Source organism: Paenibacillus pectinilyticus, assembly GCF_001700435.1.
Taxonomy (GTDB): domain Bacteria; phylum Bacillota; class Bacilli; order Paenibacillales; family NBRC-103111; genus Paenibacillus_E; species Paenibacillus_E pectinilyticus.
Map to the genome: position 1 here is coordinate 692,057 of NZ_LYPC01000014.1, position 57,671 is coordinate 749,727.

36 protein-coding genes and 1 riboswitch (2 of these 37 running past the window's edge) are annotated in these 57,671 nt (G+C 43.6%); of the genes, 29 read left to right on the forward strand and 7 right to left on the reverse strand.

The window, feature by feature from the left end:
* From A8709_RS10145 to A8709_RS10155, 3 genes are all read left to right on the forward strand, one after another.
* On the forward strand, positions 1 to 1,392 hold the 3' portion of the coding sequence (locus A8709_RS10145; RefSeq protein ID WP_065852236.1) for a sulfatase family protein. Its footprint begins 18 nt before the window's first position; only the last 1,392 of its 1,410 coding nucleotides appear in the window; the start codon falls outside the window, past its left edge; the stop codon is at positions 1,390 to 1,392.
* Positions 1,393 to 1,440: 48 nt separating this feature from the next.
* A complete protein-coding gene (locus tag A8709_RS10150; RefSeq protein ID WP_065852237.1) occupies positions 1,441 to 2,571 on the forward strand; it encodes a glycoside hydrolase family 88 protein in 1,131 nt (376 codons plus the stop codon).
* 162 nt (positions 2,572 to 2,733) lie between these two features.
* A complete protein-coding gene (locus A8709_RS10155; protein WP_065852238.1) occupies positions 2,734 to 7,713 on the forward strand; it encodes a polysaccharide lyase family 8 super-sandwich domain-containing protein in 4,980 nt (1,659 codons plus the stop codon).
* 432 nt (positions 7,714 to 8,145) lie between these two features.
* Here A8709_RS10155 and A8709_RS10160 read toward each other — a convergent pair whose 3' ends face one another.
* The gene (locus A8709_RS10160) at positions 8,146 to 10,740 is read right to left on the reverse strand and encodes a GH116 family glycosyl-hydrolase (protein ID WP_065852239.1); all 2,595 of its coding nucleotides are present in this window, start codon (positions 10,738 to 10,740) and stop codon (positions 8,146 to 8,148) included.
* A gap of 144 nt (positions 10,741 to 10,884) precedes the next feature.
* Between A8709_RS10160 and A8709_RS10165 the strand changes: the two genes are divergently transcribed.
* The 9 genes from A8709_RS10165 (at position 10,885) to A8709_RS10205 (ending at position 23,395) form a co-directional block, all read left to right on the forward strand.
* Positions 10,885 to 11,742, forward strand: coding sequence for an AraC family transcriptional regulator (locus tag A8709_RS10165; protein ID WP_065852240.1), 858 nt, complete (start codon positions 10,885 to 10,887; stop codon positions 11,740 to 11,742).
* Between the two features lie 182 nt (positions 11,743 to 11,924).
* Positions 11,925 to 13,256 (forward strand): ABC transporter substrate-binding protein, encoded by a 1,332-nt coding sequence (locus tag A8709_RS10170; RefSeq protein WP_065852241.1) that lies wholly within the window; start codon positions 11,925 to 11,927, stop codon positions 13,254 to 13,256.
* Positions 13,257 to 13,337: 81 nt separating this feature from the next.
* Complete coding sequence (locus A8709_RS10175) at positions 13,338 to 14,210, forward strand: carbohydrate ABC transporter permease (RefSeq protein ID WP_065852242.1); 873 nt, start codon at positions 13,338 to 13,340, stop codon at positions 14,208 to 14,210.
* Positions 14,207 to 15,028: a carbohydrate ABC transporter permease gene (locus A8709_RS10180; protein ID WP_065852243.1), complete on the forward strand. Its 822-nt coding sequence runs from the start codon at positions 14,207 to 14,209 to the stop codon at positions 15,026 to 15,028. The genes A8709_RS10175 and A8709_RS10180 overlap by 4 nt, the downstream gene beginning before the upstream one ends.
* Positions 15,029 to 15,094: 66 nt before the next feature.
* A complete protein-coding gene (locus A8709_RS10185; protein ID WP_065852244.1) occupies positions 15,095 to 16,912 on the forward strand; it encodes a cache domain-containing sensor histidine kinase in 1,818 nt (605 codons plus the stop codon).
* Entirely contained in the window at positions 16,909 to 18,438 is a 1,530-nt protein-coding gene (locus tag A8709_RS10190) for a response regulator (RefSeq protein WP_065852245.1), read from the forward strand. Before A8709_RS10185 ends, A8709_RS10190 begins: the two co-directional genes overlap by 4 nt.
* Positions 18,439 to 18,554: 116 nt before the next feature.
* Entirely contained in the window at positions 18,555 to 20,792 is a 2,238-nt protein-coding gene (locus A8709_RS10195) for an alpha-L-fucosidase (protein WP_065852246.1), read from the forward strand.
* A 29-nt stretch (positions 20,793 to 20,821) separates the two neighbouring features.
* Complete coding sequence (locus A8709_RS10200) at positions 20,822 to 22,933, forward strand: right-handed parallel beta-helix repeat-containing protein (protein WP_065852247.1); 2,112 nt, start codon at positions 20,822 to 20,824, stop codon at positions 22,931 to 22,933.
* A gap of 99 nt (positions 22,934 to 23,032) precedes the next feature.
* Positions 23,033 to 23,395 (forward strand): LacI family DNA-binding transcriptional regulator, encoded by a 363-nt coding sequence (locus tag A8709_RS10205; protein ID WP_065852248.1) that lies wholly within the window; start codon positions 23,033 to 23,035, stop codon positions 23,393 to 23,395.
* Between the two features lie 9 nt (positions 23,396 to 23,404).
* On the opposite strand, the gene A8709_RS10210 is transcribed toward A8709_RS10205, so the two are convergent.
* The 4 genes from A8709_RS10210 to A8709_RS10220 form a co-directional block, all read right to left on the reverse strand.
* On the reverse strand, positions 23,405 to 24,058 hold the full coding sequence (locus A8709_RS10210; RefSeq protein WP_065852249.1) for a cysteine hydrolase family protein: 654 nt from the start codon (positions 24,056 to 24,058) through the stop codon (positions 23,405 to 23,407).
* A gap of 220 nt (positions 24,059 to 24,278) precedes the next feature.
* Positions 24,279 to 24,383 carry a YjcZ family sporulation protein gene (locus A8709_RS33635; protein WP_084224803.1) on the reverse strand — a complete coding sequence of 35 codons (105 nt, stop codon included), beginning with the start codon at positions 24,381 to 24,383 and terminating at the stop codon, positions 24,279 to 24,281.
* A gap of 135 nt (positions 24,384 to 24,518) precedes the next feature.
* On the reverse strand, positions 24,519 to 27,581 hold the full coding sequence (locus A8709_RS10215; protein ID WP_065852250.1) for a non-ribosomal peptide synthetase family protein: 3,063 nt from the start codon (positions 27,579 to 27,581) through the stop codon (positions 24,519 to 24,521).
* Between the two features lie 84 nt (positions 27,582 to 27,665).
* Positions 27,666 to 29,408 carry a methyl-accepting chemotaxis protein gene (locus A8709_RS10220; RefSeq protein WP_084224804.1) on the reverse strand — a complete coding sequence of 581 codons (1,743 nt, stop codon included), beginning with the start codon at positions 29,406 to 29,408 and terminating at the stop codon, positions 27,666 to 27,668.
* Positions 29,409 to 29,551: 143 nt separating this feature from the next.
* Positions 29,552 to 29,636, reverse strand: a riboswitch (cyclic di-GMP riboswitch).
* Between the two features lie 320 nt (positions 29,637 to 29,956).
* Here A8709_RS10220 and A8709_RS10225 point away from each other — a divergent pair.
* The 9 genes from A8709_RS10225 to A8709_RS10265 all read left to right on the forward strand — a co-directional run bounded on the left by A8709_RS10225 (position 29,957) and on the right by A8709_RS10265 (position 45,631).
* The gene (locus A8709_RS10225) at positions 29,957 to 30,424 is read left to right on the forward strand and encodes a DinB family protein (protein ID WP_065852251.1); all 468 of its coding nucleotides are present in this window, start codon (positions 29,957 to 29,959) and stop codon (positions 30,422 to 30,424) included.
* A 201-nt stretch (positions 30,425 to 30,625) separates the two neighbouring features.
* On the forward strand, positions 30,626 to 32,428 hold the full coding sequence (locus tag A8709_RS10230) for a cache domain-containing sensor histidine kinase (RefSeq protein WP_065852252.1): 1,803 nt from the start codon (positions 30,626 to 30,628) through the stop codon (positions 32,426 to 32,428).
* A gap of 15 nt (positions 32,429 to 32,443) precedes the next feature.
* A complete protein-coding gene (locus A8709_RS10235; protein ID WP_065852253.1) occupies positions 32,444 to 34,030 on the forward strand; it encodes a response regulator in 1,587 nt (528 codons plus the stop codon).
* A 111-nt stretch (positions 34,031 to 34,141) separates the two neighbouring features.
* Positions 34,142 to 35,599 carry an ABC transporter substrate-binding protein gene (locus A8709_RS10240; RefSeq protein ID WP_065852254.1) on the forward strand — a complete coding sequence of 486 codons (1,458 nt, stop codon included), beginning with the start codon at positions 34,142 to 34,144 and terminating at the stop codon, positions 35,597 to 35,599.
* 66 nt (positions 35,600 to 35,665) lie between these two features.
* A complete protein-coding gene (locus A8709_RS10245) occupies positions 35,666 to 36,580 on the forward strand; it encodes a carbohydrate ABC transporter permease (protein WP_065852255.1) in 915 nt (304 codons plus the stop codon).
* Positions 36,565 to 37,440, forward strand: a complete 876-nt coding sequence (locus A8709_RS10250; RefSeq protein ID WP_167357046.1) for a carbohydrate ABC transporter permease — start codon at positions 36,565 to 36,567, stop codon at positions 37,438 to 37,440. The genes A8709_RS10245 and A8709_RS10250 overlap by 16 nt, the downstream gene beginning before the upstream one ends.
* 21 nt (positions 37,441 to 37,461) lie before the next feature.
* Positions 37,462 to 38,505 (forward strand): peptidylprolyl isomerase, encoded by a 1,044-nt coding sequence (locus A8709_RS10255; RefSeq protein WP_065852256.1) that lies wholly within the window; start codon positions 37,462 to 37,464, stop codon positions 38,503 to 38,505.
* Between the two features lie 155 nt (positions 38,506 to 38,660).
* Positions 38,661 to 42,914, forward strand: coding sequence for a discoidin domain-containing protein (locus tag A8709_RS10260; protein ID WP_065852257.1), 4,254 nt, complete (start codon positions 38,661 to 38,663; stop codon positions 42,912 to 42,914).
* A 242-nt stretch (positions 42,915 to 43,156) separates the two neighbouring features.
* Positions 43,157 to 45,631 (forward strand): S-layer homology domain-containing protein, encoded by a 2,475-nt coding sequence (locus tag A8709_RS10265; protein WP_065852258.1) that lies wholly within the window; start codon positions 43,157 to 43,159, stop codon positions 45,629 to 45,631.
* A 56-nt stretch (positions 45,632 to 45,687) separates the two neighbouring features.
* Here A8709_RS10265 and A8709_RS10270 read toward each other — a convergent pair whose 3' ends face one another.
* Positions 45,688 to 46,461, reverse strand: coding sequence for an IclR family transcriptional regulator (locus A8709_RS10270; protein WP_065852259.1), 774 nt, complete (start codon positions 46,459 to 46,461; stop codon positions 45,688 to 45,690).
* 313 nt (positions 46,462 to 46,774) lie between these two features.
* Between A8709_RS10270 and A8709_RS10275 the strand changes: the two genes are divergently transcribed.
* Both A8709_RS10275 and A8709_RS10280 read left to right on the forward strand, forming a co-directional pair.
* Positions 46,775 to 48,154: an MFS transporter gene (locus tag A8709_RS10275; protein ID WP_244163150.1), complete on the forward strand. Its 1,380-nt coding sequence runs from the start codon at positions 46,775 to 46,777 to the stop codon at positions 48,152 to 48,154.
* A gap of 60 nt (positions 48,155 to 48,214) precedes the next feature.
* Positions 48,215 to 49,321: an alpha/beta hydrolase gene (locus tag A8709_RS10280; protein ID WP_065852641.1), complete on the forward strand. Its 1,107-nt coding sequence runs from the start codon at positions 48,215 to 48,217 to the stop codon at positions 49,319 to 49,321.
* A gap of 94 nt (positions 49,322 to 49,415) precedes the next feature.
* On the opposite strand, the gene A8709_RS10285 is transcribed toward A8709_RS10280, so the two are convergent.
* On the reverse strand, positions 49,416 to 50,231 hold the full coding sequence (locus tag A8709_RS10285) for an HAD family hydrolase (RefSeq protein ID WP_065852260.1): 816 nt from the start codon (positions 50,229 to 50,231) through the stop codon (positions 49,416 to 49,418).
* A gap of 459 nt (positions 50,232 to 50,690) precedes the next feature.
* Between A8709_RS10285 and pbfA the strand changes: the two genes are divergently transcribed.
* From pbfA to A8709_RS10315, 6 genes are all read left to right on the forward strand, one after another.
* Positions 50,691 to 52,064, forward strand: coding sequence for a (R)-1-hydroxy-2-aminoethylphosphonate ammonia-lyase (gene pbfA, locus A8709_RS10290; RefSeq protein ID WP_065852261.1), 1,374 nt, complete (start codon positions 50,691 to 50,693; stop codon positions 52,062 to 52,064).
* Between the two features lie 12 nt (positions 52,065 to 52,076).
* Entirely contained in the window at positions 52,077 to 52,874 is a 798-nt protein-coding gene (phnX, locus tag A8709_RS10295; RefSeq protein WP_084224808.1) for a phosphonoacetaldehyde hydrolase, read from the forward strand.
* Complete coding sequence (gene phnW, locus A8709_RS10300) at positions 52,871 to 54,010, forward strand: 2-aminoethylphosphonate--pyruvate transaminase (protein WP_244163151.1); 1,140 nt, start codon at positions 52,871 to 52,873, stop codon at positions 54,008 to 54,010. Before phnX ends, phnW begins: the two co-directional genes overlap by 4 nt.
* Positions 54,011 to 54,144: 134 nt before the next feature.
* Positions 54,145 to 55,257: a putative 2-aminoethylphosphonate ABC transporter substrate-binding protein gene (locus tag A8709_RS10305; RefSeq protein ID WP_065852262.1), complete on the forward strand. Its 1,113-nt coding sequence runs from the start codon at positions 54,145 to 54,147 to the stop codon at positions 55,255 to 55,257.
* A gap of 78 nt (positions 55,258 to 55,335) precedes the next feature.
* A complete protein-coding gene (locus A8709_RS10310) occupies positions 55,336 to 57,051 on the forward strand; it encodes a methyl-accepting chemotaxis protein (protein ID WP_065852263.1) in 1,716 nt (571 codons plus the stop codon).
* A gap of 113 nt (positions 57,052 to 57,164) precedes the next feature.
* On the forward strand, positions 57,165 to 57,671 hold the beginning of the coding sequence (locus tag A8709_RS10315) for an ATP-binding cassette domain-containing protein (protein WP_065852264.1). 516 nt of this gene lie beyond the right edge of the window; only the first 507 of its 1,023 coding nucleotides appear in the window; the start codon lies at positions 57,165 to 57,167; the stop codon falls past the right edge of the window.

Sequence of the window (57,671 nt, forward strand, 5' to 3'; positions counted from 1 at the left end):
TATATTTTTGCTGATCAATGGCGAAAGCAAGCTGTTGGGTTTACTGGCGAAGATCCAGTTATCACACCGAACATCGACAAATTTGCGCAGGAGAGCCTGGTGTTTAACCATGCGCTCTCTTGTACACCACTATGCTCGCCGCACCGGGCAGCCCTCATGACAGGCAAGTATCCGCAATCGACGGGGGTCTATACGAACTGCAAGAACGGGGCAGACGTCATGCTAAGTCCCGAAGAGGTATGTATCGGGGACGCACTGAAAGCAGCAGGGTATCAAACGGGATATATTGGCAAATGGCATCTAGATTTACCTGAGCAGAATGGGTGCCCGGAACCTGAGTCTGGCGCACGCGAGTGGGATGCGTTCACACCGCCAGGATTGAAACGGCACGGCTTTGATTTCTGGTATTCCTACGGTGCGTATGATCATCATCTGAAGCCGCATTATTGGAGAGACACGCCGGAGATGATCCAAGTTGATCAATGGTCTTTGGAGCATGAGACCGATGTGGCACTAGACTTTATCCGGGCAAAATCGAACGAACAAACGGAGCCATTTGCCTTATTCGTCTCTTGGAATCCGCCTCACAGTCCCTTTGAGCTTGTACCGGAACGCTACAAGGAACTCTACAACGGTCGTGAGCTGAACTTACGTCCGAATGTGAGCTCGGAGCAGCTTGCCGCACATACGGGAGAACCTTTTGAGAGCGGGGATGAGGCGCTGCTTCGGTATACCCGGGATTATTTCGCTGCGGTGTCCGGCATGGACGAACAATTCGGCCGGATTTGGCAGGAGGTTCAGGAACTCGGGCTTGCCGAGAACACACTGCTTGTGCTCTCGTCGGATCATGGTGAACTTATGGGTTCACACGGCCTCATGGCGAAGCACTCCTGGCACGAGGAATCCATTGCGATTCCTTGTTTGATGAACTGGCAAGGCACCATTGGGCCGGGCAGCACGGACGTGCTTTTTAATAGTGTGGATATTATGCCTACCTTACTCGGGCTTGCCGGTGTTCCAGTTCCTTCCTCGGTAGAAGGGCTCGATCTGTCCGGTACTCTTCTCGGAACGAGCCATACCGAAAATTCGTCTGCCTTTATTTGCGCCTTCCCAGGGAGAAAGGACGCGATTGAGCAATTCGCCTCCGCTGGTATAGATAATAGGAAATACGGCTGGCGGGGAATCCGCACAAAGCTGTATACCTATGTCGTCCATAAAGGCTATGTGCCCGGCGCAGAAGTGCAGCGCTTATTTTATGAGCATGAGAAGGACCCGTATCAGCTTAATCCTGTGGTGTTGAAAGAAAGGCCAACGACGGAGCTTCTGATATCATTAGAGGCAGAACTGCAAAGCTGGTTAGATCGCACAAAGGATTCGTTTGAATTAGCGTAGGGGTTGGACTAGCGATCAGGAAACGGATAAACAGAGAGGATGACAGCGATGTGGCGCGAGGCCATTGAAGATGCAATCGGCAAAATTCGCCGGAATTTGGAAGAGCACTCAGGTACTTTTCCACATATTACGAATGAGAAGCGTTATGCATGGTCGGAGAATGAAGATTGGATTGAGGGGTTTTATACTGGACTTACCTGGTTGAGCTATGAATATAGTCGAGATACGTATTTCCTGGAACAAGCGCAGGAGCAAATTGTGGATTTCAAACAGCGGTTAGAAGCCAAAGTATGCTTAGAGCATCACGATATCGGCTTCTTGTATGGGCTATCCGCATTAGCCGGATGGATCGTGGAGAAGGACGAGAGCGCACGGGATCTTGCGCTGCAAGCGGCGGACCATTTGCTGGGCAGGTGGCGTGAGCAAGGCGGCTTTTTGCAAGCCTGGGGTCCGGAAAACGATGAGAAGAATGGCGGACGGATCATTATTGATTGCTTGCTGAATTTGCCATTGCTTTATTGGGCTTCTGAAGTGACTGGCCAACCTAGATATGCCGAAATTGCATATAAGCAGGCTGAGTTGTCCAGACGGTATCTCGTGCGTGGCGATGATTCTTCGTATCATACATTCTATTTTGATAAAGCGACAGGTGAGCCACTTGGTGGGGGGACCCATCAAGGGTATACTGATGGCTCGACTTGGACGCGTGGTCAGGCATGGGGCATCTACGGCTTCGCCCTTTCTTACCGGTACACGAAGGATCCGGCCTTCCTGCAAACGGCCAAGCGGTTGTTAAGCTATTTCCTTGAACATTTACCAGCAGATCATGTCGCGTATTGGGACTTCAACGTTCCGATTAAAGCGAATACAAGTCGCGACAGCTCGGCATCGGCGATTACGGCCTGCGGCATGCTGGAGCTGCTAGATCTCATTCCGCAAGAGGATGCAGACTGCAGTTGGATTCAGCAGGGACTGGAACAAACCATGCAGGCCTTAGTGAGCAAGTATGCCACCATTGGCGAAGAGGCGGAAGGCTTACTGAAGCATGGCTCCTATCATGTTAGAGGCAATAATGGCTTGGATGACTATATGATTTGGGGCGATTATTACTATTTGGAAGCCTTACTGCGGATGGAACGAGGGATTCCTGGTTACTGGTATGAACGGAAGACACCATAATCGTACTTCATAAGAAAAAGCAGCTAGTTAAAGAAGGGCGCACAGTTTAGATCATGTACGTTCTTCTTTTTAATCTAGGAGGCATGTGATGAATGATACGATCAGAATGAGGTATGTCATCAGAAACGTGAAATCCAAAAACATGAATGCTGGAGGTAGATGATGGGAAGGTCATTTAAGAAATGCTTAGCTCGTGTAATGGTGTTTGCAATAGGCATCTCGTTGGGGTTACCAGCAATTGGCGGGCTGCCACCCGTAGAAGCTGCTGCAACCGTGCACGTAAATGTGACTTATGATGAAACGACAACGGCGAAAGATACGAAGTTATACAATGGGACCACTTACAATGGTACGATCGGGGGAGCATGGGGGATTTATAACTCAGCTACCAATACAGATTATGTCATGATGGCCAAAGAACCTTCGCGAAGCGACTATAGTCTCAAGATCGTGTCCAATGCAACAAACATAAATACCGGCAGAAATAATTTGGGTGGATCCGTAGCAGGAAATACGGGTATTTCGGGTAATCTGGTGTTCGAAGCATCCCTCTATATGAATAGTACCCAGCATCGCAGGGACATTCAATTCAGGAGCTTAAACGCACCAGTTCCAGCCACGGCAACTACGAATGTCTCTGTCATTTCTTTTGATAACACGGGGAAAATAAGAGATGCGAACAACCTGGTGTTGGCCAATTATGAGGCTAATACGTGGTACCGTTTGAAACTATTTGTTGATAACGCTTCCAAAAAAGTGAGATATTTTGCCAATGATCAATTTCTAGGCGAATCCTCTCTCCCGGCGGCATGGCTGAATATCCGACATATCTATTTGTATCAATATTTTAAAAGCGGCATTCAGGGCGAGTGGTTCGTGGACGATCTCAAACTCTCGGATTATGTACCTGTGTCAGGTCTAACGACCTCACTTGATACGCTTGAATTAGCAGAGACGACCAGCTCCACCATTATGGCAGGTACGCTGCCTGCAGATGCTTCTGATCAACGATTTGTATGGTCTGTAGATGACCCTACGGTTGCAACCGTTACCTATGGCGTGATTAGCGCATTGAAGGAAGGCCATACGTCTGTTTCTGTGAGTACATATGAAGGCGCATTCACAAAGATAATTCCGATAACTGTCGTCAAGCCTGTCCTTCTTACAAATATTAGCTTACCCTCTCAGGCATCGTTAGTAGAAGGGAAAACTCTTCCGCTGCAAGTTGGATTCCAGCCAGCAAACGCAACGAACAAAAAGTTGATCTGGCATTCATCCGATACCCATATCGCAACCGTAGATACGAATGGGGTCGTAACTGGTATTCATGAAGGCCTTACAACGATTACGGCTGCCTCTGAGTTAAATGGGGCCCTTTCAAGCCAAACTTCGGTGACCGTCACGCCATTCATTCCTCTTACGAGTGTAAGTTTTACGAATGCGCCATTACAAATGACCAACTATGATACGCTGCAATTGGAAGCCGTCGTTGAACCGGCCAACGCAACCGACCAGCTGCTGACTTGGCAATCGAGTAATCCCAGCGTTCTTCGGGTTGATCAGAATGGGCAGGCCAAGGCTTTGAAATTAGGCACGGCCATCATCACCGCAAGTTCGTCTAATGGTAAGATGGCATCTGCGACGATTGAAGTTAAGGCTCCCGTGCTGAAGGATCCGGAAGAATACGATAAGATTCGCATTCGTTGGAAGGAAACGCTGACGGGCAAAGATTCTTTAGATATATCGAACAGTGGGATCAAAAGCAGAATTGATGACAACGCAGCAAAAGCCCAATTGTATTGGGATAACCTGCAAATGAATGGCGCCAGTACGACGTTATGGTCAGATATCGCGTCTTCCACCTCAGATTCGACATTTGTGCTGGATCACTATGTGCGCTTGAAAGTGATGGCACTGGCTTACGCAACGAAGGGGTCAATTCTCTATAACAACCCTGCGTTAAAGACTGATATTCTTGGGGCTCTGGATTGGATGTTAGATCATTTATACACGAACACAGGAGTAGAATTCGGTAATTGGTGGAACTGGGATATCGGCGCCCCCAATCGTTTAGCGGATATTTTAATCCTCATGTATGACGGCTTGACGCCAGAGCAAATTGCCAGAAATGCGGCAAGCATTGATCATTACATTGGAGATATTAGTTGGCCTACTTTTACACAAGTGGGGGCCAATCGTTCCGATATTATGTTAATTGAAACGAGGTTGGGTCTTGTTGAGAAAAATTATGATCGTCTTATCCATGCACGTGATGGACTGACACCTCTTTTTGATTATGTGACCACGGGCGATGGTTTCTATGAGGATGGTTCATTTATTCAGCATAATACGGTTGCTTACACAGGCAGTTATGGTGAAGTGCTTATTAGTGGGATGGGGAATTTGCTCCTGTTATTGAACGGCAGCACTTGGCAGCCTGTTGTTCCTGAGATTGAGCATGTCTATCGCTGGATTCAGGAAGGTTATGCTCCCGTCATGTACAAAGGGCAGATCCTAGATATGACACGTGGGCGGGCAATCGTTAGGAAAGGCTTAGATGCCTATGGATCGGCGCTAAATATCGTCATGGGGATGTCCCGTATTGCACAAACGGCTTCCGAGGAGAGGGCTTCCTATTTAAAAAGCTTCATTAAATATCATTTCCAGTATCTCTTGGCAAGAGGGGTGACGTACGATCAACTTCCGTTGGATTTATCGGAGACAATCAAAGAATGGATGGAAGATCCAGCGATTCAACCTATCGCCCAACTGCCGGAACACTTTGAAATGAATGCAATGGCTCGCAGCATACATGTCGGCAATGGCTATCTATTTGGTGTTAGCAAAAGCTCTAAACGAATAGCAACCTATGAGTTAACGAATGGTGAAAATGCGAAAGGCTGGTATACCGGTGACGGCATGACCTATCTGTATAATAACGATTTATCGCAATATACGGATAATTATTGGCCCACCCTTAACTGGTATCGTTTACCAGGTACCACTGTCGTTGTGAGACCCAGAACTTCGGACCAGTACCAATATGGCGATGGGGAATCGGCTCCTGCAAACGCTTGGGCTGGCGGCGCGGTGTTAGGCAGCTATGGTGTGACTGGCATGAATTTAATCCAGAATGGTACACAGTTGAAAGCGAATAAGTCATGGTTTACTTTTGACAATGAAATCGTTGCATTGGGTTCTGATCTTACAAGTACGGATAATAAGACCGTAGAGACAATCGTCGAGCAGCGCAAGCTTACGGAAAGTAATACGAATGACCTATATGTAAATGGTGAATTGAAGAACGGATACTTTGGAGAAGAAACCTTGGAGCATCCGGAATGGGTTCATTTGCAAGGAAACGTAGCTGGTGCCGATATCGGCTATGTCTTTCCTGAAACGCAATCCCTTAAACTGATGCGTGCGCAGCAAGAAGGCCGATATTCAGATACGAGTCTCAGTAATCCACCGGCGTCAACGGTACCAACGGAGCTCTTAACGAATAATTTTTTGACGATGTGGTTTGATCATGGCACGAATCCTAGCGGTGATACGTATCAATATGCGATCCTGCCGAATGCAAGTAAGTCTGAAACGGCTACCTATGCTTCGTCTCCAGATTATACGGTTTTGGCTAATTCGGCCGATGTTCAAGCGGTTCGTGAGAACAAGCTAGGGATGACCGGCTTCAATTTCTGGAAGGATAAAGTGACTTCTGTTAGCGGCTTAACGTCTAATAGCAAGGCGTCCATCATGATGAAAGGGAACCCGTATTCGGGCGTTTATGAGATCGCAGTTGCTGATCCGACGTTGGAGAATCAAGGTTTTATTGAAATGGAGCTAGATAAATCCGCTCAAACTGTGATTAGCAAGGATGATCGAATAGAGATTCAACAGCTTACCCCAACATTGAAATTAAAAGTAAATGTCAAAGATACGATGGGGAAATCGCAGCTTGTAGCGATACAAATGGTACCAGAGCTTGGTCCAGGTCCCGAACCTGAAGTACCAACTGGGGAGGAACCGGCAAAGCCAGAAACAACGGTACCGACAAATATCGTCACAGTGAAAGACGGCAAAGCTACGGTTGAAATGGGCCATGGCCAGGATACGGTCTCGGTGCCAACGGAGCAGATTCCGATTGTGCCTTTAGAAGTTCGCGGAGAGGCAGCTCAGCTTACCATTCTGCCTGGAGTAATCAAGGCGCTCAAGGAGAAAGTCGAGGGCGATGTCCATAAAACAACACTTGATATTCGTACGCGGCCAATATCTAGCAATTCTCTTAGTACTATTGATCCTACTGTTGATGTAAATCTAGCAAGTCAAGCAATTGAATTTGAATTAAGCATACGCTCTGCGGAGGGCAAGACGTGGTCCTTAGACACGCTTCAATCAGGCGTTGAAATGGTTGTGCCGTTTGATCCTACAGGCAAGGATCCGGAACTGCTTGGCGTTTATAGATATGATGAAGCAAACGGAAAATGGGAATACCAAGGTGGTGAAATGAATCTGACTTCTAAAGAAGCTACATTCACGCCGCATCAACCGGGTATTTACGCAGTGTTAGCGTATCACAAAATGTTCAAAGATGTGCCCGAAACGCATTGGGCTTCACGAGCGATACAGGTCTTATCTGCGAAGCATATCATTGAGGGAATGAAGTTGGATGAGTTTAACCCCAATGGGAAAACCACTAGAGCTCAGTTTACTGCGTTGTTGGTGCGTGCTTTGCATGTAGAGAAGTCAGCGAAATTAACCTCGAAATTCGAAGACGTGCAGCAAGAAGCTTGGTATGCTCAAGATGTGGCCGCAGCAAGTCGAGCCGGTCTGATCTCGGGAGTTACGGAACAGTCATTTGATCCGAATGCTGAAATGACTCGTGAACAAATGGCGATCCTCTTAGTTAGAGCTTATGAGTATGTAAATGGCAGTTACTCGTCAACTAAGCATAACCTTGAAGATTTTATAGATCAAAGTGAAGTTTCCACATGGGCGCTAGCAAATATGAACAAAGCGATTGAATTAGGCATTATTTCTGGCAGCTCGAACGAGCGCCTCGACCCATCTTCCACTGCTTTGCGCATGGAGACTGCTGAAGCGTTGTACAACTTTCTTGGGTTGAAAAAGGTCATTTCCTCATAAGCGAGGACTAAGGTGGTGGCCCCAAAGTAGATTGCATTACTTTTTAGAGCAGCTATATTCTTTTGAGAGCAATACGCACTCGCCGTGGGCTTATCGCATGAATAATCGTGAGGTCTGAAGCAGTAGGCACGCTAGGAGTGCTTATTCGGCAAGTATTGTGCTCAAATGGAACCTCATGCGACCAATACGCACTCGCCGTGGGCTTATCTCACGAATAATCGTGAGATCTGATGCAATAGGCACGCTTGGATTCCTAATTCGGCAAGTACTCGATGAAACGAGGCTATCTCTAAGGTCTAACAAGACCAAAGAGATAGATTTTTTTAATTTATAATAGCCAGAAACAAAGGAGATAATCGCTTTTGCCCCGATCGCAATTCTGTATGACTTTTGGGCCAGCCTCTTATGATCATATGTGTGAGAAATATTACTTCAACTAAAGGTTACATGAAGCGGCTTTTGAGGCTCGATAATGATTGGATCTGTAAAATGAATCTCATTACCGAGGATTTGGTAGGCTAAGCTCACACCTTCATGTTGAATGTGTTTAATGGCCGCCACCTTATCTAAGTGAAGTTTAAGTATCCGAAGTGGCAAGTTTCCGCCTAAAACGTCAATTTGCACTTTTTCCATACTCATCAGATACATTCCCCAACCCTTGTCTAGCGACCATAAGGTGCGGAACGTACCCTCTTCCGTTTGTACGGGACTGAAACCAATCATGCCATCCACCATGTTATATTCGAATCCGCTGAAAGCTTGCAGCAAGGAATAACTCGCCATGGATCTTGCATAGTTACTGCCGCATTCAATCTCGTTCCAAGGATTACGTTTCTCGCCATCATAACGATCGCGAATGGCATGAACAATGCTAAGACCTTCTTCAATCATTCCCTCTTGAATCATATGAGAAGCAGCTTGATACTCAAATCCCGTCATCGTCTCTGAGTTGTAAGTCAACGGAATTGTTGGTTTGCTTCCTTCTAGCGGCCACGTACAAATGACTAATCCTCCTTCATCGTTGACCGAATACAGCCTCCACGTGTTTGCTTCCTCACGCATGCTGGATTTGAAATTATACCGATATAAGGATTGCAAGGCGGTTCGGGTTTGGTCCTTATCGAAAATATCACCGAGGCTGCACAAATTAGCATGCCATTGCGCAATGACTTGATCGATAACACAGCCTTGTGCGATCTGATACTTCATTTCACCTATTTCCGTATTCCAATATTGCTGAACCGTCTCTTTGTCGAATTGATCCAGTATAGTTGGATCCTTTAGATTTACTTGTTGAACATAGTACGCCCCATTGAACAAATGCTCGTCAACCCATTGTTTCCCCTTTTGAAATATGCGATTGAACTCATCTGAAGTGGTCTGATCGCCCAGAAAAGCAGCCATTTCTGCACCTGCCTTAAGAGCAGCCAAATAAAATCCACTCAACCAGGAATTAGGGCCGAATAGTTCCATATCCAGCGTGTGATGCTGCCGGCCTTCAAGAATTCCTTTTTGTTCAGGATCCCATTTATCTTCATTGCTCTCAGCCCATGCATACGTAATAGATTGCTTTATCGCTGGCCAGATGGTTCGCAACCATGCTGAATCACCAGATATTTTCCAATCCCGGTATGCCTTGATAACCCCTCCGAATTGACCGTCTGCACAAGCACGATGATTACTTCTCTCGCGCCCTAATGGCAGCATGAGACGAAATGCCATGCGGCCATCCTCGCGTTGGTTGTAGGCGAAGTCGAGGTTTCGCATGCTGCGTTCTAAGCTTGGAAATAAGAAAGGTAATGCATAAGCATAGTTCCATACATGTGTACAGGAGCCTTCGCAGCAACCGACATCTTCGATGCAGCCTTCGAATCCATAGAAAGAACCATCTGTTAGACGCAAGCTAGTCGCGGATTTCAAAACAGATAAGTTTGCGGAGATTGCTTCTATAGCGACAGCCGGTATTGTCGATGAGAACAAGGCATCTTTAAAGGTAGTGGTTTGTTCATAGAGATGAGTCCAATGGTTGAAAGCATACGCTGCGCTTGCTCTAGAATCGTTAAACAAGCTCGCGTAATAGTTTTTCCACACGTTAGGACCCGTTGAATCCGGGTTCCAGTAATTCGTCACATTGGGAAAATGCCAAGAGATGGTGAATCTGATCTTTTTACGCTCGTGAGGTAATAGGTCAAGATGAGCGGCAAGTGAAGCTGTGTCCTTCCTCCGAGCAGGTAGCTCATCTTCACCATAACGCCTGTTCTTCAGACGACCAGGCTGCGTGAAATCATGCCAAAACATTTCAAGATTATCGCACCATTCACCACGATACCAAAACTCTTGATAGCTCGTATGTGAAGCGTCGGTGGTGATCGTTACATCACCAAAATGGGGGTGCTCAGGATCAAACTGATGAGACCCTAACTGAATCATATGTAATGGAGTGTCATTAGCTGCTGGAATTGAATTGTATTGATGGAAGACTTTCTCCGACGGAATCGGATTGCTTGCTGAGAGACAAAGCGTATAGCTAAGGGGAAAATCCTCTGTATTTTCTATTTCCCATTCGAAGAAGGCCACCGGTAAGCTAGAATCATCTGCTTGGAGGGGAATGAAGGGATTAAAGGCTGATAACTGAATCATTCCTGGAAATGAAGGATCCTCAAAAGACATGCCCGCCAAAGGGAATTCTCCTTGAAAAGTTACTTCTTTGAAATGTGGCATGCCCGCCATGGTTTGGCTTTCAGGACCAAAGCCATATCCGCTATGCAGGGGGCCACCGCGTATATGCTCACCTACATAAGGAGATGGCAGATCGCCGTTGAGTACACGCGCATCGATCACTTTGCCATTGCGTTCTGCCTTTATGGAAAAGTGGCTAAAACCGTTGAAACTTTTCTTGTTAGGTCTGTTGAAAATTTCCCAATCAATAAGTCTGCCATTTCCTGCAAGCCCGATGCTTCCAGTTCCTATTCCGCCGATAGGAAAGCTGATTTCTCTTGTTTTTTCGCCTTTATATGAATTGTTCACTGTGTCTAACTCCTCCATTAACATGGTATGATGAAACTGAGAATGGTTTCATTATAATGGAATGAAGCTTACATTTCTTTGTGAAATAGACGCAATATTTGTGTATAAAACAACTGGATTTTAGAAGGGGAAGGGAACTGTAACATGATATTGGAAGACTATACCATTGCACCTTATATTCGAATGGCGGATTATGCCATGAGGCCGCCTTTTTTCATCGATCAACGCAACTTGCTGGATTATATTATTTTTTACGTGCAAGAGGGTCAATTTGAAATACAAGTTAACGGCCACACCCATGCGTTAAAGAAAGGCGATCTTTGCCTGCTACAACCAGGTGATGTGCATACGATTCGAGGCATAAATACGACGATTAATCCCTTTGTACATCTTGATTTCTTCTATAATGTTCATCGCTCAAGCAGCTTCGTGACGCTTCAAGGGCAGTTGGATATGACGCCATATGCCTCTTATATGCAGCCGAGAATGCACGATTGCGAGACGATTCGTATTCCATTTAAATTGGAGCCAACCTTACCTAATAAAATGAAGGACCTTGTCTTAAAAATGATCGACAGTTGGCAGATGCAGACCTATATGGGAATCATGGAGGCGAATCAGCTTGCCCATGAATGGCTGATGGAGCTATTTAAACAGTACATGAAGCCTCAAACGGCTTCGCGACCGCCCAAACCATTTTTAAATTGGATCACGTCCTATTTTGCCTACAATATTTCTGAACCTATTAACGTTGACGATATGGCCAAACGCGCAGGCCTATCGCCTTCAAGATTCAACGTGGTGTTCAAAGAACAGTTCCAGATGACCCCTTATCAATACCTATTGAAATTACGAATTGAACATTCTCAGGAATTGCTAACGGAAGGGATATCGATTCAAAAAGTAAGCCAATACTGTGGTTTTACAGATGTGCATCACTTTTCTAAGACTTTCAAGAATGCCTTAGGCATCACGCCGGGGGCGTTTAGGAAGAGTCTATAGAAGATTGGATCATCCTGCCATCCTAAAGATAATCCATGCATCTACTATGAATGATCTATTCTCTTCATCCGGATAACTGTTTAAGATAAGGGTATGGTTATTCCGGATAATCATAACTGAAGCAAGTGTGGTTTTGCGAAATGAAAACGTTTTTATAACATGGCGAGGGGCGGTTATATAGAATGAATCGAAAAATATGGAGCACTTTGATCTGTACGGCATCGGTTATTACCTTATTAGTAGGCTGTGGCAAAAGCACAACGGAATCAGTGGCGGTAGCTACTACGGTACCAACAAAGGCAGCAGCCAGTACGCCTGCGGCTGAGAAGGTAACGCTTACGTTATTGGCTAACCAAGATTGGGCGAATAACCCGATCGTCAAGAAAGCTTGGTCCTTATACGAAGAAAAAACAGGCAACAAATTGGATATTCAAGGTGTGCCTATTGATAGCTGGGAGAAAGTGATGAAAACCAAATTCGCTACCGGCGAAATGACGGACATCGTGATGTATTATGGCGGCTATCAGTTATCTGCGATTCAACCTGACAAAAACTTCGTAGACATGAGCGCAGAGCCATGGGTGGCCGATTTGAAGGATTTTGTCCTGCCTCAAGTGAAAGTGAAAAACAAAGTCTATGGACTTCCAATTTGGGAAGGTTCTGTGAGCGGAATGCTCTATAACAAAGCAATTTTCGCAAAATACAATATCAAGGTTCCTACTACACAAGAGGAATTCTTAGCAGCTTGTGAAACATTGAAAAAAAATGGCGTAGCTCCCATTTATATGGCCTTCAAGGACACATGGCCGTTGCTTCCGCAATTCGGATTTGATCCTGTTTTCAAAAAAGATGCTACTTTACTGGATAAATTGAATGCCAATCAAACGAAATTTGCCGATGTGAAAGAAATGAAGGACTTGGTAGGCTGGTATAAATTACTTGCAGATAAAGGCTATCTGGGAGATAAGTTCTCCACCAATACATGGGACGGCCAACCAGCGGCGATAGCAAGCGGGAAGTATGCGATGATCTACGCCTGGGACACCTACATCGATTCCGATCTTGAGAAGAAAGAGCCAGGGATTTCCTCGAAAATTGGTTTAATGCCGAGTTTTATGGGGGTAAACAACGAGGGTACCTATGAAGGTCCCAATGCCATTGCAACGTATGTGAATAAGAATAGTAAACATGTTGATCAAGCGAAAGCTTTCATTAAATTCCTAGCGGATACGAAAAATTTGAATGAAATTTATAAAGATCAGAAAACACAAACCTACTTCAACAGCGTGACAACGAATATTCCAACGCCACAATACGTGGCAGCGAAGGAATCCGTGGATAAATTAATCAACGCATCTGTCCAACAGAATATTATTGGATACAGCCAAGTGGAAGCGGTTAAGCCGATTCAAGATTTGATGCTTGGCAGTAAAACGGTAGATCAAGCCATCAAGGCGATGGATGACGAGCGTATCAAATCAGCTAAAGCACAGAAAGCACCAGGCTTTGAGTAAATGATGCAAGCGGGGGCCCTTCTACTAGGGCCTTCCTTCTTAAACAATACCACATAAGTCTAAAACCAATAGGTGACGATCATGAAGCTTAATAAAATTTACCCCCAGTATTTAACGTATATTCCGCTCGGTGTCTTTCTGTTGTTTTTTATCATTCCTTCCTTAGTGGGATTTTACTTTGCTTTTACCGATTGGAATCCATTTGTGGAAGGCATTCATTTTGTTGGATTAGACAATTTTAAAGAAATATTCCAAAATAAATCACTTGGTGTTGCAGCCAAGAATACAATTAGCTTTACGATCATTACGACCATTTTCAAAAATGGGTTGGGACTCGCGATTGCCATCGTTTTGAATCAACAGCTTAAAACAGAGAATCTGCTTCGGACGATTTACTTTATGCCGATCATTTTATCTGCCTTAGTTGTAGGCTTGCTTTTTAATGCGATATTCGATGCGCATGGCGGTGTCATCCATCGATTATTTATGGATATGGGACTTGGCAATTGGGAGCCAGAATGGTTAGGACGTCGTCTACCTGCGTTGTTTGTGATCAATTTAGCGGAAATTTGGCGATCTACCGGGTATGCCGTCGTCATTTTATTAGCTGGCTTGCAGGTTATTCCCAAGGATTATTATGAAGCAGCTATGATTGATGGTTCGAGTGTGTGGCAAAGGTTCAAACATGTAACGATTCCCTTATTGATGCCAGCTATTCATATTAATATCATGCTCAGCATTATTTATGGTTTGCGCGTCTTTGACATTGTCTATATTCTGACGGGCGGAGGGCCTGGTCATGATACGGAGACATTTAGTACATTGATTTTGAATGAGTTCGCACAAGATCGATATGCTCAGTCTACTGCGATTAATCTTATATTCTGCCTGCTATTAGTCATTATCGCCTTTACCTACCAGAAATTTTCCAGTAAAACTGAGGTGGAATTATGATTGCCAGTCGAAAGTATCCGATCATATGGGAAATGCTTTTGTGGATAGGAAGCTTGGCCATTTTTTATCCGTTGGCGATGGTCGTCTTGACTTCCTTCAAATCAGAAGACGAAGCGGACCAATTAAGCATTGCTTGGCCAAGCTCTTTTCATTTTGACAACTATAAGACGGTGTTCGTTCAGGGTAAAATGTTTCAGGCTTTGCTTAACAGCTTAGGCATAACGGGATTTTCCGTTTTGTTTATCGTCATACTCAGCGCCACGCTCAGCTTTATCATTATGCGAAATCGCAGCAAGCTCAATCGCTTCATTTATAAAGTCATAACGTTAGGGCTCATTGCGCCATTTGCCGCGCTGCCTACGGTGAAAACGTTGCAGTATTTGCACATTTACGGTACCTATATCTCGATCATTCTCGTATACACCGCGTTATTTATGGCTTTTGCAACGATGTTGTTCAGTAGTTTCATGCTTTCTGTGCCTAGAGAGCTGGATGAAGCGGGCGTTGTCGATGGCTGTATTGGATTTCCCTTGTTCTATAAAATTATTTTGCCATTGTTGCTGCCCATCACGGTGACGGTGTCTATTCTAAATTTCATGTGGGTATGGAACGAGTTTTATTATCCTTTATTTCTGGTGAATAAGTCTTCCATGTGGACATTGCCGCTTACGGTGTATAATTTCTTCGGGATGTTTAATCGCAGTTGGAATCTCGTTTCCGCGAATATGATCATCGTTTCCATGCCGGTTGTGATCGCTTATTTATTTGCTCAGAAATACATCGTTTCAGGCATGACTGCTGGTGCTGTCAAGGGCTAATCCTCCTCTATCGGATATGCTATACTTTAGCTAATCATGGAGTTGCTGGGTATTGGAGGGAGCGCTTTGTTTAAGAAATTGCAATTTCAATATAAGTTGTTCCTTGGCCTGTCTGTCATCATTTGTGTGCTATTGATTATTTCGAGTGGTATTTTTTATTTCTACACGGGCTCTATTGTGGAGACGAACATCGTTGAGAATCAGCAGCATACCGTGCAAAAAATTCAAGAGCAGCTCGACCTTGTCCTAACGGAGATGGATAATTTGACGATCTCGGTGAATGCCTCGGATGTTGTGATGAACACGCTTGAGAATATGACGGATGCAGGAGAAGAAAATTATTTTGATAAGTATCCACATGTAAGTGAAGAACTTCGCAATTATTTGTTTTCGTTAACGGCTGTGAAGCCCCTAAAGGGTAGAATTAGCATCATTTCTAAATATAACGATTATTTGGATTTCAGTAATCGTCTGGATACACAGGATGTAACGAAGAATGATGTGCGGAATTTGGATTTTGTCAAAGAAGGTATGCACACGGAGCAGTTCAAATTTTTGCTTCCGCCGCATGAAGATGAATGGTCTTCCAACGGTGAAGCCGTGTTCTCTGTCGTAAGGCCGCTTCGCAATATGAATTATGAAATTCAAGGGCTGATTGAAGTTAGTTTTAAAGTGAACATTTTGAAGCAGTTATTTGAGTTTAATAATCAATCGAAGGAGCTTAAAGGGGTTATTCTAGGACCCGACCAGAAAGCGATTTACCATAACTTCAACGTGAAAGATGAACAGAAATGGTTGATCAATGACCGATTAACCCAAGAGAAATATGGCAATTATGAGGTGAAGAATCCTGGGGACGGCAAGTCCTATGTGGTTACTTTTAATAAATCAACGAATTATAATTGGACTGTTCTTCTGATGGAAGACTTGGCGGTCATTAATAAGCCAATTGGGATTCTACGATCCCTTACGATTATTTCTTACGTACTCATCTTTCTCGTTTTTATCAGTATTCTTTATATTTATACGAGAAATATTACACGCCCCATCCGCAGCTTGAAGAAGTCAGTGGTTTCCGTCAATATGAACAATCTCAGGTTGAAGCTGAATTTTGCGCAGGGTAACGAACTTACGTTATTAGCACAAGCCTTTCAAGACCTGTTAGATGAAGTCAAGGGAACGATGGATCTCATGGTTGCCTCACAAGCCCGAGAAATGGATGCACATATGCTGGCCTTACAGGCACAGATGAACCCGCATTTCCTCTATAACACACTAGCCGTCATCGGCGCCTATGGGATTAAAAAAGGCAACAATGAAGTGATGCAAATGTGTGCGGATCTGTCGGATATGCTGCGTTATACGGTTGATTTGGACAGTGGTCAGACCAAGGTGAAATCCGAGATCACACATGTGAATAAGTATTTGAAATTGATGTCGCTGCGTTTTGAATCGTATCTGCAGTATCACATGGATGTGGAAGAGGCGCTAATGTCGATTCCCATGCCGAAGTTAACGCTGGAGCCGATTATTGAGAATGTGTTCCGTCATGCTTTCAAAGATATGGATCCTCCGTGGATTCTTCGGGTACATGGCTATGTGAGAGAACAACGTTGGTACATCGATATTGAGGACAATGGACATGGGTTCACAGCATCAGCGATTTCAAACTTGACGAGCAGCATGGTGAAAGAGAACGGCTATTATATGCCCGAGCAGTTCAACCAGAATAAAGCAAACGGCGGCATGGGCTTACTTAATACGTTTATGAGGCTGAATCTTTTTTATAAGGGACAGGAAATCATTATTATTGATAATAAAGCCGAAGGCGGGGCTATCATTCGAATCAGTGGACCTATGATACAGGGAGGTGAATCGGCTTGACCTATACGATCATGCTTGTTGAAGATGAACCGCCAATCCTTTATGCGATCAAGCATCTCATTGAAACGGAAACGGATGATTTCACGGTCATCGCTGCTGTACCTAATGGCAGAGATGCGCTGGAAGCTTTGGAGGGGCAGGTTCCCGATATCATTATTACGGATATTCAAATGCCATTCGTCAATGGGTTGGATTTAATTGCAGCTGTTCAGATCAGCCATCCTCAGATTAAATGTGTCATACTAACAGGTCATAGTGATTTCGCATACGCGCAAAAAGCATTGCGCACGAACGCGTTCGATTATTTGTTGAAACCTATTCAGATAGATCAACTTAGAAATCTATTGGCATCCCTAAAGGAAACGCTACAAGCAATCCGGTTTCAACGCGAACTAGCTGCCCTACATAACGCTATTTTTTTCGAACAATACGCGGATGAGGGCTCAATTCATTTTTCAAAAAGGTATCTAGCGCCTGTGGTCATTTGTGCCGGTCATTTCGCTCATGAAACTTGGTATGCGGATCATCCTGGCAGGCAATTTTGGGAGCAAACGGATCACTTGGCTGCGATTCAGACATCTTTCAAACCTATATGGCTCCTAAACGGATTTTCGTCGAATGAGCGAATCGTCGTTATCGGATTGGACGCACCCGAACATTCCGTCATAGAGGGAGTTGCTAGTACGCTTTCGCAACAGCTAAGTGAGGCTGGCATTCCCATTCAGATCATTTATGGAGAGCCGGTTACAGAGCTAAGCGAACTCGCCCATGGGATCAAAAAGCTGAGAAGTGCTTTGGCCAAGAAGATTGTATTCGGCGAATCGGGGGTATTCCGAGAAATAAACGAGCCTGCTCCTTCGTCCCTTATCCCGAGCATCGATGAGAATCGATTCGTTTATTTGGCGCAGCATCCCAATAGGGAAGCGTTCAAAAAGGATTTCCTGTCTCTACTGAAAGAATGGCAAGCGAAGAAATATGTTCAAGCCAAAATTGACGCGTTATTGCAAGAAGTGGGACATAAGCTCGTTCATGTTCATCAGGCAGAGCTGGGGAAAATGTCCATATCCAACACCCTGATTTCTGAAGCGATTGGCAATTCGATGAGCTATTCGGAATTAGCTGAAGCCTATTGCCGTATCATTAGCGTCATTTATGAGCAGACGAGTCACAAATTGATGCATACGTCCGCTGCTGAAATTGTGGCCCATATGGAGGCGTATTTTGAGAATAATTTCACGTCCGCTATTTCTTATAAAATGTTTCACGAGCTGTTCGGCTTTAATGAGACCTATTTAAGTCATGTATTTAAGCAGCAACGAGGGATTACGCCGAATAAATATGTAACCAGATTGCGAATAGAGAAAGCCAAAGAGTTGATTAGTCTTCAGCCGGACACCCCATTGAAAACGATCGCTGCACTGGTGGGTTACGAAGATGCTTTTTACTTCAGCAGAGTGTTCAAAGAAATGACGGGCAGCAGTCCCTCCGAATTTAACAAACATGGCAAAGATCAGATCACACGATAAATCTATAGAAAGTCTAGGCGACTTATATGGATTATCTATGTAGCTTTGGCCCCATGCATGTTATAAATAAATAGCGCCATATAAAGCGCTTACAATTCGGAAGGGGTTGATTGTTTGTGTTGAAGAAATGGTTACTAGTCATCACGTTAACGTTGATGTTAGGAATGTTAGTCATGCCTATAGGACCGAGTACGTCATATGCTGACACCGTTGTCCCGCAAGCTGGTGCGAATCCCATTGTATTTAACCAAACCGCAACGACAGATAATCTTGTTTACTTAATGGCTGCAGGTTCTGAACATAATTCAAGCTTGACGATTGATAATTACGGCGTCCCCAAACACATGTGGATCAATAACTTTTTTGGCCGAACATCGGATTATATGATCTGGACCGTTAGTTTGGCAACCGCCGCTGATTATCATGTTGATGCTTTGTTAAGCAGCAGCACGAATACACCGCTGAAATTAAGTGTTGTAGGTACTTCCAATGTTCTTAACTTTACGACAAGTAATATCGGGTGGGATAAACGGGATGCGGGTGTCATTTCGCTTCCTGCGGGAACGAGTCAGATTAAGCTTGAAGGGACAGCAGGAACTGCGAACGGGATGGCCATCAAATCCCTTGAGCTTATGCGAAATGAGGATTATCCCGCGTACCTATCGCGTATCTCAAGTTTTAAGAAAGATACGACTTGGCTCAGTAATGCGGGATACGGACTTATGTTTCAATATGGCGCATGGGGATATCCGCAAACAGGCACGACGAAGAAATCCGTGGATAATCAAGCCGCTGACTTCAATGTAACCAACTTTGTTAACATGGTCAAAAGCACAGGAGCTTCTTACGTTATCTGGTCGGCTAGCTGGTGGACGTATCAAATGAATGCACCGATAACCGCTGTGGATAACATTGTCGGGAATGGAAACAGGACGTCGACAAGAGATCTTATTGGGGAAATTGCAGCTGCGCTGCATGCCAACAATATCAAATTTATGCTGTATTATCATACGGGGCAAGATTCCCATCTTGGATATAATTCAACTGATTTTTGGCAAGCTCAGAACTGGCCAGCTGCCTTTACGACAACGGGTGTAGGTGACCGTTCCACCTTTTTCACAAATTGGAGCAATGTCATTACTGAAATGGGTAATCGTTATGGTACCAATCTGGATGGCTGGTTCTTTGATGATGGTACGATGTATTACCCTGCGCCTTTTGAACAGTTAGGTCAAGCGGCGAGAGCTGGAAACCCGAATCGTCTAGTATCCTATAACGCATGGATTGCTTCTCGCTTTACAGATTTTCAAGATGTGTATTTTGCAGAAGGGGATTATGGTGAAGTGCATACCGGCAGTGCGCCTGTTGGCGGTAATGGTGTCTTTACGAGCGGACCACAAAAAGGGTTGTTACAACAAGCGATGTTTACGATGGAACAGGATTGGGGCGTACATGCAGCCAACACCAGCATAACTACACAAATTACGGGTGCGCAAGCCAGTTCCTGGCTGCAAAGCGCAAGCTCACGCAAAGTGCCGTTATCCTTTAACATGATGATGTGGGAAGATGGCTCGGTATCGCCGCAATCACTGCAGCTATTGATAGATCTCAAGAACGCAGCGGCAACACCTTATGTGAATGATACGGATACCACCATCACATATGCCGGTTCCTCATGGGGATACTCCAACAATCGGGGGGCTGGGGATTACAATAATGATGTCCATTACACGACTAATAATTCGGATTATTTCCAATTTACCTTTAGTGGAACTGGGATTGACTATATCGGCCCCAAAGCTTCGAATGAAGGGAATATCGATATCTATATCGATGGTGTGTTGCTAACCACAGTCACAGCTAACAATGGAGGCGCATATCAAGCCAAACAAACGATTTATTCCAAAACGGGTTTGTCGAATGGCTCACATGTCTTTAAAGCGGTGAAAAAAGATGGCGCCTACATGCAATTGGATGAATTGGTTATTCATCGAACCGTGCAGCTCAATAATACAGATCTAGCGTATACAGGCAGCTGGTCTCTCAGCTCGGGAAGAGGGGTTGGCGACTATTTAAATGATGTTCACTATACAACTACGAATGGGAATTCGGTATCGTACACGTTCAATGGAAATGGTGTGGACTATGTGACGGAAACCTATAGTGATCAGGGTAATGTAGATGTGTATATCGACGGGACATTGGTGCAAACGGTCAATTGCTCGAATCCAACAAGGCTTGCGCAGCAAACCGTCTACAGTGTGAATGGCCTGACGCCGGGAACCCATACAATAAAATTGGTCAAAGCAAGCGGTACCTATATGCTGGTGGATGCTATCATTGCGAGAAGCTAAGTGTTTCATTGACACTGAGGAGAATAAATATGTCAAATATAGAAAATACAAATATAACTTTCTATGTATCAACCGATGGTAACGATGAAAATTCGGGCATAGAATCAGCGCCATTTGCTACGTTAGAGAGGGCGAAAGAAGCTGTTCGTGAAATGAAACAAAATATCTCCTGTCCCATCACAGTATATGTGAGAGAAGGTACCTATTATTTAGCTAAGCCGCTTACATTTCATTCAGCTGATTCGGGTTCAGCCGAAGCCATGATTACTTATCAGGCTTACCCAGGAGAGAAGCCGGTACTTAGCGGCGGGCGCCAAATAAGCGGCACATGGCAGCCCTATGAGAACGGCATTATGATGTGCAAGTTGGAGGCGAGAGAAAGTGAGTGGCCACACTTTACTCAGCTTTTTGTAAATGGGAAGCGACAAACGCGAGCGAGATTTCCGAATAGCGGATTTCTCTACCCTGCTAAAGGAGAGCTGCATTGGCCGCATACCCAATTCAACTATGATTCAGCAACCTTCACAACGAAGTCGTGGCGGAAGCCGCATGAAGCTGTTATTCATATGTTCGGTAAAAACTACTGGGGAAATTTGCAGTGGCAAATGAAAGGGTTAGATACGTCAACCCAAACTATTCATTTCGGTGCTGGCGGCTATCAAATCAACGATATCATGCAAGGTTCAGAAGCAACGGGGATCGATGCTAGATCGAAATATTTTATCGAAAATGTATTTGAAGAATTAGATAGCCCGGGAGAGTGGTATCTGGATGCGGAGAAAGCTGATCTATATTGGATGCCGCCTCCTGGCACAGATGTGAATCAAGCCCTAGTTGAGGTACCCGTGTTACAACAAGTCATCGCGTTTAAAGGGACACAAGAAGATCCTGTACACCATATCAGTTTATCCGGTTTTCGTATCGCGCACTCGACGAGCACCTTTCTAGAGGTATATGAAGCGCCTTCGCTAGGAGATTGGACGATTCATCGAGGCGGCGCTGTATCCTTGGAAGGAGCTGAACATTGCACCGTGGAACATTGTTTCATGGATGCTGTAGGCGGGAATGCTGTATTTCTTAATCAGTACAATCGTGCCAATCGTGTTTACGGGAATGAAATTCGTGAAGCGGGAGACAGCGGGATATGTGTAGTTGGCTCTAAGCAGCATACACTGGGAAGTCAGCATGCCTATCCTTCGGATAATGTGATCTCGAATAATTGGATCCATCATATCGGTGTGTTTGGTAAACAAACCGCTGGGGTTTTCGTGTCTATCAGTAAGGACAATACGATTAGTCATAACCACATCCATCATGTCCCGCGCGCGGCAATCTGTATCAATGATGGTACATGGGGCGGCCATATTATTGAATATAACGACATTCATGATACCGTGCTGGAAACAGGCGATCATGGTCCATTCAATGCTTGGGGGCGAGACCGATTCTGGTGCTTAAATCAATCCCATGGGCCAGATTCACATGGAGCCGGGCATGTTACATTGGATGCCCAGAAGCCAGTTATCATTCGCAACAATCGATTTGTGGATCATAAAGGCTGGGGCATCGATTTGGATGACGGCTCTTCGAATTATCACGTGTACAATAATTTGTGCATCGGCGTCAGTATCAAGCTTCGGGAAGGGGATTTCCGGACCATTGAGAACAATATTTTCATCAATGGCGCTAATCCGCCTGGTATTCATATTGGGTATGAACATAATCAGGATCGTTTCGAGCGTAATATTATTGTGATGGATTCCAAATTCGATAATCCCGAAGTGGATATTGATTTTAAAAAGGGAGATTCGCAAGGAGCGATTTACGAATTTATTGGCCCGCCCATGAAAGGAAAATGGCTTGAGGCCTTGGATTATAATGTATTCTTCAATGATAGTGGTCACTTTACCGCTACCGTGCACTATCGACCGTTGGGTTCACGCACTGAACGCTACAACTTGGAGCAATGGCAGCAGCTGGGTTGGGATGAGCACTCGGTGTATGGGGATCCACTATTTATCGATGCTCCGAATGGTGATTACAGGCTTAAACCAGAATCACCAGCATTCCGTCTCGGTTTTAAAAGCTTTGAGATGGATCGATTCGGATTGTTATCCGATTTTCGTACACATCACAGTTAAAGATGCGAGCTTAGTCCATTAGGGTATATGGATTAAGCTTTTTGTCATTAACTATAAAACGAATTTTTCACACGAGTAGAAAGTTCAGGGGATTATTGGATGGCTAGTCGTCAAGAAGTTGCGGAACGTGCTGATGTCTCTGTTGCCGTAGTATCATATGTGCTTAACGGCAGGACCAACGTTAATTGGCTGTACTTGTTAATTATATGGGGAATCCTTTCGAGGCAGGTTTATTATTGCATATCGAATCCGCTGCGAGGAAAGAAGGATTCCTGGTGTTTTTTCAAAGCTATACATCGGATATGGAAGATCCACTCATCTCATCCCTGCGCGGGCGAGTGGATGGGATTCCTGCTCGGTCAGCAGTTGATGACGGAGACCTACGACCGGATTCATGACTGGAATGTACCGCTATTATCTGTGACCATGAATTCATCTGTCTCTATTCGTATAGCTAGTTAGCACAAACGATTACATCGTTATAAGGCTAATTTTGGTTAGCGCTGCCCGATTTCGTGTTCCCGGACTGTTAAGCATATGCCAAGCCGTGTACTGCTCAGCGTAAGGATTGCTTGCGGACATGCCGTCAACAGGAATAATGACATTGAAACCTCTGAATGCAGCGCTAGTGGCTGTATGAAGAACTGCGCCGTTGGCGGAATAACCTGTAATTAGAACGTTTTTTATACAATTTGCTTGTAATATCTCTTCTAAATTAGTTTGGTAGAATTTATCAACGTTTGATTTCACAATTGGATCGCCTGGTGCAGGAGTTAGTTGCCAAGCAATATCCGTGGAATCTCCCGCATGTGTGAGACTGTAAACAACTAGCATGCCAATTTCGCGGCTCTTCGTCAACAGATGGTTAATCTTAGATATAGATGCTAGACAGCGATAATTATTGCAAATCGAGTTCTCCATATCCAAAACCAGAAGTGCGCTTGTGCTGGGGTCAATGACAATGGATTGAAGCTCTGGCGCAGGAGGTATGGAGATCGTATTCCATTCATCAATAATTGTCTTATCACTTACATTCGTTGGGTTAACCGTCTGTAACCAAAAACCATGATAACTAGGACTGTAAAAGTCACACCAATCCTCACATAAAGGGCACCAATAGATCATGCTATTCCTCCCTCATATATCCTATTGTCATATATATTAATTAAAGGAATAGAAGGTGACATAACCGTTATTCCGATTACTTATTGATTAGAGATGGATACTGCCCACTTACTTACACTTACCCACTCAAAATCCTTAACAAAAAGGCAACCCCCATCCATCCATTAGGACGGTCGGGGGTTGCCTCTTCATTTAAAGCCTTTCCTTGTTGATCAAGGAATTACCAAACAAAAGCTGACGTGATGATGACCAAAAGAATAAAGAGAACCAAGACAAATGCGCTTGTACGTCCATGACCTACTTCTCCACAACCTACTGCTCCCATGTTTACTCACATTCCTCTCGATGATATTTTATTACCGTATTATCATACGTGAGGGACATGGTTTTTGATTGTACGTATGTCATTAGAGCGGTTTATTTCCATGAAAGATGATTGTGTGTTCTGTGATTTTCGATCCTACGCCTTTGGGAAATATCCTCGTTCGACGGCATGCTCAACAAGAGCGGCAACCAATTCTTTTAAGTTGGGCAAAGGGCTTAAGGAACCAGCTTTCTGAATGGAGCTCTCGCAGTCATACAGGTACGGGGAGGTTCTAACCCCGTCGCCTTCCAATAAGGGGATGGCTAATTGAACGGCTTCCTTGCTAATGTTGTTGCCTACGGTAATGACCCACTTTTCGAACTCTTTTGGCGGTAAGAGGTCAATGGAATACCCTAGATCTCTCAACGCTTCAATGAAGGCATCATAATGGGCTTGAATCGGATTACAGATGTGGTAGATTTCACCGAATGTGCGCTGTTTCATTAAGGCAACCATAAAGCTGCTCGCAAAGTCTATGGGGGAAATATCCATATAGGTATCAACGACAGGCGCTTTACCTAGCAGCAGGAAAGCCTTAATCATCCGATAGAAGTAGTTTTCATGTATGTTGGTTTGAAAGCGGCCCGTCACACTGTGGCAGGATAGATTGCCTGCTCGATAAATCGAACATGGCAGCCCGGCCATAATGGCCTCAACGACGGACTTTTCTGCTAAAAGCTTGCTGTTTGTATATACATTTTCCAGTTTATACGTATAGAAATCCGTCATATTTTGGGATCCGGTTTCCCAATAACCCGATGATGCCATATCTTCCGGTATTCCTATGGTAGAAACAAAGTGGAAAGGAAGGGTCTTTCTTTCGTATACCAATTTCAGCAGGTTTTGAGTGCCAATCACGTTCGTTGCTTGAAAATCATCCGTACTGCCAAAATGTCTAACATCCGCACCAGCATGAATGATGGAGGTGATTTTAGTGGTCATGAGCTTGTGGTCTTCGTCGCTTAGACCTAAGTCCGCATTGACCAAATCACCCTCGAGTACGAAAATCCTGTTCGTATACTTGGCGAAGAACTCTTGACCTAAGTAGGAATCCAACGTTTCCCAAACCCTGGAGATTCCGTTATGACCCAATTTAGGGCGAACCAGTAGGTGGAGGTTGGCCTTCGTGGTTGTTAACAGTTCATAGATCAAGTGTGAACCTAAATAGCCAGTTGCTCCAGTTAGCAAGATGTCCGAACCTAAACCGTCTTGGCCACTCAACGCTACCTTTGGTAGAAGAGGCAACTCACTAAGTGTTATATACTCGGCGACAGGCGTTACTTCTTCTTCATCCGTATCGGTAGGTAACGTAGCCATATAGGCAGCCAAATCCTTCACGGTTGGATGTTCATACAAATCATTCATCCGCAAGTTGAGATAATCCTGCTTTAATCGGGATAAAACCGCCATAACCCCTAGAGAATCTCCACCGATCTCGAAAAAACTTTCATTGCGGCTGACACGCGTAAGTCCTAAAACTTCAGACCATACGGATGCTATGACATGCTCTAGTTCACCGACAGGCTCTTCATAAGGAATATTTGACTCGGCAAGATCGATGTTATCCATGGCGAGCAGTTTTTTTCTGTCTACTTTGCCTGTTGGCGAGAGCGGTATTTCTTTTAGACTATAAAAGAAACTAGGAATCATATAGTAGGGAACATATGATTTCAAATGCTCGCGCAGCTCAGCACTGGTTACTTGTGATTTGACCGAGTAGAAGCAAGATAAATGCTTTACCGTATTGTTATCCTGGATAGCGACCACGGCTGCATCGAGGACGGAAGGGTGTTTGGACAAAGCGTTCTCGATCTCGCCTATTTCAATGCGGAAGCCACGCAGTTTTAATTGCCCGTCTTTCCGATACTGAAATTCAAGGTTGCCATCCGGTAAGATTTTGACTATATCGCCCGATTTATAAACTTTTGCATTCGGGACACTGCTGAAAGGGTTAGGAATGAAAACTTCATTCGTTTTGTCAGGAAGATTCAAATACCCCTTGGCGAGGGCAAAGGTTTCGATGAAAAGCTCTCCTTCTTCGCCGACTTCCGCAAGCAAACCGTCAGCTTTCACTACGTAAATCTTGAAATTGCCGATAGGAGAGCCAATAGGGACCGTTATCGATTTGCTGTTCCAATAGTCCGTTATTTTGTAGGTGGTAGTCACGACGGTGCACTCTGTTGGACCATAGGCATTAAAAATAATGATATCTTTTCCAAACTTATCTTGGAATTTGCGTACATGATCAGAGAGCAGCGCCTCTCCGCCGACGATAATATGTCTGACTGTCCGCCACATGGATTGGGGGGAAGGAATTGTCGTTTCGGATAACCTATTAAATACAGATGTGGGAATACAACCAATGATAGTTATTTTTTTGCTTTCAAGAAGTGATACAAAAAGATCAGGCGTCAGTTGCTCATCCTTTGTCAAAATGACGAGCGTTGCACCGTTCAGCAAGCAGTTAAATGTGTCCAAGATGGAAGCATCAAAACTAAAGGTAGAAAACTGCGTGAGTACGTCAGCACTCGAAATGTTCAATTGGTTGGTGAACGTATTCCAAAGATTCACGACTCCTCTGTGAGCAATCAGTGTACCTTTCGGATTCCCGGTGGAACCAGAAGTGTAAATGACATAGGCCACATCATCTGGCGTGAGGTTGGCATCCTCGAAGCTCGTTTCATTGTGCCCAAAACAATGCTCTATGGAAATGGGGGTATCGATACCTAACGTAAGACATAACTCAGCTGCGCTTTCGAGGTGGCTCTCTTTTACAATCAGTTGTTTACAGCTAGCGTTCTGTACGATATACCGATTCCGTTCAATAGGGTGCTCCGGGTCAATAGGGACATAAATGCCACCCATGCGTAATACTCCAAGAATGGAGATGACGGTTTCGGGACTGCGCTCCATATAAATACCGACAAAATCGCCTTTACGGCAGCCGGCATTCGTCAATGCGTTCGCAACCTGAGAACTTTTGTTGAATAAGTCAGCATAAAGAATTTCATTGTTACCGTGAGAGATTGCTGCTTTGTTTGCATACCTCGTTGCTACGCGCCGAAAGATGGATGATATCGTTTCTGTTGCTGGGTAGGCTTCGTCCGTATGGTTGATTTCTCTGTAGATGGACGGTTGGTCATTGACGAGATTCAGCATGGTCTCTCTCCTCTATGTTTGGACTATGATATTGGAACGGATTACACAACGACAAACGCTGTGCAATCCGGAATACCTAACAATTTATTTCATCTCAATGTCAAACTTGCCTACCATTTTGCTCAATTCCTCTGCAACCGTAGAGAGCTTGCTGGCGAACATGGAAATGCTTTGCAACGAAGATTCCTGGGTTAGTACGGAGTCCATAATTTTGTTCGTACTTTGTGCTGTTTTTCTGGATATCCCGCTTAATTCTCCCATCATCGCCGTTACTTGCTCTGTACTTGCAGACATTTCTTGTGTAGCGGATGAAATATCTAGCACTTGACTCGATACAATCTGTGAGGCATCCAAAATATTGGTAAAGGATTCACCGGTGGTTTTAGCAATATCCAATCCTTTTTTGGTTTCATTTGTCCCTTGCGTCACGAACGTAGCAGTGTTATGTGTCTCTGCTTGGATATCGGCAACAAGAGCTTCAATTTGAGTTGTCGAATTTTTCGATTGATCGGCCAGCTTGCGAACCTCGGCGGCTACTATGGCAAAACCTCTGCCATGTTCGCCAGCACGAGCAGCTTCAATACTAGCGTTTAGGGCTAGTAGATTGGTTTGAGCAGTTAAATCCTTAATGAGATTGAGAATATTTCCGATCTCTTCCGACTTCGACTCAAGGAGCTTGATCGTGTCTGCAGTTGAGTGCGAGTTCGTATTTATGCGTCCCATTTGATCAGATATCGTTTGGGCAGCCATGTTGCCTTCTTCGGATAAATTTTTCATTGCATGAGAAGCAGTAGCAACCTCATTCGCATTTTGAGCAATGGCTTGCAAAGAAGACGCAATTTCTTCAATCGATCGTCCACATTCTTCAGTTGAATTTTTTTGCTGGTCGACATGCGTATTCATATCCCTGATTTCAGTTGTGATCAGCTCAATGCTGTGACGATTGTCTTCCGTGATGCCAAACAGTTCGTGTGAAGTGTTCGATACACTTGAGGCGGTTTGTTTAATGCTGGATAATACTTCACGGATATTAGAGAGCATCGTATTAAATTTTTGATTTAATTCGCCGAAGCCGCCGTTTTCTTCCAACCTAAAATTAAACTTTCCGTTCGAAGCTAGCTCGATTCCGAGCATCAACTGGTTGATCGGCATAAGTGTTCTTCTTGCCACCCAATATTGTGCCCCACCGCAAATCACCAAGGCAATCAAGAGTAGAATGATCGTGCTCACGAGAAACGATTTTTGGGCATCAGGGATCATTTTGGCGTTTACATCAATGCCAAAGTAAGCTGTAACATTGCCGCTATCGTCCATAATGGGATAAAGTACGCTGACCCAAGTGCCGTAATCATCTTTATAGTGAGAAGTAAAAGTTTCGGTTTTGGTTTTCAACATGCTTTTCAGACCGTTAACGATCTCTTTGGGCTGCTCATACATATCCCCGATGTTTAACCCGGCTTCTTTAAATGCTTTAACAACGTGACTCGGGAATGAAATCAACGATGTTTTATTGCCATCCGCTAACTCAACACCGAATATGTACGCTTGCGCAACATTGGCGTTGAAGGCGGTGTAACTATCAAACAATTTGGTTAACCGTTGCTGCTCGCTTGCTTCATAGCTTTTATCACTTAGTGCGCCCTGAACATCTTTATTGGTGATGCCTTTTGCCCACACGGATGTCATATTATGAGTTTGCTCTCTTAGCGTATCGGTTAAAATTCGATTTTGAAAATAGGCACTGACAGAAATCAGGACAACCCCGATGACGAGCAAATTGATCATCGAGAACAATAGATTTTTACCGAAATAATTCTTGGTTTTCAAGTTAACTGCACTCCTTAAGTATGATTTGAACTGACATATAAAACGATAATGTGCGAATATCCCCCATTCTTCGACATTTTTTTTAAGCAAAAGGCGTAAAAAAAGCCCAACCCAAGATGTTCGGGATAGGCTGACTATCACAAACTGGCGGTTTGGCAGCCATAGCTTTGAAGCTTTAGGCCCATAACTTTGCGCCCTTACCTTTCGGTAAGTTTGCCATTTTCAGTAAAAGTACCTTACAATTTATGACTATTATAAATTATTGATACATTCCTGTAAATACCATTTGTATATATGTAATATATACAATGTGTGACATATGCTACTTTCCGTGCATACAAAAGGATCAAAAGTAGGCTGTGCGTATAGGTAAATGGCATCAGTTACACATCGGTTATATGCATTCCAATCGTCTTATTTACAAACATTTAACGTGTAATTGATGCTATACTTGTAAATATTCATGGGTATATTATGGAAGAGTGTATGGTCAGCATATTTATTATGGATCGTCAAACATCGCTGAATTTCAAACAAGGAGAGTAAACATGGAACATATCATATTCAATCAATTGGCATTTGCTCGAAATAACACGCTTAAAGTACTCGAAGGCATAACGGAACGTACCGCCACTTCCATTCCAGAGAAATTTAGGAATCATATCCTATGGCAGGCCGGACATATTTATGTGGTCCAAGAGAGGTTTGCCTTGTTACTCCATGGTTTGGAGGCACAACTTCCTGAATCGTTCCTGGCATTATTCGTCGCGGGGACTACACCGCTTACTTGGGCGGAGACTCCGCCTACGATGACGGAAGTGGTCGACATGTTGCGGAAGCAACAAGAACGTATTCAAACCGCATTAAAGGATCGACTTTCGGAACAAGCGCCTGCGCCGTATAAGACCTCCAGCGGGTTCACACTGGAAACCTTTGGCGAATTTCTTAACTTTACGTTATATCATGAGGGTATGCATGTCAGTTCGATTAAGCATTATAAAATGCTGTTAAACTAGTTCGGAGATAGTAAAGAGTGATAGCCTTACGAGAAATCGTTGGGCTATTTGTCATTGGTAGTCATAATTTTGATCAAATCCCAAAATATATCAAACTAAGCACAAAAATTATCATGTGAGAACCTAAGCAATGTAACTAAAATGATGTATGAATACGTCTGATTCATTTTGAAAGCGCAATCATTTCGAGGGGGGATTCGAGTGAATCCAATTCGCTTTTTCAAGAAGAGTATCCTGCATAAAATCATGATCTCCTTCTTGTTCGTTATGGTGTTACCTACTTCAGCTATCAGTATAAGTTCTTATGTCGTATCCGTGAAAATATTGAAAGCGAAAGTAAGTGATTACTTTCACGAAAATCTCTTATATATCGGAAGTTCAATTGAGAAGGAATTATCAGGAATAGAAAAATTAACAGAATTGATTTATATCAATGAGGATATTCAGCAGGCGATTAGTTCAGATAACAGGAACGAATTAGACTACTATGCCAATTATAAGAAGGTCGATCAAGTCATTAATAATTTAGAATTTTACTCCAACTACTATAAATACATTACTTCTCTTTTCATTTTTGGCATGAATGGCAGTGAATTTAGATATGGGAATGGAAGCGATGCGAATGCCATTGATACTAAATTACTGCTGGCATCGAGTTGGTATAAACATTCAGAGGAATTAGGGGGAAATGTTCTTTGGATCGGTGTACATGACAATGATAATAAGTCGGGAATGGCACAGGTTAAACAAGTATTTTCGCTTTCCCGATTTATTAGAGATTTTAATAACAGGAATATTGGAAGCTTGTATGTGAGTCTAAATACGAATGTATTTACGGATATATTAAGTAAGGCATCTCCTAATACCCAAAGTCAACTCTACATTGTAGATCAGTTTGGTAAAATCGTATACCCGCAAGAAAAGTTGGCGAAGAGTCTGGAGTCGGAGGGCATTATCCTGCCTAAAGAAAAAAATCTGTCCAACTTCGAGATCAAGAACAATGGCAAAGCTTATTTGGTATCTAATTATGATTTGGATAAGTATGGCTGGAGAATCGTTCAAATGGTACCGCTCGAAATATTAACGAAGGATAATAAAGTTGTATTTACAATTACTACCTTTGTATTTTTTCTTTCTTTGTTGATTTCAGGCGTGCTTTGGTTTTTCATATCAGCTGGCATTGTAAAGCCCATCAAAAAGTTAACATTGACGATGAAAGATGTGAGAGCTTCAAATTTACTAGTGAAATCCAATATTACAAATATTGATGAAATTGGTCTTCTCAGTGTGAACTTCAACTACATGATTGAGCGGATTAATTCACTGTTTAATCAAGTCGTGGAGGAAGAAACTAAGAAGAGAAAGGCGGAAATGAAGGCGCTGCAAGGGCAAATTACACCTCATTTTCTTTACAATACCTTGAATACCATTCGATGGATGGCTATCATTCAAAAATCAGATGGAATTAAAGAGGTTGTAGATGCCCTTGGAAGATTATTGAGAAATACATTCAAAGAGAGAAGCACGCTAACTACCATACGTGAAGAATTGAGCATGATTAAAGATTATGTGTACATTCAACAAACACGATATCGCGAAAAGTTTCAGGTCTACTATGAAGTAGATGACGAAGTATTAAGTTTGACATGTGTCAAATTCATTCTACAACCCATTGTTGAGAACGCCATTTTTCATGGGCTGGAACCAAAGGATGAATCTGGTTTCATTCGAATTCGAATAGTTGCGTGGCAATCAACGCTCCAAATAACGGTTGAAGACAGTGGGGTGGGGATGTCGGATAGTCAGATATCGCAAATTTTAGCAAAGAACGTTCTAGAGGAAGATCCCTTAGGCGGGATTGGTGTACATAATGTAAATCTTCGTATCCAAATGGTCTGTGGTGAACGATACGGCATTCAGATCGAAAGTGAACTTGGTCGTTATACAAAGGTTCATATTATGCTTCCTGTGGACATCATGGAAAACTCCTTATATCAAGAATAGGTGGGGGAAATCATATTGAAAATATTAATTGTTGATGATGAAGCTCTTGTAAGGATAGGTATTAAATCCCTCATACCTTGGGAAGAGTTGGGGTTTGAGCTGGTGGGTGAAGCGGAAAATGGTAAAAAAGGATTAGAGATGGCGAGAGCCTATTCGCCGGATATTATTTTGACGGATATTAAAATGCCAGTGATGACGGGAATTGAATTAATTAAGCAATTAAGGCAAGATAATCATCCAGCGAAATTCATCGTATTAAGTGCCTATGATGATTTGGCATATGTCAAAGAGGCCATGAAGAATGGTGCGGAGGACTATATTCTGAAACTAGAGCTGGAGCCTGATAAGTTGATTCAGATTATGCAAGAGTTAAGAACTGCCGTAGTATCATCCAAAAATAGGGATGTGAATAGGGCTATTTCGCATGAATATCCACGTATATATACGGCTTTACATAAAGATAAATTTTTCAAAGATTTGCTATTAGGTGTTATTCAGAATAAAGAAGAAATTTTACGGCAAATTCATGTCCTGCAATTAAATTTTTTGGATAAAAATGTAAGGTGCTTTATCGTCGAGGTCGATGATCTGACGATTTATGATAAATATGGGGAATCGCCGCATTTGCTTGATTATTCGATTATCAACATCGTAGAAGAAGTGCTATCCAGTTACGCGGAAGGGCATGTTGTAAGCATTCATCCGAAGCAATTTATAGCTATTTTTTCTTTAAGAAAAACAGAGAGAGTGGAAGCGGGAGATCGGCTCAATGAGTTGACAACCAATGTGAGAACGTCATTGCGCAAATATTTAAGTACATCCGTTTGCATTGGGATCAGTAATGATCATCCTAATTATATGCATATCAAACAAGCCTTCAAGGAAGCGAATGAGGCTATCCGACATAAATTTATCCTGCCGAGAGGGAGCGATATTCATTATCGAGACATTAACCAAATGTCCATACAAGAGAACGAGGATATTTCTGCCGAAATGAAAAAGGTTGAATCGGCTCTGTTTGATGGAGAAATCAAGGTGATTCATGATGCGCTGCAACTGTTTATACAGAAAATACACCATTCCAATAACTTAACCAAGGAATTATTAACGGGTTTAAGTTACTCCATTTATTATTTATTCCAAACCTTTGTAGAAAAATATCAATTAACAGGAAAAAATATCATAAATAAAGAGATGTACAATGAGATAACAACTATGAATTTAAAGGTTGATTTTATAGTGTGGATGAACGATTTGAATCAGCGAATTAAGGAGCAGTTGCTAGAGAACAATGAGAATATGCGGGTATTTATAACGAAGCAATTTATCAATAAGCATTATAAAGAAGATCTGTCTTTAGAAAAGGTTGCCGAACATTTACAGCTTTCTACTGCTTACTTGAGCAATCTCTATAAAAAAGAAACAGGCCAAAATTTTGTTGAATATATTACCGAAGTTAGGATCAGACAAGCGAAGTTCTTATTAAAAACGACGGATTTAAAAATCGCCGAAATAGCTAGAGAAGTAGGATACGCTGATGAATATTATTTTAGTAAAGTATTCAAGAAAAATGTCGGAGAGTCTCCCCTCAAATATAGATAATTGTCCATAATCTCAAAATAAAACATTTTTTCTTAATTTATTCTAAAACCAAAATTATTTATTTGGACGGAAGTAGAGAAATGAAATTAAGTCGAAAGATATTACATTTGAATGGTTGGTGTTACGAATTATAGTAAAGAAGTGGCAGAAACAACCGAAAAGGGGTATGTAAAAGTGGGGAAAATGAACGGTAGAAAAGCAAGTACTTCCTTATTAATCTGTGGCATGATCGGCCTAACGCTAGCAGGCTGCAGCAGTAAGAAAGATGAAGTGGTCCCAAGCGCAGTCCCAACAGTTGCACCAACTAGCAGTACGGTGGCTACACCTGAGGCCAAAAAGGAGCCAGTAACTCTCAAATGGTATTCCACTTCTGGCAATGCGAACTTACCGGCTACAAAAGCACTTTTAGAGGATTATAAAAAGTATTCGGGCAACACCGTGGAGTTAGAAACGGTTGCCGGCGATGGGGATGTTATTTACAAAAAAATCGATATTGATCTTTCGACATCGGGAAGTGTAGATATTATCCCATTGCAAAACCCAATCATTCATGCGAAATATGCAAACAGTGGTTTTCTTCTTCCTTTGAATGATCTTTATAAAGAATCAGGGGTGGATTATGAGAAGAAATTCGGGAAATACTTAACCAAATTCAACGATAAAGTTTACATGCTGCCAACGGGCGCAGGAACATGGGCCGTCTTCTATAATAAAAAGATTTTTGATGATGCTAAAGTGCCTTATCCGAAGGGCGAATGGACATGGGATCAATATGTAGAAACAGCGAAGAAATTAACGGATCCAAGCAAGGGGATCTACGGTTCAAACTTCCCGGATTACGATAATACGTTCTATTTATTAGCCGCACAAAGAGGGATTAGTGGCTATAAAGCGGATGGTACATCGAATTATGATGATCCTGCATTCAAAGAATCCTTACAATGGTTAGGTGATCTAGGGAATAAATTAAAAATTCAGCCAAGCTGGCTTGAAACAAAGTCGAAGAAAATTCCTTATGACGTCTTTATGAACGGGAAATATGCGATGCAATTTACAGGTACTTGGTTTGCCTTTGCACCGATCGATTTGAAGACGTATCCACGCGATTGGAAGGTTGGAATTACACAGCCGCCTGTTGATCCTAATGGTAAGAACATGATTGGTATTACGTCAGGCAATGGGATTAATAAATTTTCGAAACATCCGAAAGAAGCAGCTGATTTCGTTAATTGGGTTGCTGACAATCAATATAAGTATGGCGGTTCTGGAACACCAGCACGTGTAGATTTAACGAAAGAAGATACGGATAAAATATTTAATGAAATGGCAGCCAAGTTCCCAACGACAGATGGGATTACAACGGATGATCTGAAAGATGTATTTTTGACACCTAACTTAGGTCTGAAACCAGAAAAAATTACAGGTTCGATTGCTGCGGAATATGGGAAAATTATTTTACAAGAAGGCGAATCGTACCTTGTAGGACAGAAACCGCTGGATGATACGATCAAAGCCATCAAAACGCGTGCAGATGAAGCGATCGACAAAGCTAAAACCGTGAAGAATTAGTACCATCCATTTGTAAGGGGCACTTATAGAGATAGGGTGCTCCTTTGTTTTAGGAGGAAGTCGGAGATGTCTAAGCTGAACATAAAGAGAACTATCGGAAGCCTAGAGAAACAAGAGGCACGAGCAGCATTGGTATTTGTTCTACCCTTTTTTATTGGATTTATTATTTTTCAATTTGCGCCTTTATTTTATGCCTTTTTTATTAGCTTTGTGGACCTGAATAATTTCAAACCATTACATGCTGTTACATGGGTGGGGCTAGCCAATTATACAGCGATTTGGAAGGATCCTATAGCAGTCTCATCTTATTTAAAAAGCTTTTATTATACGATCTTGTATGTTCCATTCCTTACGGCTGTTGGATTCATTGCCGCTGTGCTATTAAATAAACATTTCTATTGGAAGAGCTTTAGTAGATCCTTGTTTCTAATGCCATATGTGGCAAACATTGTGGCGATCTCGATTGTGTTTTCATTGCTGTTCGATCCATTTGGTGGGTTTGTAAATACGTTACTTAAGGTACTAGGTATTGACAATCCGCCATTATGGTTTGCAAGTGCTAAGATGGCGATTCCCACCACAGCCATGGTTGCGGTTTGGTTGAATTTTCCTTTTCAGATGATTGTTTATTTGGCAGCACTACAAGGTGTATCCAAGGATTTATATGAAGCTGCAGACATCGATGGGGCATCAAGGTTCAAAAAAATGGTAAGTATTACGTTGCCAATTATCTCTCCGACAAGTTTCTTTTTAATCATAACAGCGACTATTGGTTCATTTCAGAACTTCACGATTTTCAACGCATTGACCAAAGGTGGGCCAGGGACAGCTTCCCGAGTGAGTTCGCTCAATATCTATGAAGAGGCTTTCTCATTCAATCACTACAGCTATGCTGCCGCACAAGCCATTGTCCTGTTTCTTATTATTATGGTGATAACAATTATCCAATGGGGAGGGCAGAAGAAATGGGTGCATTATTAATAGCGAAACAATCTACGCAAACGTATATCCATAAAAGCAGACTATCTTTCACTACGCTTGCTTACTCTATCTTGGTTTTTATCGTCGCGTTGCTCATGCTGTTTCCTTTTCTATTTATGATATCCGCCTCACTGAAAACGACGGCTCAAGCGTTTAATGAACCACTTAAACATATGATTCCTGAACAGATCTATTGGGGGAATTATCAAACGTTACTCTCCTCGCCGAATTACTTTCGCTGGATTGGAAACTCGTTGAAAGTGGTAACGCTCTCCATCCTATTACGTGGAATTGTGGTAACAATGGCTGCCTATGCCTTTGCCAGATTGAATTTTAAAGGAAGAAATGTCCTGCTGTTTATATCCTTGTCGACCTTAGCTATTCCTCCTGATACAACAATCGTAGCGAGATTTCTAATCTATAAGTATATGCATCTAATCAACACGCATTGGGTGCTAATTATTCCAGCTGTTTTTGATGTATTCTTTTTATTTCTTTTGAGACAATTTTTTATGGGGATTCCCAAAGAGCTCACGGAGGCGGCAATCATTGACGGATGTTCCCATTATCGTGTGTATTTTCGCATCATTCTTCCCCTTGCGGTTCCTGCTTTAATGACCATGATAGTATTTTCTTTTGTTTATATTTGGAATGATTATGCAAGTCCTTTTATCTTCATTTCAAGCGAGAAGAAGCAAATGGTAACCGTCGGACTTCAATACTTTTCAACGCAGTATGGTTCCAATTACTCACTTCAAATGGCTGGGGCTTCGATTGTTATCTTACTGCCGATCTTGCTTTTCATATTTGCTCAAAAGTTTTTTGTTGAAGGCATTACGTCAAGCGGTATCAAGGGATAAGCATAGAAATGAGGTTTATTTATGAAGGTTTATCGAGTAATGAATCATAAGCGGAACCCTCATTCACGTCAAAGTAACCGAATTGTTGTCATTATGTTCATTTTAATTTGTGCCATTATTTCATGGAAAGGGGGGATTTCGCGTTCAACGAATAGTAATCAGATTGTACATTCGACAGCAGATACAGATGTGGTAGCCACAGTGAATGGTGAACCGATTCAAAAACGTGAATTTGTCGCCCTATTAAATCAACATCACGGCGATACGAATTTACCATTTGTCACAGTAAAGGAAAAGGTGTTGCAAGAGCTTATTCACAGGAAGGTAACGCAACTCGAAGGAAAGAAAAGAGGGATTATCCGATCGATTTCGTATTCTGACTTTCTGGTTGATCTAGACCAAGAGAATAAACGTAGAATGGAGGCCATAGCGAATAAACAAGCGATTTATGGCCCCGGGCAATACACAGAACAAACCTATTACTCCGAACAGTCGAACAAATTGATCCATGCATTGAAGGATGACTTGGCTAAGCATGATTTCGATATGTCAGAAGATAAACTTCGAGCATGGTATGAAGTGAATAAAGAAGAGATTGCCTCGAAACAAGATAACTTGAAGTTCAAAGAGATTATAGAGCCTACCAATGATCGTGAAGCATTAGCACGTATGCAGCTTGTTAAGACTCGTATTCAGAATGGAGAAAGCTTTGATCAGATTTATGATGAAAGGAGGGGAGATAACCGTTCAAGTTCGGCGAGAGAGGAAATTTTAGATGAAACCAATCTTAGGGACTTTGCCAAATACAGAGAGGCACTGTACCAGGTTGCGAAGAATCTGAAAGTCGGAGAAGTCAGTGAGATTATTGCAGATCGGGGGGGATACGTTCTAATCCAGTGTGTAGAAAGAAAAGCTTCAGGCTACAAGGCATTTGAAGATGTACGTTCGGAGATACAACTTGCCTATATCGATAGTCAATATGATCAATATATGAGCCGGCTTGAACAACAGGCGGAGGTAAAAGCGACAGAGTTATATAACCAAATAACGTTACAAAATGGTTGAATTGATCTTTCAGAGGGAGAATGGCAGCGGCTCAGATGATGCCCATTTTTCTAACATGAAATGTAAACGCTTTATTATCAGGTAGGCTAAGAAGGAGGAATTAAGATGGACATAGACAATTCTTGCACATTCCAATTACATAGGGGGTTCGTGATATGAAGACGATGCAACCCATTGTTTTTAATCGAAGAATGCTTTTCTTTGTTTTTTTCACTCTAATTTTGTTGGGTTTTATGGCTCAAGGTAAGGCGTATGCTGCGAATAAAACCTATTATGTGGATCCTGCTGGAGCAGATACGAATAATGGAACGAGTACTAGCACACCTTGGAAAACATTAACGAAGGTCAACGCAACAACGTTTACATCGGGTGATAAAATCTTATTTAAAGCAGGGAATAGCTGGACAGGTCAATTGTCTCCTAAAGGCTCTGGTGTAAGCGGCAGCCCAATTGTGATTGATCAATATGGAACAGGAAGTAAACCGCTTATTAACGGTAATGGAGCGGGAGCTACGCTATATTTGTATAATCAACAATATTGGGAGATTCAAAATCTAGAAATCAAAAACTATAACGGTGTTAATTCTAATCGTCGCGGAATTGAAATCGTAAGCAAAGATATCGGGACATTAAACCATATTTATATTAAAAACAACAATATCCATGATGTCTGGGGAGATAACACCAAGGACACCAACGGAAGTGCAGGCATCTTGTTTGTTTCAAGAGGAACTGTTGCATCGAATTTTAATGATGTACTGATTGACAACAATATCGTGGGTCCGGATGTTGATCGAACAGGAATCGGTTTTGCTTCTGAATTTTGGTGCAGATCTGGTGTTGGTTGTACGTCGACTCCTAACTGGTATGCAAGCACGAACGTTATTATCTCCAATAACTATGTGCAAGGTATTGGGGGAGATGGTATTGTACCTCAAGAAACGCAGGGAGCCATTGTACAATACAATACGGTAAACGGCTTTAATTTGCGTTCGGGAAGTTACAATGCGGGAATCTGGCCATGGAATGCTGATAATACGATTATTCAAAATAATGAGGCCTACGGCGGGCACACGACGCTTGATGGCACGGGCTTTGATACGGATTTTGGGTGTACGGGAACGATTATTCAAAATAACTATAGCCATGATAATGATGGTGGTTTTCTTCTGCTTATGGGAACAGATGTCGGTACGGACGATCAAGCGACGATTCGGTACAATATTTCCCAAAATGACAAGAGGGGTGTCCTTGTATTTGCGAGTGGCAACCCAACAAATCTGCAAATTTATAATAATGATTTCTATGTTGGAAGTGGCACAGGGACGGATATTATAACAACAGAAGGAAACGCAGGAAATCACGCTTGGGGGATGTACAATAACATTATTTATAATTTGGACAGTGGAGGTTACAGTTCAGGAGTAGGTGGGATGACATCAGATTACAACCTATATTTCGGGAATCATCCAACAAGCGAGCCGAATGAAGCGCATAAAATGGTAGCAGATGCGATGTTTGTCAACCCAGGAAGTGGTACGAACGGTAGAACGACGGTCGATGGTTATAAATTACTCCAGGGTTCGCCAGCATTAGGATCAGGCGTTCTGATCAACAACAACGGAGGGAAAGATTACTGGGGTAACACCGTCTCGTCGACTGCTGCACCAAACCGTGGAGCTTATAATGGGGCTGGGATTGCAGGAAGCCTTAACAAAATATCTAACCCAGGATTCGAATCAGGTGTATTATCACCATGGACGAATTGGAATACCGCAAGTGTTGTGAGCACGAATGCTAGGAGCGGAAGCAAAGCGCTTCAGTTGAGTGGGGGCCCAGGCTCCACGGAGCAAAAGATTTTCCTGAATCCGAATACGACGTATACGTTGACCGGTTATGCGAAGACGGCCAATAGTTCTGAACCTGTATCAATCGGTGTGAAAAATTATGGTGGTGCGGAAGCATCGGTGAGCATTTCAAGCACCTCGTATACACTTGGAACCGTCACATTCACAACGGGCTCAGCCAATACCTCTGCAACGATATATTTATATAAACCCGCAGGTGCTAATTCGGCTTGGGGTGACGATTTTAATGTATCTTCGACAGATGCGATCACCGTAAACGGGAGTGTTCTTGGAAGAACTTTCGACGGCGAAGGCGTTCTGAGCGGTGGCGGTGGAAATACCCGATTATTAATTGATTATCCTGAGCCCTACCGTAGTGATATTCTTGATTATTTATTCAAGCCTAATTTTGGTGCGAGTTATACGCATTTAAAGGTTGAGGTGGGGGGAGACATGAATTCCACTTCAGGCACTGAACCCAGTCATGCGAGAACACTAGCTGAGAATTCTGCTCCTAATATGAACCGGGGATATGAACTCTGGCTGATGAGTGAAGCCAAGAAACGCAACCCTAATATTGTACTTAGTATTTTGGAATGGGGAGCTCCACAGTGGGTAGGTAGTATGTGGTCACAGAACAATGCGGACTATCTGGTAAGTTATATCAAAGGTGCTAAGTCTGTATGGGGCTTAGATATTGATTATGTAGGCGGGAGTCAGAACGAGAACTTCAATGGAACCTCACAACAAGCGAGGGATTATATCGTTAATATTCTCAGACCAACGCTTGATAATAACGGTTTAAGTCAAGTGAAGATCATCGCACCTGATATTTTAAGCAGTGATTGGGCATTTGCGGATCGCATTGTAACGGACACGGCATTGAAAGATGCTGTCGATGTGATCGGCTATCATTACGTAAATGGGATATCCACTGCGAATGCGCAAAACTCAGGGCTTCCGATCTGGGAAAGCGAGGGCTGGACGGGTGTTGGCGATTGGAACGGATCTTATAATTTGGCTAGGGAAATGAATGACAACTACGTGAAGGCTAAATTAACCGAGACGAATGTTTGGCATCTTAGCAACTCGGACTATGATAACTTATCATGGCCAAGTTCAGGAATCTTGATTGCCAATTCGCCTTGGTCCGGCAATTATAAGGTGCAGCCTGCAGTATGGGCGGCAGCGCATACGACTCAGTTCGTAAAACCAGGTTGGAAGTATATCGACAGTGGAACTGGCACAAGCATCGGCAATACTTCGTACGTAACGATGAAACAGCCGGATGCAAGTGGGAATTATAGCATGATTATGGTCACGGGTGGGGCAATTGAAACTTTGAAATTTAATCTCACTGGTGGTTTATCTACGGGAACCATTCACGTTTGGAAATCCAATAGTACACAGCAATTCATGCAACAAAGTGATATAACACCCGTCGGAGGTATATTTAGTATTCAAGTAGAACCGAATGCTATCTATTCTTTGACAACAACGACAGGTCAACAAAAAGGCGTTGCCACACATGCGATCCCAGCGGCATCAGCTTTTCCTAATCCCTACAGCGAAAACTACGAGAGCTACGCCGTCGGAACTACACCTAGATATACACAAGATGAACATGGTGCGTTTGAAGTTAGCAGTAAGTTCGGAGGGACTGGAAATGCGTTGCGCCAAGTCATTACAGGACCATTACTGCAGTGGAATGCATGGGGAGAACCGATCAGCAATAGTGCATTTACAGAATTCGGGAATTTGTCATGGCGGAATTATGATTACAGTTCCGATGTATTAATAGAAAATACGGGAACCGTTTCTATCATTGGTAGAGTAGGAACCCAAATTCGTAACGTTCCACAGGATAATAAATTAAAGGGTTACAAATTAGTTATTGATCAAAGTGGAAATTGGAGGCTGGTTATTGGCGCTCCTGATATTGCAGCTGCGAGCGAAATCCAATTGGCATCAGGTGTTGTTCCATTCTCTGCGAACACATGGCACAATTTAAAACTTAGCTTTCATGATACGAACATCAAGGCCTACATCGATTCACAGCAAGTTGCTTCCGTGACCGACAACACCTTCCTTTATGGCATGGTAGGTCTGGGAAGTGGCTGGAATTATGCGCAGTACGACAATGTCTCTGTGAATGCTGAACCGCTTCGAACAAATCTAGCCCTGGGTAAGTCCATAAGCACGGATAGTGAAGAAACAGCGAAAGGAAACCTAGCAATAAACGCAAATGATGGCAATACGGATACCCGTTGGACAGCGAATGATGGGAATCTGAATCATTGGTTGAAAGTAGATTTGGGAAGTGTTACCAGCCTGACGGGGACTGAGGTCGTATGGGAACATAACAATGTGTACAAATACAAAATCGAGGTATCAAACGATAATGTGAATTGGACCACTGTTTCCAATCAAACCGGGAATACAACTTCCCAACAAACGCAGTCAGATAATTTCACAGCAAGCGGCAGGTATGTGAGAATCACAGTAACAGGGCTAGCTGCAAATGAATGGGCAAGTCTATATGAGTTTAGGGTATTTAATTGACACTTTATGTCTCTGTAATATTTGCGAGGCTGTCTCTCAAGGTCTAACAAGACCTAAGAGATAGCCTCTTCTTTGTGTAATCCATCATGAGGCGGCGGTTATTTCATAATTTTACCTTAATTAACTAGTGGTGAAAAACAGGGTTTTGTCGATTCGTGTAGAATTATTTATAGTTCTAGTGGCAACTCAACCTATCATTGATGTTGATTTGCACATTATAAGGAAGATGGAGGTAAATTGTTTTGTTAAGAAAAACGAAAAGAGTAGCAGCTATATGGATGGTTATGACTTTGCTGCTAAGTCTATGTCCACAACTGATGTTCGCAACAGCGCCCAGTTCCAGTAAGGCAATTCTGTCCTTTTCATTAGAGGGTACATATGGCGTAATCGACGAGAGTTCGCATACGATTAACGTCACCGTGCCGTTCCGCTCGGCCGTTACCAATATGTTTGAAATATTTACGGTATCTGAAGGGGCGCACATTGAAAATCATACAAGCTATAGTACGCGTACGAACTATTCGAGTTCTGTAACGTTAAAAGTAGTGGCAGAGGATAATTCTGAGCAATTGTACAAGGTAAATGTCATTGAGGGACTGAGCAACTTAAAGTCCATATCTAGCTTTAGTTTAAGCGATCCTGCAACGACGGGGTTTATCGATGACGAAGCATATGCTGTATTTCTTACGGTTCCACGAGGGACAGATGTCTCCAGCTTGAAACCCTCTTTCGCAACGGACGGGGATGTCGTTAAAGTGGGTGAGGATGTACAAATTAGCGGCACATCGACCCAGGATTTTACACACCCGGTGATCTATACGGTTGTTGCGCTAGACGGCAGCACGCGGGACTATCTGGTTACAGTAAACATACAAAGAGTACTAAGCACTGACAAAGAAGTCACACATTTCGGATTGGCCTCACTTACCTCAATTGGCATTATCGATGAGACCCTTCACACGATTTCACTTACGGTTCCTTACGGTACTAACGTAAGCGCACTAGTACCTACTTTTATCACGACAGGTATGAGGGTTGAAGTTTTTGGCCAACAACAAGTTAGTGGAGAAGAGTTACATGACTTTACATCACCTGTTATTTATCGCGTTTATGATGAAGCAAATGGGCATCAAGATTACTCCGTTACCGTAACTAAAGCGCCGCAGAATGCGAGTTCAAGCAAAGAAATAACGGCATTTCGTCTTGATGGTGTAGATGGCGTTATAGATGAAGCTACGCATCGGATCTCGGTTGAGTTGCCAAATGGATCTGTACGAAATCCAAGCACTGCAACGTTTACGACGGGCGATAATAGCGAAGTTGTTAGAGTTGGCAATGAGATTCAAACTTCGGGTCAAACCATGAATGACTTTACACAGCCCGTTATCTACACCGTTTTTGCAGAAAACGGATTGACACAGAACTACGAGGTAACGGTAGAATTGAGCAACCAGATTACTTCTTATAACCTAAGCTACCCGATTCAAGCTGCTGGGGTAATTAATGAAGCCAATAGAACCATTACTTTGGATATACCTTATGGAACGAATTTAAGCAGTACCAAAGCTGACTTTTTGACAACAGGGGATCAGGTCCTTATTAATGGCGTTGTGCAGCAATCGGGCGTGACAGAGAATGACTTAAGTTTATCTCCTACTGTGTACGCAGTAGACTCGGAGAGCGTAAGTAAACCGTATCAATTGATTCTGCATGTGGGCTTAAATCCTGCAAAGGAGCTTACGACGTTCAGTGTTACGAATCCGCAAATCAATGGTGTCGTTAATGCAAGTAATCATACCGTTGCTATGACGGTTCCTTACGGGACGAATGTAACGGCATTAGTACCTAGCTTTACGTTTATCGGGGCAAAAGTAAAAGTGGATACACTTGATCAAGTAAGTGGTGTTACTGAGCAAAACTTTACGAATCCCGTCACTTACTCGGTCTATGCGGAAGATGCAACATCGCTAGACTATATTGTTACAGTTACAATAGCAGCAGCAACAGCAACAGGCAACAATGGGTATGTACCATCACAGCCTCCTATTAAGGAGCCAACCGCAGCTGTTTTCACGCCAGTAGTTAACATAGACAAACTGGAAGCGTTCTTGAACGATAAAATTCAACAAGCCAAAACGAACCCAGTCCACACCGAATTCTCCGATGTTAACAAGCATTGGAGCCAAGCCAATATTGATCTTTTTGTAAAATTAGGTGTCCTATCGGGTTATGAAGATGGTACATTTAAACCGGACGCTAGTATTACGCGTGCAGAATTTGCTTCGATTATTGCTAAAGTGTTTACAATGGATGCCGCGGGCACCGCTGGGCAATTAAAAGATGTGACTAATCACTGGGCGAGCAACGCAATTTCAGCGCTAGTTTCTAACGGAATTATTCAAGGTTATGAAGATGGGACGTTCAAACCCGATCGTACCATTTCGAGGGCAGAAATCATTGCGATTTTAGGCCGGATCATTGATTTAAAAGGGATTGAAAAGCATGAAGAAGCTTCGTTCAAGGATATAAATGGTTCATGGAATGCTTCTGAAATTCAAATGGCGGCATCTATCGGTTTGGTTGAAGGTCGTGATGCCAATACGTTTGCGCCTAATGCATTCTCCACTCGAGCAGAAGCGCTGACAATCATCCTGCGTGCATTGAATATGAATCCAGATTTGAAATCCTTGCTAGAACAGCTTCAATCTAGCAAATAGAGGTAGAGGCTCTCCCCTCAGGGAGGGCCTTTATCTTTTTTGTGAACCTTTCCGCGCTATTTGAGATAACCAAACTGACGCGACACCTCTCTCGCCGTTTTGACCACTTTCGGGATATACGAGTTGATTCGGCTCTCGTCCATTCGAGATGTTGGAGCAACTAACGTAAGAACAGAAATGACCTGCCCGGTTGAATCGCGAATAGGAGAGGAGATGGAGACGATGTTTTCGATAAATTCGCCAATGACGACGCAATAATTGTGCTCACGAATTTGTTTAAGCTGCGCTTTCAATTCAGATGGGTCGGTTATGGTCTTGGCTGTATAGGGAATAAGCGGGCCTTTCAAACATTTATTCAGTTCAAGTGGTTTCTGAAAAGCAAGAAGCATTTTGCCTGAGCTTGTGCAATGGATCGGATTTCTACCACCGACGGGAGAGGATAATTCTTCCTTTGTGGCACCGCCAACTTGAAAAATATAGGAAACTTCGTTTTCTTCTAATACAGCTACGCGTAGAGCCTCCGAGGTTTCACGAGCAAGACGCTCGATAATGGGGCTTGCGGCATCTGCTAAATGGGAATACGTAGTGACCATAACTTGATATAAGGATACAATTCGTTGGCCTAACCTGTATGTATGGTTGACAGGGTCTTGATACACAAAGCCTTCGCTTAATAGGGTCGATAGTAATCGGCTTGTTGTGCTTTTACCAAGACCTAACTCGTTGGCTAACTCAGTTAGCCTTCTTTCCGGCGTTTGTACGGTAAATAGTTTTAATAGGCGCAAGGCGCTTTGAACAGATTGAAGCATTTGCGGATTGGAACTCGGCATGATGAATCGGCAACCTCCGAATCGATGATTAGTTATAAATTTGCACTGTTCCGTATAGAGGAACAATTGCATTGTTAGCGCTACCAATTGCCTATTATTATACATACATAAGAGCTCTTAACCAATCCAGATTTGCTAACCAGCATACAAGCAAGGAGTTGTTAACGATGACTATGTAATACAAGGGTGAGTGCTGATGTTAGATTTCAAATAAAGTTGATACCGCTTACATCAGCGTGAAGATTTACGACTTAGCGATAAGGGATAGTCCCAGAGAACGTATTGCAGATGACCCTAGTGAGGAGAATGCACCATGAGTGTGATAATGAAATCCGAAAACAATGTGGCAGCTACCCCATCCATGACCAAAATCAAATTCAAAGAAAAACTAGGATACGGCCTCGGGGATTTTGCGAGCAACCTGATCTGGACAGCGACTTCAGCTTTCGTAGCCTTTTTCTATACGGATGTTGTAGGGCTATCAGCCGCCGCGGTAGGTACATTGTTGCTAGTGGCCCGTCTGATAGACGGATTTGCTGACATAGGCATTGGGGCCCTCGTGGATAAAACCAAAAGCAAACACGGGAAGGCCCGTCCATGGCTGCTTTACCTTGCTGTACCGTTCGGTGCTGCTGGCATCCTTCTATTCTCGGCGCCGGATCTCGGACCCTCTGGCATTCTGATCTACGCCTATATCACGTATTTGTTAGTGAATATCATTTATTCAGGAATCAATGTCCCTTATGGCGTGTTGAATGCATTGATCACGCAGGAACCTTACGAGCGGTCTATTCTTAACATTGTTCGCATGATTTTGGCTCTCACCGGAGCTATTGTCGTAACCATGTGTACAATGCCTCTGGTAAGCGCTTTCGGCGGCGGAAAAATGGGGTGGACCCTAACTTTTACGATCTTTGGGGTGATGTCTTCGATCTTATTTTTACTGACATTTATGACAACGAAAGAAAGAGTCAGGCCGTCAGTCGTTCAAAACGACATTCCTCTTAAACGTGCTATTAAAGCGTTATTCCGGAACAAATACTGGGGCTTAATGGTTGTTTTTGCACTTGTCACCTTTATTGGCTCTGCTGCATCCAGCGCAGTTAACGTGTATTATGCGCAGCATGTGCTTCATAATGCTGCTTTGGTTGGAACGCTGGGTATAGCTGCTCTAGTTCCTATGTTGGCAGGATTATTCTTTGTTGCACCCATTATTAAGAGATACGGGAAGAGGAATGCCGCACTGTTCGGAACCGTTATTGTTATTTTGGGCTCACTTGTCATGATGATCGACCCTTCAAACTTAAGTATTGTCTTATCTGGCACAGTCCTGAAAGCCATCGGAACAGTACCTGTCATAGGAACGGTCTTCGCCATGATGGGTGATACCGTCGATTATGGGGAGTGGAAAACAGGAGTTCGGACGGAAGGCCTTGTGTATAGTGCAGGGAGTTTTGGCGGTAAAGCCGGGAGTGGTCTGGGAGCTGCCGTAGTTAGTTGGGTGTTGGCCTGGGGTGGATATGTCGGTGGGCAAGACACGGTAAGTCTTTCGGTTCAGCATGCCATTCAATTTCTCTTCATCTATCTACCAATGATCATAGCGGTCGTTCAGTTGATCATCTTGTGGTTCTACAAGTTGGATCAGAAATATCCACAAATCATGAAAGAATTAAATGAGGCGAAGTCAAGTTAGCCTTGGGATACGGATCTGCTTTTTAACATCCAAAAAAGTTTAAGGGAGTTGTGCGAAATGATGAGTACGAGTGAAGTATATAAGAAATTGGTTTCTTTGACAGAAGAACGGGCAGTTGTGGAGCATCATGAAGGCTTGGATATTGTGATTAAAAGGGTACCGGATTCCGATGTCGAGGGTGATTTGGATCCTAGAGTGTTGACAGTTGCGCTGGAAATGGCGGAGAGAATGGCGTCTGGCCCCAAGATGGACTTCAGCTTAGAAGGACCAGAAAACCTCGCTAGACTACGTGCGATGATGGGGTGGCCGAATGTAGATGTCACCGTCACAGCTATTGAAACAACACATATAACCATTGCAGGTACTAACGGGGAGATTCCGCTCCGTATTTATTCTCCGCATACAAGTGGCCCTCTGCCTGCTATTGTTTTTTTTCATGGGGGTGGGTTCATCGGCGGTTCTGTAGATTGTGTAGAAAACCCATGCAAATCTTTAGCGGAAAAAGCGGGCGCTGTCGTTATTAACGTTGACTATCGCTTAGCGCCGGAGAATCCCTTCCCTGCTGGGCTAATCGATTGCTTTGATGCGGTCAAATGGGTATACGATAACGCCGCCGAAATCCAAGTTAACCCGCAACAAATGGGGGTCGCAGGCGATAGTGCTGGCGGTAATTTAGCCGCAGTATGTTCGATCATGGATCGGGATCAAGGTACGGGGATGATTAAATACCAGGCTTTACTATACCCGACTGTTAATATGGACGCGATTCCCACCGAAGATTTCAAATGGGAGCTAGAAGCCTATAACGTTAAACATCATCATGAACTCATCCATGGTATGATACATGCTTTAGGTGCGTCATCTGGCGGGCTCGAGCAGATCTACCTGCAAGGTAAAACGGCGGTTACAGAGCCTTATGTGTCTCCGCTGCTAGCGGAAGATGTAAGCGGCTTGCCGGCAACACTTGTTATTGAAGCTGAATATGATTACCTGAGATTGGAAGGCGAAGCCTATGCCAGAAGATTAATTAGAGCTGGAGTCCCCACCAAGATGATCAGATACAACGGTGTTGATCATGCCTTTATGGACAAGATCGGGCTGTACCCGCAGGCAGAGGACTGCATGAACGAAATCGCCAAAGGGCTAAAGGCCTTGTTTGCCGAGTAGATGTATGTAAGATGAGAAAAGAGCCTTTCGGAGCGAATCCGAAGGGCTCTTTTCTCATCTTACATAGGTGTTCGAAATTGCAACTATCATTCTACTAACTAGGTTGTTGCAAAACTTGCATGGAAAGTAAAAGCTGCGGAATCTCCGTTAAACTACGAACCTCATAGGAAGGTCGAATAGGAGCGGGTGCATGCTCTGGATGCCGGTTAATCCAAATGTTGGTGATCCCGACGTTATGAGCGCCTAGAATATCTGTTGCTAATGTGTCTCCGATCATGACAGCTTCATTCGGAGGAATGCGGAGCAGATCCAGAGCATGTTGGAAAATGGAAGGATTTGGTTTGCCGACACCGTAAGTGCCAGAGATGATAATATGATCAAAATAACTGGCAAGGGAAGGAATACTATCTATTTTTTCCTGTTGAATACCAGGTGCACCATTAGTCATTAACAGCAAAGCATATTCTTTGTGTAAGGTTTCCAGTACTTTGAAGGTGTCGTCATAGACGAAAGGACGATTTCTTCTTTCTTGCATGAATTGTTCTGCGAGCTCGGATGCGAGTATAGAGTTCTCAATACCTACGGCTTGCAGTCCGCGATGCCACACATTCTTTCTATATAGGGGGGCGAACTCTTGCATGATGCGAAAATTGGGATGCGCCCCTTGCTGGAAATTCCCCCATAATGCTTCCAAATCGGTCACCTCAATCATGTGGAGCCAATCATATAAATCCAAAGATTTAAAAAGATCATGGGCAGCTTCGCGGACGGCCTGTTCAAGTACGGAGGGATCAAGAACGTATTGATTCGCTGCACGTTGGCAGGTTGCCAGGAACGCTTCATTAATGCTCCTCTCATCCCATAATAAGGTGTTATCTAAATCGAAAATAAGGGCTTTCTTCGTAGGCATAGATGTGAATCCTCCTTGTCTGCAAACGGATCTGACATGTTGTTTTGTTGAGATTTAAATTGATAATAACGCAATATATAGGGTTTTACAATGGATAAATCCTTAAAATAAACAACAAACAACATTAAACAACATGATTTAACAAAACTTAACGATGAGTTTACATTGCACAAATAAAACTAGGGGATCGCAAGCGAGTGGAAATTGCTATAAGCCTGTACAAATCCGATTCGAGCACACAAAACTGAAAACTGGATAAGATGCACTTTTATATTTATTTGAGTTTTGTGGTAAATCTCGTTGCATAAGGCGGAATAGTCCATCTCTATCACTAAAAAACAACTAAATAAAATTAAAACAACGAAAAAACATAAAATTTACATTGTTTTAACCGTCAGTTGACAAATGTCCCGTATGATTAGAACTAAGCACAACCAAATCCAACCTGAGGTGATTACGATGTACGAGCACAAAGCCTATATGAAGACAGAAGGCGATATCAATTTGACCGATGCCCGTAGGGCATGGTTGAACGATCAAGTCGATGACGCCGTGCGATTCATTCTGCAAGAGGATGAAGATGTCTTCCTACACCAAACATTGTCTTCACCTTGTCTAAACGTCTTAACTGCCTGTGAAGGGATTTACGTAGAGGATGCTCAGGGAAGAAGAATCATGGATTTCCACGGAAACAATGTGCATCAGCTTGGTTTCGGCCATCCCGATGTTATTGAAGCCGTTAAGCAGCAGTTAGATCAACTCTCTTTCTGCACCAGAAGATATACGAATGTTCCCGCCATTGAATTGGCGAATAAATTGGTTGAATTAACGAACGGCTCCTTGAGCCGCGTGCTTTTCGCACCAGGCGCGACGTCAGCGATCGGTATGGCTTTGAAGCTGGCGCGGGCCGTAACCGGGAAGTATAAGACGCTTTCCATGTGGGGCGCTTTTCACGGCGCATCGCTCGATGCTATATCCGTAGGTGGCGAAGGGGCATTCCGCAGAGGCCTGGGCCCATTACTTCCTGGAGCGGAGCATGTCATTCCTTTTAACTCCTATCGCTGTGTGTTTGGTTGTCAAGATGAGGGGCATTCCCTTTGTTTGAAACCCATTGAATATGTGCTGGAGCAGGACGGTGAAATTGGGGCCGTCGTCGTGGAGACGATTCGTAATACGGATGTACAGATTCCGCCGATTTCGTACTACCGCAGATTGCGCGAACTCTGCGATAAACATGGCGCCTTACTCATTGTAGATGAGACAGCGACAGGACTTGGGCGAACGGGTACCATGTTTGCGTATCAGCATTATGGCATTGAACCCGACATGATGGTACTAGGCAAAGGCTTGGGAGGCGGCGTGTTCCCGATGGCTGCCTTGTTGGTGAAGGAAGAATTGAACAAGGCACAGGAAATGTCGATTGGCCATTATACGCACGAAAAGTCGCCAGTTGGAGCAGCAGCAGGCTTAGCGGCCATCCGAGTCATCGAGGAAAATGACTTATTGGCACACGCGAATGTGATGGCTGACCTCGCAAAGCAGCGTTTGAAGGGCATGATGGAACAATATACGATCATTGGTGACATACGCCAAATTGGCTTACTCATTGCTGTGGAGCTAGTAACAGATCGAGTGACGAAGGAACCGGCCGTTCGTCAAGCCGAGCAAGTTATGTATGATTGCTTGGAGCATGGGCTTAATTTCAAAGTATCCAAAGGAAATGTACTTACTCTTTCACCACCACTGATCATTACCGCGGAGCAGTTACATGCAGCATTCGATATTTTAGAAGCCAGTCTTGCAAAAGTTGAACATCCACTATCGATTTCATAAGGAGGCAAATAGATGATACAAGCTGTTATTTTTGATTGGGCAGGGACGATGGTTGATTACGGGTGCTTTGCACCGCTGAATGTGTTTATGGAGGTTTTCCGCAAGCGAGAAATCGCCATCACGATCGAAGAGGCAAGAGCGCCTATGGGCCTATTGAAACGCGATCATATTCGCGCCATTTTACAAACAGAGCGTGTCGTCGGTCTATGGCAGGAGCGCTATGGAAGGCTTCCAAATGAAGACGATATCGATGAGCTGTATGCGGATTTCGAGCCGATGCTGCTCGCAATTGTGCATGAATATGCCGAGCCGATCCCAGGCGCCATCGATTTGACCAATCGCCTGCGTGAACGAGGCATTCGTCTCGGATCAACGACAGGCTACACGGCTGAGATGATGGCGATTGTTACGAAGGAAGCTGCGAAACGTGGTTACGCACCCGACCATTTGGTCACGCCGAACGAGGTGCCAGCTGGACGTCCTTACCCGTGGATGATCTACCAGAATGCGATGGCTTTGAATGTGTACCCGATGCACAACTTGGTGAAAGTCGGAGATACCACAAGTGACATTCAGGAAGGCGTTAACGCAGGCGTGTGGACGGTTGGTGTGGTGAAAGGCAGCAGTGAACTCGGCATGAGTGAAGCGGAAGTGCAGATAGCTGCGCCGGACATTCTCCAGAAGCGTATGGAGCTGGTGAAAGCTACATTCCTTGCACAAGGTGCACATTATATCATTGATTCCATTGGTGAATTGGATACCGTCATTGATCAAATCAATCAACGTATAGAAAGAGGAGAACGTCCATGAATATGAAACTAAATGTCAATTTGAACCAACTTCCCGATAACCCGTATCTACTTTTAACACCAGGTCCACTATCTACGAGTAAAAAAGTAAAAGCAGCCATGCTCCGTGACTGGTGCACGTGGGATCAAGATTACAACGAACTGGTTCAATCGATTCGCAGCCGACTGGTGCAAATGGCGACAAGTCATACGGATGCTTATACGACGGTATTGATGCAGGGCAGTGGTACATTCTGTGTAGAGTCCGTTATCGGGTCCGTCATCCCGCCTAGCGGCAAATTGCTGGTACTTACGAATGGAGCTTATGGCAAGCGCATTGCGCAAATGGCTGAAGTACTGGGGATTTATGCGATTGTTTTGGATTCGGGTGAGACGAAGCCAGTCAACGTGAAGCAACTCGAAGAGATCCTGAAAGTCGATGCTTCGATTACACATGTCGCCGTCGTTCATGTTGAAACGACGACAGGCATGATCAACCCGATCGCAGACGTGGCGAAAGTGTCCAAGAAATACGGCAAAACTGTCATTGTCGATGCCATGAGCAGCTTTGGCGGCGTGCCAGTTGACGTTGAGGCACTGGACATTGATTTTCTCATCAGCAGCGCGAACAAATGCATCCAAGGGGTACCTGGTTTCGGTTTTATTATTGCGAACAAAGAAGCACTCTACACGTGCAAGGGGCTTGCGCGCTCGCTTTCACTGGACTTGTACGACCAATGGGAAACGATGGAGCACGGCAATGGCAAATGGCGCTTCACCTCTCCAACGCATACGGTGCGCGCTTTTGATCAAGCGATGCAGGAGCTGGAAGAAGAAGGCGGCGTCTTGCGCAGATTCGAACGATTCACACGTAATCAACAAACGTTGGTAGCGGGAATGAAAAAGCTCGGCTTCCAAACCTTGCTGCCAGACGAATGGCAATCGCCAATTATTACCTCGTTCCTTTTCCCGGATTCTGCTGTGTTTTCTTTTGATGAGTTTTACGCGCGGATGAAGCAAGAAGGGTTCGTCATCTATCCAGGTAAAATTACAGCGGCGCCAACTTTCCGTATAGGTAATATTGGAGACGTTCATTTAGAAGACATCCACCGTTTACTGCAAGGGGTAGAAAATCAATTGTTTTGGAAAACAACTTAAAAACAACTAAATAAAATTAAAAACAATATCTTAACTTGTATTTAACACTGTTTTTACAAAACTGCTTTATAGTAAAGGTATCAGGATGAACACATCCGGTTAATAGAAAGCCAAAGGGAGAGGAATTTGAAACGATGAAAAAATCTTTCGTAAGTGCAGCAGCAGTGATGAGCGTTGTATTTCTTTTAACAGCATGCGGCGGTAAGGCGACTAGTACAGACACAGTGAAAACAGGTGCTTCGGCAAGTCCAGCGTCAAGTGCAAGCTCAGCAACAAATGTGGATACAACAAGTAAAGATTTGACTGTGTACACAGCACTAGAAGACGATCAAATCAAAACGTACCTTACCACCTTTAAAGCCAAATATCCGGATGTGAAAGTGAATATTGTTCGTGATTCCACGGGTATCGTAACAGCCAAGCTGCTCGCAGAGAAGGATAGCCCGCAAGCAGATGTTATATGGGGGCTTGCAGCAACAAGCTTGTTAGTACTGGATCAGAACACAATGTTGGAGCCCTACTCACCAAAAGGTGTAGATCGGATCCTTCCTGACTTCAAAGATAAAAATGCTACAACCCACTGGGTGGGGATTGATGCTTGGGAAACAGCTTTTATCGTGAATAAAGTGGAAATGGAAAAGCGCAAGCTGGCGATTCCACAATCCTATGAAGATTTAATTAAACCGGAATACAAAGGCCTCATCACGATGCCGAATCCTTCTGCTTCAGGGACAGGCTTCCTGACCGTATCTGGTCTGCTTCAACTGAAAGGCAAGGATCAAGCATGGGATTACTTAAACAAGCTGAACGATAACATTGCGATGTACACGCTCTCTGGTTCTAAACCAGCCAAGTCGGCAGGTACAGGCGAATATCCAATTGGTATTTCGTTCGGTTACCGTGGTATTCAAGAGAAGAAAACCGGATCACCTGTTGAAGTAGTATTCCCAAAAGAAGGCTCTGGTTGGGATGTTGAAGCCAATGCGCTTATGAAAAAGAAAACGATCAAGCAAGTAGCGAAAGACTTCCTGGATTGGGCAATTACCGATGATGTAATGAAAGAATACAACAAAAACTACGCGATTTTGGCAATCAAAACGGATTCAACGAAAATTCCAGACGGTTATTCCGTTGATCCAGTGAAGCAGTTGATCAAAAACGATTTGAACGATGCGGCTAAAAACCGTGAAAGTGTGCTGGCTGAGTGGGATAAGCGCTTCAACGCCAAAAGCGAACCGAAAAAATAGAGGTGAAAAGAATAAAATGGCTGACTGCGAATCGAGCTTTGCAGCCAGCTGTTTTATTTTTATCGGAGGATGTGACGAATGAATTGGATCAGGCATATGAAAATAGGCAATAAAATTTTGTTATTAAATGTATTGGCGGTCTTATTTCTCATCGTACTGACGATTACCAACTATTTTTTTCTGCGGGATATGAACCGAATGGCAGACCAGCAGTACCAGGACGATTATTTGCCGACAACATGGATTGCGAAATTGGAAAGTAATGTACATACGATGAATGATCGACTGCTGGAGCATACGCTAAGTCCTGATCCACATTACCGTGAGGTACTGGATAATGAAATTGGCAAAATACGAGAGCGTACCCATCAACTTTTGACCCAATACGAAGCTACTGTGCAGGACGATCCTGTGAATGAACTTTGGATATCGAAGTTGAAAGAATCCATGCTCACGTACGAAGAGGACCAGAATAAAGTGAAGAGCTTATCGGTGTCTGGCCAAGAAAAAGAAGCGTACGCATACTACAAAATGCATATCAAAAGCACTATGGAGGATATGAGCTCTTATATCGATAGCTTACAGAAAGACCGATTGGAAACATCGAGCGCTTTGAATACAGAACGGACCCAGTTATACACGCGATTGATTTGGATTCTCATCCTTTCTTCTCTAGTAGCTATTGCTGTTTTCTATGTCGTTGGCCGATGGATATCAGCATTAATCGTAAGACCGTTACACCTCATGCAGGTTCTTATGGCTAAAGCAGAGTCGGGCGAACTCACGTTGCACGAAGCAACTGTTGCGAACGATGAAGTCGGCATGCTGCACCGTTCCTTTCAATCCATGACGGGAAGTTTGCGGACATTGATTGGGCATGTGCAGCAGAGTGCCTTGCAACTTACACAACAAGCGGAGCAATTCTCACAACATGCGGAGCAAAGCAAGCTTGCGGCCGAAAGTATCGCGATCTCCACTGACACGCTTTCCCAAGGTATCCAAGTGCAGGTGGAAAGTGTAACGGAGGCTTTGCACACGATGCAAGGCATGAAGCAAGAGCTTGGTTCGATTCATGTGAACAGCCATCAGATGGCGCTGCTTGCGGATACAGCTTCACAATCCTCGCAGAGCGGCATGAGCTCGGTGGAGGAAATGAAGGAGCGGATTGAACTGATTTGCGCTAAGGTTTCCTCCGCTGGAGACGTGGTGGATGAGCTTCGTGCAAGCTGCAACCAAATCAACACAATCACAAGTGCTATCGCGGACATTGCGGAACAAACCAATCTTCTTGCCCTGAATGCGGCAATTGAAGCAGCACGGGCCGGTGATGCAGGCAGAGGATTTAGTGTCGTCGCCGAGGAAGTGCGTAAGCTGTCGTCGCAGACGAATCATGCCGCGAAACAGATTGTTGTTTTACTCAGAGAGATTGGGAATAAAGCGGAGGATGTTGACGTCACGATGAAGCAGGGCGTTAAGCTGACCCATGATGGCGTCCAAGCTTCCAATGAAGTGGGAGACGCTTTGCTGAGTATTCAGACTGCTTTTTCTAGTGTTTCCTTGAAAGTGCGGGAGGTTAGCACTTCTATCGCCCAAGTTACAGAGCGAAGCGATCGCGTTGTGACCTCTATGATGGAAATAACGACAGCGGCGAACCAAGGGGCTTCTTCCAGTCAGGATACGGCTTCAGCGAATGAAGAACAGCTCGCCATGATGGAAGAAATATCGCTGTCTTCGCGGAGCCTTCATGGGATGGCCGCGGAGCTGCAGCAAGCATTAATTGGTTTTACGGTGTGAAGCGAGTGGAAAACCAACGTAAACCAACAAATTACACAAAACATGCTTTCGTTTAACAAAGCGTTGACACTTTCGAATTATACTTAAGTTATCCAGAAATGAGGAGGACAATGATGTCACAAGCGTACCTGTCCATACAAAATATCCATAAGACATTCGGCTCTTTCACGGCGTTGAAAGAGATTAACATTGATATTCAAAAGAATGAATTCATTTGCTTGCTCGGCCCAAGTGGCTGCGGAAAGACGACACTACTTCGTATTATCGCAGGTCTTGAGAAACCAACACATGGCCGCATTACGGTCGGGGGCAAAGATATTACGACACTTCCTCCAGCCAAAAGAAACTTCGGCATGGTGTTTCAATCCTATGCGTTGTTTCCGAATCTGACGGCTTATCAGAATGTTGCCTATGGGCTGCAAGGTAGACATTTCTCGAAGAAAGAAATCGACGAGAAAGTCAGAGAAGTGCTGTCCCTTGTAGATTTGACGCACATTCACGATCGTTATCCGTCCCAATTGTCTGGCGGTCAGCAACAGCGGATTGCCCTCGCTCGGGCGATTGTACTTTCGCCAGATTTCCTACTTCTGGATGAGCCATTATCTGCTTTGGATGCGAAG

Bases quoted from the DNA above. Each gene is read 5' to 3' on its own strand.
- A8709_RS10215 (WP_065852250.1), bottom strand. From the start codon at position 27,581: ATGCTGAATCTCGTCAATGACCAACCGTCCATCTACAGAGAAATCAAC.
- A8709_RS10275 (WP_244163150.1), top strand. From the start codon at position 46,775: ATGAGTGTGATAATGAAATCCGAAAACAATGTGGCAGCTACCCCATCC.
- phnX (WP_084224808.1), top strand. From the start codon at position 52,077: ATGATACAAGCTGTTATTTTTGATTGGGCAGGGACGATGGTTGATTAC.
- A8709_RS10180 (WP_065852243.1), top strand. From the start codon at position 14,207: ATGATTGCCAGTCGAAAGTATCCGATCATATGGGAAATGCTTTTGTGG.
- A8709_RS10240 (WP_065852254.1), top strand. From the start codon at position 34,142: ATGGTTGGTGTTACGAATTATAGTAAAGAAGTGGCAGAAACAACCGAA.
- A8709_RS10285 (WP_065852260.1), bottom strand. From the start codon at position 50,231: ATGCCTACGAAGAAAGCCCTTATTTTCGATTTAGATAACACCTTATTA.
- A8709_RS10210 (WP_065852249.1), bottom strand. From the start codon at position 24,058: ATGATCTATTGGTGCCCTTTATGTGAGGATTGGTGTGACTTTTACAGT.
- A8709_RS10205 (WP_065852248.1), top strand. From the start codon at position 23,033: ATGGCTAGTCGTCAAGAAGTTGCGGAACGTGCTGATGTCTCTGTTGCC.
- A8709_RS10155 (WP_065852238.1), top strand. From the start codon at position 2,734: ATGGGAAGGTCATTTAAGAAATGCTTAGCTCGTGTAATGGTGTTTGCA.
- A8709_RS10150 (WP_065852237.1), top strand. From the start codon at position 1,441: ATGTGGCGCGAGGCCATTGAAGATGCAATCGGCAAAATTCGCCGGAAT.
- A8709_RS10270 (WP_065852259.1), bottom strand. From the start codon at position 46,461: ATGCCGAGTTCCAATCCGCAAATGCTTCAATCTGTTCAAAGCGCCTTG.
- A8709_RS10310 (WP_065852263.1), top strand. From the start codon at position 55,336: ATGAATTGGATCAGGCATATGAAAATAGGCAATAAAATTTTGTTATTA.
- A8709_RS10170 (WP_065852241.1), top strand. From the start codon at position 11,925: ATGAATCGAAAAATATGGAGCACTTTGATCTGTACGGCATCGGTTATT.
- A8709_RS10305 (WP_065852262.1), top strand. From the start codon at position 54,145: ATGAAAAAATCTTTCGTAAGTGCAGCAGCAGTGATGAGCGTTGTATTT.
- A8709_RS33635 (WP_084224803.1), bottom strand. From the start codon at position 24,383: ATGGGAGCAGTAGGTTGTGGAGAAGTAGGTCATGGACGTACAAGCGCA.
- A8709_RS10200 (WP_065852247.1), top strand. From the start codon at position 20,822: ATGTCAAATATAGAAAATACAAATATAACTTTCTATGTATCAACCGAT.
- A8709_RS10245 (WP_065852255.1), top strand. From the start codon at position 35,666: ATGTCTAAGCTGAACATAAAGAGAACTATCGGAAGCCTAGAGAAACAA.
- A8709_RS10175 (WP_065852242.1), top strand. From the start codon at position 13,338: ATGAAGCTTAATAAAATTTACCCCCAGTATTTAACGTATATTCCGCTC.
- A8709_RS10255 (WP_065852256.1), top strand. From the start codon at position 37,462: ATGAAGGTTTATCGAGTAATGAATCATAAGCGGAACCCTCATTCACGT.
- A8709_RS10225 (WP_065852251.1), top strand. From the start codon at position 29,957: ATGGAACATATCATATTCAATCAATTGGCATTTGCTCGAAATAACACG.
- A8709_RS10280 (WP_065852641.1), top strand. From the start codon at position 48,215: ATGAGTACGAGTGAAGTATATAAGAAATTGGTTTCTTTGACAGAAGAA.
- phnW (WP_244163151.1), top strand. From the start codon at position 52,871: ATGAATATGAAACTAAATGTCAATTTGAACCAACTTCCCGATAACCCG.
- A8709_RS10260 (WP_065852257.1), top strand. From the start codon at position 38,661: ATGAAGACGATGCAACCCATTGTTTTTAATCGAAGAATGCTTTTCTTT.
- A8709_RS10250 (WP_167357046.1), top strand. From the start codon at position 36,565: ATGGGTGCATTATTAATAGCGAAACAATCTACGCAAACGTATATCCAT.
- pbfA (WP_065852261.1), top strand. From the start codon at position 50,691: ATGTACGAGCACAAAGCCTATATGAAGACAGAAGGCGATATCAATTTG.
- A8709_RS10165 (WP_065852240.1), top strand. From the start codon at position 10,885: ATGATATTGGAAGACTATACCATTGCACCTTATATTCGAATGGCGGAT.